This window comes from Bacillus sp. CH30_1T (genome assembly GCF_008364765.1).
GTDB lineage: Bacteria > Bacillota > Bacilli > Bacillales > Bacillaceae_B > Rossellomorea.
The window spans coordinates 57,222-114,892 of the sequence record NZ_VTUY01000010.1 but is presented as its reverse complement, the minus strand read 5'-3'; the positions used below and the strand labels follow the sequence as shown (position 1 = coordinate 114,892).

Genomic DNA, 57,671 nt, shown 5'->3' with positions numbered 1-57,671 from the left:
TCTTATTTGAATCGAATTCCTTTGTTGCATGTCTGAAATGGTAAGCATCTAAAATGTCTTGCTTTACTTGTTCTTTACCAGCCATTGAACATTCACTCCTTATCCATTGATTCAATCATGTTTAATTTATCATAAGTGAAGAGGGGAATCATGTGATGTGCCTGAATAACATTGTTTTGGTTGGAATTTTGGGAAAATTGAAACATAAGGCCTATCTGGTGCGTATATGAGGTAAGAGAACGATAGAGAAGCTTATTAAAAGGTAAAGAGGCTGGGACAAAACTAAAAAAACACGATAAAAAGACGAATAATAGAAGTGTAGGTTCTTCATACCGCTAATGATTTCCGTGCAAGACTACGCTTTCCGCGGGTTGCCCGTGAGCCTCCTCGGCAAGCCTGCGGGGTCTCACATAAGCTACTTTCCCGCAGGAGTCTTCGTCTTGCACTCCAATCAACCGCTGGAAACAGCTAAAATCAAATGATTCGAAAATAAATAATAAACCCGAACAAATCTGCACACTAAGAAGCAGGTTTGTTCGGGTTTGACTTAGGATAAAAAACTTTTGTCCCAGGCTCTTTTGATGTTTAAAATAATACATACGATACGACAATATACAAAACGGTTATAATAAAGGATGGAGCCATGTATCTCCACTTATTCAGAACATTGGCTGGCCGCAAAAGCAAGTATACGATGACGAGTGTCATTAATAATCCTAATCCCGCGATAAAGATATGGGAAGTGTCGACTGCTTCAAGTATGGCACCTTTTCGGTAAAGGACATCGGTCAGGACGAGCAATTGTATGTTAAACAGATTGCTTCCGAGAATTGAACCGATCGCCATATTGTAGTTTGCCAGTTTAAAAGCAGCAAGGACCGTCACGAGCTCAGGCAGGGAAGTGGAGGCAGCGATGAGAAAGCTCCCGACAAAGCTTGCATTCATGCCCGTTGCCTTTGCCAATTGATCACCTGCAATCGATAACACACTTCCTGATGCAAATACTATAATTGCCGCAATGATAAAACCTATGACGGCCGTTCTCAGGGAGTAATCCTTCGTTGATGCGGATCCCCCTTCAGAGTCATCTCCGGAGACAAATTTCATCGCAACGAAGTATAGGGTGATGATGATGAACATCTCAATTCCAACGCCAAAAAATTCAATGGAACCTGGCATGAAAAGGGCGAAAATGATGATCGTGAGAAACAGGAATCCAAATAGAGCAGAAGGAACATTTCCCTTCCTGTTCACCTTTTGGAACAATCTTCTTTTACGATAAATCAGATCGACCGCTGCCAGGATAAAAAGATTGAACACATTACTACCGAGCATGTTTCCTACGGCAATATCAGGGTTATCGATATAAACCGCCGTTAAGCTCGTTGTCAATTCAGGAAGTGACGTTGCCCCTGCAATGAGGAATGTCCCTACGACAGCCCCACTTAATGAAGACTTCTTACTGATGACATCTCCGAACTGATTCAGGTAAATAGCAGCCGCAACCACGATGGCGGCAGCGAGTAAAAAAACAATGTAAACCATATAATCTCCTCCAAGCCAGCGCATACAAAAAAGACCCCGGCACAAATTTTGTACCAAGGTCTTGCGTGCTGAAGAATGAGCTAAAGCCTGATGAACCAGGTATTTTCATACCGGGATGACGATTCACCAGCCGTTTACCGGTCGCTACTCCCCTTGTTACTATTAATGTATAAGGATTTTGAAGGTTTGTCAATGAAAGTGCTTATATTACTTTATGAGGAGGCCAACGTATGAAAGTGGAAAGGGAATATCAAGTGAAACAAATAGTTGATTATGATATCAAAGGAAAAATGAAAGCTGAAATACAAGAATTATTATGTGAATGTTTTGGAGATGACTATCCTGATGATAGAATTTACTTTAAACAGATTCCTCATTTCAGGTATCTCGTACATAGCGAAGATCGACATTTAGTGGGGCATGTAGGGGTGGATTACCGAGTCATGAATTTAGAAGGTGAGCCTATAAATGTATTGGGGATAATCGATTTGTGCGTTTCAAAGGGGAGTCGCTCCCTGGGAATCGGATCACAGCTTCTCTTCGAAGTGGAAAGGTTCTGTGATGGCCGTAACATCGATTTCCTGCTTTTATTTGCCGATGATCGATCCCTATATGAAAAAAATGGCTTCCAATCGGTGTCCAACCAATGCACTTGGATGAAAATCAACGACCAAAACCAGACCACCCGAGGCATCGGCGCAGAAACCATAAACGAAATCATGATCAAACGAGTAGGTACCAAAAAATGGTCAAGCGGCCAGCTGGACATGCTTGGTTACCTCTACTAAACTTTGGGTCCGAGAGGGACGGACCTTCATGAAGGAGTATGTATGAAGGAAGAGTATTATGATGTATTGTTAGGTGTTCGGACGAGTGAGTTGCAGATGGGGTTTCACCGGTCTTTTCATTATCATCGGTATGAGCCGACTCCGTATCAGGCATTGGAAGAATTATTCCAACATTTTAAATTAAATGACAGTGATCGTGTGGTCGATTTCGGATGTGGAAAAGGGCGATTGAATTTCTTTATTCACCACCTATTTCAATCCACCGTTGTTGGCATTGAAATGAATGACGAGTTTTATGAAGAAGCTGTGGCGAACAGGGAAAGCTATTTAAAAAAGGCGAAAACCAAACGTGATAATCTCTACTTTTATCACTGCCTGGCAGAAGAGTATACGATCCATCCAAAGGATAACCGATTCTACTTTTTCAATCCGTTCTCTGTTCAAATTTTCATGAGGATCCTCAATAACATCCTCTTTTCAGTGGAACAATCACCACGTGATATCGAGATCGTGTTGTACTATAGCTCGGATGATTATGTGCATTATTTAGAAGATCACCCCCTTTTCGTTTTGCGGCAAGAGGTGAATTTGTCAGGGGTTTATGAAAAGAATGAGTATGAGAGATTTTTGGTGTACGGGTTGATGTATTGAATGGGGTGTCTCCTGACTATCTTTGGGAGGGCACCTTATTTTTCTGAAAAGCAAGATTTTTGATTTATGCGCTTTCATATCGGAGAATAGTGACATGGCATGTGAAAAGTAAAAGGAGGCGGGATGGAATGAGAATACTAGTTGTTGGTGCAGGTGCAGTGGGTGGTTACTTCGGAGGTAGATTGATAGAGAAAGGCGAGGATGTTACGTTTCTCGTCCGTGAGCGAAGAGAGCAGCAGCTGAAAGAGCATGGATTGCATATTGAAAGTGTACATGGTGATTTTCACTGCGAGCCGAAAACGCTGAGATCAGCAGAAAAAGCAGAGACCTTTGATGCCATCATCCTTTCAACCAAGGCATATCATCTTAAGGGAGCAATCGAGAGCCTTCACACCTTCGTAGGTGAAAATACGATGATACTGCCACTTTTAAACGGAATGTCTCACGTAGACGGTCTTATAGACGCATTCGGGGAAGAAAGAGTGATAGGCGGTCTATGTTTTGTGGAGTCGACGCTTGATGCCGCAGGGAAGGTCATTCAATCGAGTCCCATTCATGATCTCGTTTTTGGAGAAAGAAGTGGTGAGCGAACGGATAGAATTGTGAAGCTTGAAGAGGCCTTTTCAGGAACGAAGGCAAACTTTCGATTATCTGACACCATCGAACAGGAAATGTGGCATAAATATTTATTTATCACCACTCTTTCAGGAGTCACATCCTTATATCGGTCACCGATCGGACCGATTCGGGAAATAGGAGAGGGTGCAGATATGATCAAAGGAGTCCTTTATGAAGCGGCTGAGATTATGAGAGACTTGAAAGCGCCACTTGCTGAAAAAATAGAAGAAGCTCAATATGACAAAATCAATCAAATGGGCTATAGTATGAAGTCATCATTACAGCGGGATATGGAAAAAAAACTCTCCGTGGAAGCCGAGCATTTATACGGATATTTATTGAAGGCTGCTGAAACACAGGGGATTGAAGCCCGTGTGTTGCGTTTGATTTATGGAAATCTGAAGATATATGAAAGAGCGAATTCGTAAGGAATGAGAAACATCCGATACTTTAAAATGGTGTCGGGTGTTTTTTTATATGGGTTCGGCTGTTGAATTTGGTGGGGTGGTCAGCTGAATACCACATCACCCAGCTGACCATCCCAAACACATGTCCATTTCTCATATAACTTACTTATAAAAAGAGGTGCTCAAATTCCTTGAAGGAACGACCTTATACAAGCGTTGCAGGACCACAAGTGAAACAGAGGTCACGACTATATCCAGCGGCAGATACGCAACCATCCATCCCCAGGCAACCGTGTAACTGAATCCGCCCGGTGCTTCCGCCCAAAATATTAGTGCCAGGTACATGAAATTCGTTCCGATTATGTAATTTAACAATAAGGCGAGGATTCCTGCAGTGAGATATCCTCCAAATGTGCGCTTCCTTTCCAAGACCATTCCCACGGTGAATGCAACCGCGATAAAGGATAGAATAAATCCAAAGGTAGGACTGAGTAAACTTGACGGTCCTCCTTTAAATTGCGCAAACACCGGTACCCCTACTAATCCCAGAGCTAAATAAACCGTCATCGCCTTCGCTCCCACCCGGCTTCCAAGCATTCCTCCGGCAATGATGGCAAACATCAACTGAAGGGTGACAGGAACTCCTCCAATCATTAAAAACGGAGACATATTCGCCCCTACTGCCATTAAAGCAGCAAAAAGACCACATAAGACCATTTCTCTAGTTTTTCCCATTCCCATTTTCTCCTCCTTAAAACTATGATATGATTGTTATTATCTTAAATGTTAACTAATTTGTAAATAAGGTTAACATAAAAGGAGGGGAATTATGAGAGGGTTTTTCATTACCGGCACAGATACGGATATTGGAAAAACGATAACGACTGGATTGTTAACAAAGTACTTCTTGGAAAAGGGCATTGATGTATTTCCGTATAAGCCCGTGCAAAGTGGAGCTGTCTTGAAAAAATATAGACTAGTAGCACCCGATACTGAATTTTATGATGAGGTCACTAATCGTTCTTTTGGAAAAGATACGAATACATATTTATTAAAAACGGCAAGCTCTCCTCATCTGGCAGCTGCAATTGACGGGGTGACGGTTGAATTGAAGTCAATTTTAGAACAGGTGGAGAAGTTACAAAGTACTCACGAACTTTTATTGGTTGAAGGAGCGGGAGGACTGATTGTCCCATTAAACGAAGAAGCAACCATTCTTGATTTAATCGAACGAGTGTCACTGCCTGTAATTCTTGTCGCGCGAGCAGGTCTTGGCACAATTAATCATACGGTCCTGTCTGTGATGGCATTGAAACAAAGAAGTATTGATATCGCAGGCATCATCCTTAATCAGACATCCATAGATGAAATGCCGGAGATTGAGCGGGACAACAAACGAATGATCGAAACATTAACCGGTGAAAAGGTAATCGGTGTGCTGCCATACATATCGCAGGATTCTTTTGCAACAATCGATGTAAATGAGTTATTCAAGAATTGGAAACTTGAAAGGTCGGAGGAGGACGTTCAGAATGAATCAACAGCAACTTATTGAAAAAAGCAGTCAGTATATGTGGCTTCCGTTTACACAGATGAAGGATTATGATGAGAACCCGTTGGTGATTGAAAGCGGGGAAGGCGTTTATCTTCGGGACATCTACGGGAACGAATATCTTGATGGTTATTCTTCCCTTTGGTTAAATGTCCATGGCCATCGCAATGAGGAAATCAATCAAGCGATCAAGGATCAGCTCGATAAAATCGCTCACTCGACCTTGCTCGGTGCCACCAATGTTCCATCTATTTTGTTAGCCGAGAAATTGGTTGAACTTTCCCCGGAGAGATTAGCGAGAGTATTTTATTCAGACAGCGGTGCAACCTCTGTTGAAATTGCCATTAAAATGGCTTATCAATATTGGCAAAATAAAGAGAAACCGGAAAAACAGAAGTTTATCACTCTTCAAAATGCATACCACGGAGATACGGTCGGTGCGATCAGCGTCGGGAAGGTGGACATTTTTCACAGAGTCTACAAATCTCTAATGTTCGAATCACTCGTTGCTCCGTTCCCCGACGTGGTCCATCATCCTGATTTAGTAGATGAGGAAAAGATTCGAGATTGTGCACTTCAGAAACTGGAAGAGATTTTTAAAGAGCATCATCATGAAATTGCCGGGATGACAGTAGAGTCGTTGATACAAGGTGCTGGCGGCATGAATATTATGCCAGAGGGCTACTTTAAAGGGGTCGAAAAGCTTTGCCGGAAATATGAGGTTCTCCTGATTGTCGATGAAGTGGCTACAGGCTTCGGCCGCACAGGAAAAATGTTCGCTGTCGAGCATGAACAAGTCCAGCCTGACATTATGACTGTGGCAAAAGGGATCACAGGTGGATACCTCCCGATTGCAGCAACCCTCACCACCGAAGAAATCTATGAAGCTTTCTATGATGATTACACATCACTGAAAACCTTCTTCCACGGCCATTCCTACACAGGAAACCAGCTTGGTTGTGCTGCGGCATTGGCGAACCTGGAGATCTATGAAAGAGAAAACCTGATTGAGAGAGTTGAAGAGAAAGCGGGGATCATTGAATCCCTGTTAGCTCCATTAAAGGAACATCCCCATGTGAGCAGCATTAGACAACTCGGTATGATATGCGGCATTGAGTTGGTACATGATAAAGCCAGTAAAAAGCCGTTTCTGTGGGAAGACAGAGTCGGCTACCGGACCACCATCAAGATGCGTGAACTGGGTATGCTGACACGGCCGATCGGAGACACCATCGTCTTCATGCCGCCACTCGCCACAACCGAAGAAGAGCTTGAGAAAATGGTAGGGATAATGGTCGAAGCTATAGAAATCACAACGAAGGGAGCGGTTGGGGTTTAGGGACGGACCTTCAACCACCCCGCGTAGCTACACAATATGTAAGAGAGAGTAGAGAGAGGGACGGACCTTGGGAGGGGTTCGTCTTTTTTGGGATATTACGGTAGTTTAACAGGTGAAAAAACGTTGGAAATTAACAGGAAAATTATAGAGAGATTTTAACAGTCAATATAACGTTTTAATTCAACAGGAGAAAGATGGTGATCTGAAAGCGATGCAAAAAAGAGAGAATGTACCAGGACAAAACCCCTGAATTGTACACACCCAAACAACCACCTCTCAACAAAAAAGGAAACTATCCCCCAGCCGAAACGTATATATCAATATCCATCACTTTGGATCAAAAGGAGGTCCGAAAATGAACAAAACAATCTGGATAAGCACACCAATAGTTCTCATCGCTGCCATATTTACCTGGCTTACATCAAATGCCACTAATGCCCTCACCCTATTAGCAACCTATGGAATCATCCTTTCCTTCCTCGTCTACTTCTCTTTCCTCAAAATTAAAAAGTGAAAAAAGAAGGGACGGACCTCCAATCACCCCGCCCGAAAACCAAAACGTTGATTTAACGGGATTTGAGTAAATGAAGAGGTCCGTCCCTCTCACTGAATTGCTTCCAATAAGAAGTCTACGATGTGGATTGCACGCATTTTATTGGATAGGCCTTCTCGTTCGATGCCGAGTTTCATTTGGAGGAGGCAGCCCGGGTTTGATGTGATGATGGTGGTTGCCTGGGTTTGTTCGACGTTGTCCATTTTGTGATCGAGGATCTTCATGGACATTTCGGATTCGACGATGTTGTAGATCCCGGCTGACCCACAACAGTGGTCGGCTTGTTTCATCTCAACGTAATCAGCACCTTCCACTGATTGAAGGAGGAGCCTTGGTTGCAAAAATGTACGCTGCACGTTTCGCAAGTGACATGAATCCTGATACGTAATTCGTTGAGAGGAAACGTTCAATTTCTTTTTATGAAACTCTAATTCTACAAGAATAGATGAGATGTCTTTGATTTTATTTTTAAACTGAACCGCACGATCTTTCCAATCGGGATCATCCTTCAGTAAGTGATCATAGTCGACGAGAAAGGCTCCGCATCCCCCGGCATTGGTGATGATGTAATCGACTCCATCCGCTTCAAAAGCCTCGATGTTTCGCTTTGCTAAATCCTTTGCCGAGTCCTTTTCACCGCTATGACCATGCAAGGCTCCACAACAGGTTTGCGTTTTCGGAATCACGATGTCACAGCCTGCCAGCTGTAATAGTATCGTAGTGGCATTATTTGTTTCCAGAAACATCGTATCCATTAAACAGCCAGAGAAGAAAGCGACTTTTTTACGAACGTCACCAATCGAGGAAAGCGACGTTGGGCGTTCCTTCATGTCTTTCAACTTTGGAACTTGAGGAAGTACGCGTTCCATTGTCGCCATGCTTTCCGGAAAGAGTTTCATCACGCCCGTCGTGTGGACCGCCTTTTGCAATCCCGAGCGTTGATAGATTCCAAGAAGGTTTGTGACCATTCTCATTCTTTCAGGGTGCGGGAATAATCCTTCAAAAACGGTTTTTCTAAGAACCCGTACAGGAAGCGAGTGTTTTTTATTTTGATTGATGATATCTCGTGCTTCTTCTAAAAGGTGTCCGTAGTTCACACCGGATGGACAAACGGGTTCGCAGGCTCTGCACCCTAAGCATAGATCCAATGTTCGTTCGACTTCTTCGTCGGGTTCTATGACACCATCCACCACTGCCTTCATTAAGGCGATCCGACCACGCGGGGAGTGGGATTCTTTAAATCCTGATTCAATGTAAGTAGGGCAGGAAGGAAGACAGAAACCGCATCTCATACAATTCAATAGTTCATCTTCATCCAAGCGGTCTTTAAATTCCTGTTGTATCTTTTGTTTTTCTAGAAGGGTTGTCATCTTGAAATCACCACACGTTTTCTTGATTCTTTAGCGAATACTTTATTCGGGTTCATAATGTTATTTGGATCGAATGAATGCTTGATCATTTTCATGGCTGCAATGCCTTCAGGTCCCAGTTTCCATTCGAGATAAGGGGCTTTCATCATGCCGACTCCGTGTTCTCCGGTGATGGTGCCGCCCAATTCGATGGCATGAGCGAAAATTTCTTCGAATGCCGCTTCGACACGTTCCATCTCATCATGGTCCCTGGCGTCAGTCGCAACCGTAGGGTGAAGGTTTCCGTCCCCTGCATGACCAAAGGTACAAATCTTCAACTCATAACGATCAGAGATATCATTGATTGCTTTTACCATCTTGGCGATTTCCGAGCGTGGAACCGTCGCGTCCTCTAAAATCGTCGTCGGTTTGAGACGGGCGAGTGCCGATAGGGCAGAACGGCGGGCGGTACGAAGGGCATCTGCTTCTATCTCCGTTTTGGCTAATTGAACGGATACAGCTTTGTTCTGTAAACAAACTTCTTCCATTCGTTTCATATCACGTGCAACCACTTCCGGAGGACCATCCTGTTCGATCAAGAGCACCGCTTTTACATCGGTTGGCAAACCGATTTTGGCAAAATCCTCAACCACCTCAAGTGTAGGCTGATCTAAAAATTCAAGGGTAGTCGGAATGATGCGATTGGCGATAATGCTGGAAACACTTTGGGCTGCTGCTTCAATATCCTGATATAAGGCGAGCATCGTTTGCTTCGTTTCCGGCATAGGAACAAGCTTTAAAGTCGCTTCGGTGATGACACAAAGCGTTCCTTCCGAGCCGACAAATAGCCGGGTCAGGTCATATCCAGCAACATCTTTCGCTAGTTTTCCCCCGGTACGGATGATGTCTCCGTTAGGGAGAACGGCTTCCAATGCCAGCACATAATCTCGGGTAACGCCATATTTCAGTCCTCTCAAACCACCGGAATTTTCGTTAATATTCCCACCGATTGTTGAGATTTTCATGGAGCTAGGGTCAGGAGGATAGAAGAGCCCCTTTGCTTCAACTGTATGAATGAGATCCAGGGTCACAACACCAGGCTGGGCGGTTACGGTTAGATTTTCTTCGTCCACCTCGAGAATCTTGTTCATATGGGTGAATAAGAGAACAATTCCGCCTTCAGTAGGGCAGGTGCCTGCGCAAAGATTCGTTCCGGATCCCCTTGGGACGATGGGAATGCAATGCTCATTGCAGATTTTCACGACTTCTGATACTTCCTCTGTCGAGCGGGGAACGATGACCCCGTCAGGCATGGACTGGTAGTTAGGAGTTGCGTCATAGGAATAGACAAGCTTTTCCGCGGGAGTATCCCGATAATTTTCGTCGCCGACGATTTCGATGAACCGTTTTTTGATGTCAGGAGTGATCATACTAATTTCCACCTTTATTAACATGTTTTTCAAATCTTGTATAAAAAGAGTAAAGAGACGATACCTGACGATGGGTCAAGGTCCGTCCCTCCTAAAAGGTTATTTAATTGCGGCTTTGATGGCTGAACGCAGGTGGCCTTTGTGAAGGGTGAGAAGGTTGTAGACTTCTTTTTCTTCGATGCCTGTCATTAGCGATAGGATTGCAGGTTTGACACTGCCGTATATTTCAAGGGCTTCGGTTGCTTCTTGTTCGGTGACGTCCGCTGCTTCCATAATGATGTTGCGCGCTCTGACTTTCAGTTTTGCGTTTGAAGGCATCACGTCGACCATGAGGTTACTGTATACTTTGCCAAGTTTGATCATGGATGCGGTTGTGAGCATATTCAGAATCAGTTTTTGGGCTGTTCCGGCTTTCATGCGTGTCGAGCCTGTGACAACTTCCGGACCGACTTCAGCGATGATCGAGTGATCGGCCACTTCACACATCGAGGATTTAGGTGAGCATACAACAGAAGCCGTTACAGCACCTCTTGATTTTGCTTCCTTTAAGGCCCCTATTGTAAAAGGCGTCCGTCCGCTTGCGGCAATGCCAACGACGACATCATTTGCACCGACTTTACGGATGGCGATTTCGTTGCGGCCTCCTTCTTCATCATCCTCTGCGCCTTCTAAGGGGAATTGAATGGCCATTTCACCACCCGCGATGATCCCGATCACCTGGCCGGGATCTGTGCTAAAGGTAGGCGGGCACTCTGATGCGTCAAGGATGCCCAGGCGTCCGCTTGTACCTGCACCTACATAAAGAAGACGGCCGCCATTTTCTAAACCTACAACGATGGAATCGACCACACGTGAAACAACAGGGATGGTTTTTTCCACGGCGTATGCAACGGTTTGATCTTCTCCGTTGATTTTTTCTAAAATCTTCTCCGTGCTTATTGTATCTATGTTCAATGTATTAGGATTTCTTGTTTCCGTCAGGATCTTATGAAGGTCCATTTGTATTGTTACCTGCCTTTCATATATATGGGCGTGGTGTGATGGTGCCTAAAATAAGAGACCTACTGGCCCCTGTTGCACCTGGAACGTTGCTTGGATTGCCATGCAGTGTTTCGTTTGCCAATAGGGCAAAGGCAATCGCTTCTTTCGCATCGGAAGAATAACCGATATCTTCCTGAATAAGAATTCCTAACTCTGGAAGAAGCTCCCGCATCATACGGAGAAGCGTCCCATTATAGCTTCCTCCTCCGCCGATGATCACTTCATTTATCGAATGTTCAGGGAGAACAAAATTCTCATAGGCATCCGCAATCGTCATAGCTGTAAAGTAGGTTGCCGTCGCAATCAGGTTTTCTTTCGAAAGATCACCAAACTCGTCAAGAATCCGATTTATGAATACTTCTCCAAACAGCTCGCGACCAGTTGACTTTGGAGGTTCTTTAAGGAAGAAATCCTTCTCCCATTCCATCCATTTCTGTGCGACGTCTTTATGGACCGTTCCTTTCGCAGCAATAGCTCCATTCTCATCAAAAGATAGACCTAATAGTCGCTCGCATAATCCATCTATAACCATATTTCCTGGACCAGTATCAAACGCGAATACTTCGTGAAGAGCGCAATCTTTAGGAAGCACGGTCACATTTCCGATACCGCCAATATTCTGCAGAAGTCTTCCCTGGTCTTTTTTTCGATAGAGAAGGAATTCAGTATAAGGTACAAGTGGTGCTCCTTCACCGCCGGCGGCCATATCCATGGAGCGGAAATTGGAGACGACTCTAGTGTTTGTACGGTACGCAATCACGCTCGGCTCACCGATTTGCAGAGTGGAAGGAACCGAATCTTCCGTATGAAAGGGCTGGTGATAAACCGTTTGCCCGTGAGATCCGATAAAGTCTAACTCCTCTACAGAAATGAAAGCCTCTGCACATACCTTCAAAACTGCATCAGCATAAACGCCTCCAAGCTCAAAATGCAAGCTGGAAAGGAGGGGAGTGGACGATTCTGTGACACTCATCACTTCAAAGATTTTCTTTTTTACTTTTGGAGGGAAGGGAGCCGTTGAATAATGGGCGAGCTCCACTTTTGTATCCGTGCCGCTGCCTTCAATTGAAACAAGAGCAGCATCCACCCCATCCACAGACGTACCGGACATTAACCCGACAGCTAAACGTTTACTCATTTGACAACCTTCCTTCCCTGATGGCTTTGGTCACATCGACTGCCCCGGTGGCAGGGGAGGTTGAGTCGACGATATAGGATGCGTTTGGAAAACGCTCTGAAATCATTTCTTTAAAAACGGATTGCACCACCACATTATGTTCAAGGACACTTCCTTTTATGGCGATAACCGGTTTCGTACCGATCTGTAGTTTCTCCAATAAGGTAATCGTTTGTCGGGCAAGTTGCTCCCCGGCATTTTTGAATAAAAGAAAGGCCGCGTCATTACCATCCTCAGCTTGCTTGTGAACCACTTTCGCAAGCTTTGAAATTTCACCTTTGGAAGAAGAATAGATAAACCCTTTTAACCCTTTCCCATCACTTGCACCGATTTCGTTTAATATGTCACGGGAGAGAGGGGAAAGAGGTTTGCAGGAATCCATCTCCATCGAAACCTGTTTACATGCTTCAATTGCAATATGATAAGCACTTCCTTCGTCACCAAGTAGATGTCCCCAGCCGCCGGTTGTTCCTTCCTCTTTCCCGTTTCGTCCATAACAAATCGAACCCGTTCCCGCAATGGTCATTACACCGTTCTGATTCCCGATCAAACTGAAATAGGCGAGGGTGGCATCATTCAAAAGGATAATAGGCAGGGAAGTCATCCTTTGTAACTCCGTCTTGATTCGATGTGCGAGATTTCCAGACTCTGCACCTGCCATCCCGATCACAATATGGGACACCTCTTCAGAAGGAGTATGATCCAAGCATTGTTGAATCACGGATGAGAGATTGGTTAATGCCTTCTCAAAGGAAACAGTGGGATTACCGTGTCCGGATAAGCTTTGAAACAGGATGTTCTTCTCTAAGTCAAGAACGAGTCCCTGTATTTTTGTCCCGCCTGCATCGATTCCTATTACTCTAGTCATCTAAAGAAACCTCCACTTTACTTGGTTTGAAAGGCAAATTTACCCCAAGGCTCAAGGTAATCCAATAAGAAGATTTCTTCTTCGCGGATCCGTCCAACCACATTGGTTTTGCCTGAGTTCTCCATATCTTGAAGCGCGATCTGAAGTTCTCCTGCATACTGGGCATATAGGTCGTTTTCAATCACAATATCACCACGTTTAATGTCTGCCGTATTATGTGGAGCGAATTCTCTTCCACGATATTTCACGCGGCTTTGAGTCGAGCGGATCAAATAATCAGACACGTCACCACGATAGAAGTGCGGTTCTTCAAATATAATCGTCTTTTCTAAGTCTGTTGTCGTTTCATGGGTGTCGACTGTAAAGGTCAGCTTCGATGTGTTCAGTTTGCTAAGCAGCTGCATTTCACGTTCTGATGCATAAGCGTTACTGATAATGACATCATCAATCAACCCAGTTGCAAAAAGATGCTTAGCCTGGACATCGATCGGAAGGTTCCGGTGCATTTCTAGCGTGGGCAATCCTTCCGTGACCGGCCAAGGACCGAATGTTGCATCGGAAGAAGAGACAAACGCAGCCGTTCTCATCCCGAAGTCTTTAAACTTTTTACTGCATTCAATAAAGAATGGATAGGATAAACCGGAGTAGCGATGCGGATAGAAGTTATGACATCCAAGCAATTGATCCTTATTAGGCTGATATGTCATAATGTTGTCGATGTATTTCGTTGCATTACTCATATTGAGTTCAATTTTTAAATCATAAGGGTTATACGACATCATCGATTCTTCGTGACCTGTATATCCAAGGTCAAGTCGGATACCATGAGCACCCAGATCGGCAAAAAAGGATAAATCATCATACGAAATGTTCAGTTCTTTGAAAATACGGGGACTGATGTCAGCGATGACTTCCATGTTTTTTTCACGGGCAAACTTAATAGTTTCTTTAAAGTTTGAGATGATCCCATCCTTGTCCCCCTCTACTGATAATAAGCAGGTGAACACACGCTTAAAACCGTAAGACGCAGCCAGTGCCAGATATTCTTTGTCCTTTTCAGTCGTGGAATGATTTGGGTAAATTGAAACTCCCAGTCTTTTGCTCATTGGTAGGCCTCCTTAAAATTAGTTGTTTTCAAGTTTATCTATTCTTTTTAACAAGGGTATCATTTGTTCAATTAACGAGATTTCACTGATAGAGGTCATCAAGTGGTCCTGGGCATGAATCATCAGAAGTGATTTTTCAAAGTCTTCTCCATTGATTTCAGCCTGAATGAGACTGGTTTGCGTTTTGTGAGCTTTGTTCAGTTCTTCATGGGCTGTTTTCAGCATCTCTTCAGCTTCATCAAACTTACCTTCATGTGCCTTTGCCAGGGCTTCATATGCGGTGCTTTTTGCATTCCCGCCGTTTGATATAATTTCAAAAATCTCCATTTCTAGGTTGCGTACCTCTGCCATTGTGTATTCCTCCTCATTTCTGTTTAGAACTGGTTTCTACTAGAATAGTAAAATAAAAGTTTAAATATTTTAAAATAATATTGAAATTTAATTTCATTATCGCATATAATCATATTAAACTGAAAGCCTTTTCAAGACAATCATTTTTTTGGAGGTGACTATGACGGAATTTCAAGTATTAAAACACATCAAAAGTCAGATGGAGAACTACACCCCGTCTGAAATTGCGGTTGCTCAATATGTGTTGGAGTTTCCTGAGAAAGTAATGGAAATGACGACAAAGCAACTTTCACAATCATGCGGCAGCAGTGAAGCAGCCATCATCCGGTTCTGTAAACGGATCGGAATCAATAGTTTCAGCGGTTTGAAGATCGAACTGGCCAAAAGCAGCAACATCGAAGAAACAAAAAGTCATGACATCAATACACTCCTGCACTTTGAAGACAATCTTGAAACCGTATTCAACAAAGTACTGGTGAATACCTATCAAGCGATCAAGAACACGGAAAAGCTTTTCTCCATAGATGAACTGGATCGGGCTGTGAACGCGTTCCATAAAGCTGAAAGGGTATACCTGTATGGAGTAGGCGGTTCAGCCGTAGTAGCGGAGGACTTTACGCAAAAGCTATTACGACTGAACTATCTCGCATTTCAAGCGAGTGATATCCATGTGCAAATGATGATGGCCGCAAACTTAACCGAAAGAGACGTTCTCTTCGTCGTCTCCACATCTGGTCAGACAAAAGAGATACTGAAGCTCATGAACGTCGCTCAAGAAAAAGGGGCCACAATCGTTCTATTGACACAGCATGGGAAATCCCCGGCAAGAAAGCTTGCTAATATCGTCTTGACGATTTCCGAGGAAGAACACAATATCAGAATCGGAACCATGACAGCAAGAATTGCTCAACTCGTCGTAATTGATGCTTTATTCGTCGCTTTATGCATGGAAAAAGGACATGGCGTATATGAGCAAATTATTCATACACATGAAGTAGTTCAAAGGATGAAAGAGGAGGAAGAGTAGAAATGAGAGTATTATTCGTATGTTCAGGTGGAATGTCCAGCGCAATTGTTGTGAATGCACTGAAAAAAGAAGGGGACAAAGCAGGAATTGAGATGGAAGTCCATGCAATCGGGACCGGTGAAGTGTCTGAGGAAATATCCAAGGGATGGGATGTTTGTATGGTAGCACCGCAGATTCGACACCGTTTTGACCAAGTGAAGAAAGCAGCTGATGAAGCGAATGTCCCTTGTGGTCCGATTCCTCCACAAGCGTACACGCCACTTGGCGGTCCTACTTTACTGAAAACAGTAAAAGAATTAACCAACTAATTTAATAGGAAACAAGGGGGTACAAACATGCAAAAGTTTGTGAATTTTCTAGAGAACAACTTGTCAGGTCCAATGGCCCGACTCTCTGAACAAAGGCATTTACAAGCAATCCGGGATGGGGTTATTTCAGCACTGCCATTTATCATCGTAGGTTCATTTTTCCTGATTTTAGCTTTTCCACCGCTTCCTGATGGCGGAGTATTCGGAGACATCAAGCAGTGGGCCGCGGACAACATCGTCGAAATCCTGATTCCCTACCGACTGACCATGTTTATCATGTCACTCTATATAGCCTTCGGGATAGGATACAACCTCTCGAAAAGCTATAACCTGGATCCATTATCCGGTGCACAAATTTCAGTAGCCGCACTTCTATTAACGATCACACCTAAAGTAATGGACGGAGAAGGATGGGTCCTGCCAATGACCAACCTCGGGGGTCACGGATTATTCGTCGCCATGGTCGTCTCGATTCTGGCAGTAGAAATTTTACGTTTCTGTAAAACGAAAAACATTACGATCAAAATGCCTGAACAAGTACCGGCATCTGTATCACGAAGCTTTGAAGCACTTATTCCTGTAGCGATTGTTATCATTTTAGTTTCATCCATCACAGTTTTAGCTGGAGTCGACCTCCATCATATAGTTGGTGTCGCTGTTGCTCCATTGGTTACAGCAGGTGACAGTATTTTCGGAGTATTGGTTCCAGTATTCCTTATAGATTTCTTCTGGTCATTCGGAATTCATGGTGTATCCGTTGTAGGAACGGTGGCACGTCCACTTTGGGAAGTATTCCTTGTGAACAATGCCGATGCTGTTGCCAGTGGCAATCCGATTCCACATATCGCTCCAGAAACGTTCTATCAGTGGTTCATTTGGATCGGTGGATCAGGAGCAACTCTTGGATTGGTTCTTGCTATGGTCTTCTTTGCACGTTCGAAATACTTGAAAGCACTGGGGAAAACATGTCTAGTACCGGGTCTATTCAATATTAATGAGCCTATAATCTTTGGAGCTCCAATCGTATTGAATCCGATTCTAATCATACCTTTCATCACGGTTCCTTTAATAACGGCAACAATTTCGTATGTGGCAACGACAGTCGGATTAGTATCACCAACTTACATTATGCCGCCATGGACACTTCCTGCTCCGATAGGAGCTTACCTGGCAACGGGTGGTGACTGGAGAGCGATTGTCATGGTTCTGATTAATATCGGAATTTCCTTCGCAATCTACTTCCCATTCTTAAAGATGTACGACAAAAAAATGTTAAAAATGGAAGAAAACGAGCAACAAGCGGCATAGAAAAGCGGAGGGGCTTTGCCCAGAGGCGACAAGCATAAGCTAAGCCGGCATGAAGGTTGCAGTTTAACCTTCTTGACGGATTAGCTTATGACCTCGAGCCTCTAAGCCCCGTAGCTGGACAAGTAGAAAAGCGGAGGCGGCTCGATCAGCCCCGACAAGCATAAGACAAGTCCACCGGAAAGGCGTTCTTTGCCTTTTTGGTGGGCTGGACTTATGACCTCGAGGGGCTAGCCGCCGCAGCTGGACAAAAGAAAAGCGGAGGCGGCTCGATCAGCCCCGACAAGCATAAGGCAAGTCCACCGGAAAGGCGTTCTTTGCCTTTTTGGTGGGCTGGACTTATGACCTCGAGGGGCTTTGCCTCTAGCAGTATACGATCATATCAAAAAGCAGAAGTGGGGGTCCTAGGATTCCCACTTCTTCATTAGCATTAGGAGTGATTTATATGACAGAAACGGTTGTCCCGAAGCGAATCGGTTTTAGAAGTGTGTTTGTTCTTCTAATCTCCGTATCCATTGGACTTTTACTTCTTTCCAAGCCTTTGATGAGTGCGGGACTCGCAAAGGATTGGAGCGTATTTTTGGCAACGGGGATTTCGGCTTCGATTGGACTCTCATTTGTTCTTTTGAAAATTGAAGGTCCGGTTGAAGATGCTTCCGTTAAAAAGAAGCGCGTTTTATTAGCAGTGGTTGTCAGTTTCTTAATAAGCTTTATTCTGGCCTTTGTTGCCAAGTAATCTCGAGGAGGCATTCACAATGAAGAACGGAATCAAGGTCGTTACGATCGGCGGGGGGTCAAGCTATACTCCCGAGTTTGTTGAAGGGTTGATCAAGCGTTATGATGAGCTTCCAGTGAGTGAGCTGTGGCTGGTGGATATTGAAGCAGGGAAAGAAAAACTTACTATCATCGGGAATTTAGCGAAGAGAATGGTAGAAAAAGCTGGGGTTCCCATGGAAATTCACCTTACACTGGATCGGAAAGAGGCGTTAGTAGATGCTGATTTTGTCACGACTCAAATGAGAGTCGGACAGCTAAAAGCGAGAATTCAAGATGAGAGGCTTCCGATCAAGTACGGGATGATCGGCCAGGAAACGAATGGGGCCGGGGGATTGTTCAAGGGAATGAGGACGATTCCTGTTCTACTTGAAATCGCTGATGAAATGCAGGAGCTTTGCCCAGACGCCTGGTTGATCAACTTTACCAATCCAGCAGGCATGGTGACAGAGGCTTTACTGCGCTACGGCTCCCATCCTAAGGTTGTCGGCGTATGTAATCTTCCTATTAATACAAGAATGACATTGGCCAAGCTTCTAGATGTGGAGGTAGAACGACTTCATATCGATTTCGCAGGATTGAATCATATGGTTTACGGATTGGACGTTTGGGTGGACGGTGAGTCTGTTTTAGGGGACGTTCTGGACATTATGAGCAATCCTGATAAGCAAGTCAGCATGAGGAATATTGCGCCGCTCCCATGGGAACCGGAATTCATCAAGAGTCTTTCAATCATTCCATGTCCTTATCACCGTTATTTTTATAAAACGAGTGATATTTTAGAAAAGCAGCTAGAAGAATTCAAGACGGGGACCACCAGGGCAGAAGTAGTTCAGCAATTAGAAAATGAGCTTTTCGAACTTTACAAGGATGAAAACCTTGATATCAAGCCTCCACAACTCGAACAAAGGGGAGGGGCTTATTACAGCGATGCGGCTTGTAATCTCATCTCATCCATTTATAATGACCGTGGAGACATTCAAACGCTGAATGTCCAGAACGACGGTGCAATTAGCGATTTACCACGGAGATCTGCTGTAGAAGTGAACTGCGTCGTTACCAAGTCTGGTCCTAAGCCGATTGCAGTCGGTGATCTGCCGGTGGCTGTGAGTGGACTTGTTCATCAAATTAAATCTTTTGAACGTGTTGCTGCTGAAGCATCAGTAACAGGGTCCTATGAGAAAGCGTTGCTTGCCATGTCGATCAATCCGTTGGTGACGAGTGATGTGAAGGCGAAGCTACTGCTGGATGAAATGCTTGAGGTACATAGAGAGTATTTACCGCAGTTTTGTAAACGATTAAGCCATAGTTAAGGCAGGAGAGTGTCTCAAATGTTGATTTGGGACACTTTTTTTCGTGGATTTGCGAGGAGAATGGGGGTTGGAATTGCACGAGAAAATTTTCTTCATAACAATACTGGGTGGAGTCATAATTATAATAGGAGTTGTGGTTGTAAATGGCCAGATGATTTCTGTTTTCCATCGGTTTCTATGGAGGAAACGATAACACATGGAGGAATCGCGGTGACCTTAAGGGAACGGATAAAGGATAGACTAGATGAATTGACTAGCCCTTCCACGAAAGAACTTAAAGAAGTCTTGCAGTCTTTGCAAATGAGTCTCGATGATATACAGCCTTACTTACTTTCTCCGGAAGGTAAGCCATATTATCGAAAGCTCCTTTATCAAAATGAAGTAGCAGAGCTCCTCGTGATGAATTGGTCCGACATGGAATGTGCTCCACATGATCATGGGGACTCAAAGGGATGGATCCAAGTTCTGAGCGGGACTTCAGTCAATACAATCTTTGAAGTAAAAGAGAACCAGTTTCCACAGGAGATATTTGATCGCGAATATAGGGAAGGTTCTTTCTATTTTGCACCGAAAAAAGGTGTTCACAAAATGAAGAAGGGGAGAGGGGAAGACCTGGTGACCCTCCATCTCTATTCCCCGCCCATTCAGGGTATGATGGTGTACGACTTGGAAAAATGTGCTGCCTGTGTGGTATCGGAAGAATGCGGGGCATGGTGGCCGGATCATATCAGGCAAAAGGTAAAGGAAATGCAGTTGAAGTAGAAAGAGAGTTTCTCCATAGCGGAGAAACTCTCTTTCTATCATTATCGTACTCTTACTCGTACTGTTTTGGCATTCTTACTTTCCACACCTGTCGGAGAAACGGACGTAACTCCATATGTGTACATTCCACCTTCTTCAGCTGAAGTATCTTCATATGTTGTAAGCCCTTCTTGAGAATACACGACATCCAAAATGTTAGCTGGATTCTCGTAATCTCCTTCTTTCACGCCTTCAAAGCGATAGATGACATATTTTCTGGCATCGGTGTGCTTTTTATCATCTATCTTTATCGTGATACCTTCTTTATGTTTATCCGCTTTCACCTTGTTCGGTTTCTTTGGAAGCATTTCATTGTTCCACTGAGTGGCAGGGGTTAAAGCTGGCTCGGTGTAAACCTCGTTTCGTATAATATCGGCGTAACCAAGTGGGTTTTCAAATATTTGTTTGAGTGAGAAATGCATTTGCCCAAGTGCCGTTCCATTTTCACGGTTGTCTATTATTTGTTCAGGCAGCTCGTAAGGATTGAACCATTCCTGGTCAAAGTTGTCTCCCACTTTATAGTCAGCCATCCCGATATAAAGATTAACCGGATGATCGTAGGCATACTCATTCACTTCCTGACTCCACCAATCTAATAGAACGGAGTAGTTGGCAACAGCCAGATTCCTGGACCAATAGATTTGAGGGGTAATATAGTCAATGCTCCCATCCTTGATCCATTGACGTGTGTCTGCATATAGATCGTCATAATTCGTTTGTCCCGCTTGTGTATCACTTCCAGTCGGATCATCAGCAATATTTCTCCATACACCAAATGGGGAAATCCCAAATTGAACCCATTCTTTAATGTCTTTGATGGCTGAATTGATGTCAGCTACAAGAACATCAACGTTATTTCGTCTCCAATCTTCAATATCGTCAAAAGTGTTGCCATATTTCTCGTATGTATCTTGATCTGGGAAGGTTTCTCCTGCAATTCGGTAAGGGTAGAAATAATCGTCCATGTGAACGGCTTCGATATTATAATGACTCACCAATTCTTCAACTGTATCAATCAAGTATTCTTGGACTTCAGGTATACCCGGATCCAAATAATATTGCTTGCCATATTTCACCACCCATTCAGGATGAAGCTTGGCTACGTTATCATCTGCAAGTGACTCAATCGTTTGATTTGGCATCGTGATTCGGTAAGGGTTCACCCATGCATGAACCTCGATTCCGAGCTTATGAGATTCATCGATCATGACCTGAAGTGGATCATAACCCGGGTCCGTTCCTTGCTGTTCCCCTGTAATATATTGGGACCAGGGAGCCAGTTCAGAAGGATAGAAGGCATCTACAGTAGGTTTCACTTGATAGATGACGGTATTAAACTTCAACTCTTTTAGCTCGTCAAGGGTCTCTGTAACCCAATCGGTATACTCCTGCTTGTCCATTCCGGCTTTCACATCAATGTTTTGAACCGTTGCAATCCATGCTGCACGCATTTCATGTTTTGGCGCCTGAGTTTCCGAAGCTTTTGCTTTTCCTGTAGAAAAAGGAAGAGCAAGCGAGAACAACAAGACGGCCATGATCATGTACTTCACTGCTTTCATCAACAAATCCCCCGCTTTCATTACCTGATTTCTTATAAAAGAAATCGTTTTCATTTTGTTGAAATAATACTTCATGAAATAAAAATAAAACATGAAATAATATTTCTAATTTCATTATAAGGTGTTGGGTTCTTATGGTATATAGTACCAATGAGGTGAAAAAACTGAATATTCTATCACTTATCAGGATGATTTGACTAGATAAATAGTTCTAAAAACAAAAGAAAGGGAAAGAATGATTACAGAATGTTTCGAACAATCGGGTTGCAGTGGTGGTAAAATAGGAGTGAGAAGTGAAGAGGAGAGTTGATGAAATGTTTAAGGATATAACGATAGATCAATGTGATGTCAATAACTATACATTCGTAGATGTCAGATCTCCTTCTGAATACAGGGAGATGACGATTTCCGGCAGTATGAACATACCCGTCTTCAATGATGAAGAGAGAGCGGAAGTCGGGACTCTCTATAAGCAAGTGAGTAAAGAGAAGGCTACGGAACGGGGTCTGGAAATCTTCTCAGGAAAGCTCCCGGATTTTATTAAAGAGTTTCAAAAACTGGATGGTGAGATTGTGGTTTTCTGCTGGCGGGGTGGGATGCGTAGCAAAGCGGCTGCCACCTTCCTGGATTTAATGGGTGTGAAAACTTCCCGTATTCAAGGAGGGGTCAAGGCGTATCGTCACTGGGTATTGAATGAACTGGAGACATTCGATTTAAAGCCTCAAGCCTTTGTGTTAAACGGTGGAACCGGTATTGGCAAAACAGCCATCCTGAAACAGCTTCAAAATGTAGGGTATCCGGTCCTGGATATTGAAACGTTAGCCAACCATCGAGGTTCCATTTTTGGACAAATCGGATTGACACCAAGCAATCAGAAAACCTTTGATTCCCTTCTGCTTAAAGACTTGATGGAGCTTCAGGAATCTCCCTTTATATTATTTGAAGCAGAAAGCAAACGGATCGGAAAGCTGCTTCTCCCTGACTTTTTAGTAGAGAAAAAGCAGAGTGGTTTTCATATCTTTATTGAGATGCCAATGAAAGAGAGAGTCAATCATATTTTAAATGAATACCGTTTACACGAGCATCATGATGAATTTGCAGAAGCGTTTCGATGTATCAAGAGACGTATACATAGCCCGATTGCCAATCAAATAGAGGACGAGCTGAAAGAGAAGAACTATAAGCTGATTTTAGAGCTTTTAATGGAATACTATTATGATCCAAGATACTACCATACGGCGAGTCAGTATCCTGGAGATCAAAAGGTGACGATAAAAGCGTCTTCTATTGAAGAGGCATGCGAAGAAGTGAAGAAATTTATAAAAGGAAGCGTATCTATTCATGAAAACCTCAGTTTACAAAGATAGGGTCGAAAAAATCATTTTATAGAAAGGGATTGACCGTGTGGTGCACCACATGGTTTATGATTTAGGTGTGAGGTGGAAAGAATGTACAAGGTAAGCGAGTTTTCCAAGATGACAGGACTGAGTAAGGAAACACTGCGGTATTACGCAGAGATCAAATTGCTTGAACCTGTGTATATCGATCCTGCAAACAACTATCGCTATTATGACAATGGATCCTATCTGGTGGGACGTTTATTGGTCTATTTAAGGAGATTTAACTTTTCCATTCAAGAAATGTTAACCGTCGTAAATGACGAGTCGTTTGAGAATTTGGAACAATTGATCCGGGCCAAGAAAAGGGATTTAGAATCTGAAATAGATCGCATACAATCAGTGATCGAAGAAATGGATGATTTCTTTGACATAGGAATAGGGGAGGATAAGGATGATTAAATGGCATGAAGAACGGATCATTCCAGTCAATATTGAAACGATTTGGCATTTGTTTGAAATTGAAAACATTCAGCGGATAATGCCGAACGTCGTTGAAAACAAGGTACTGGAGCAAAAGGAAGGCGTGGTAGGGTCCACATACCAGCAGAAATACAAAGAAGGGAAAAGAATCGAGACGTATATTGTAGAAGACCTCGAGTATGAGAACACCCCCGAGAAAAAACACAATAAAATTGGTTTCACACTCGCCAAAGCATTTGAAATCAAAGCTGAATTCACCCTCCATAAGATAGACGACTACCAAACCAGATTCATCTATAAAGGCGAAAACAGAGGTGTGAACTTCCTGGGAAAGGTCTTATTAAAACTGGGAGGAGAAAAAAACAACAACAAAGTCGTCACCGAATTCATGGACCTGGTAGAAAGCGAAGCATTGAAAGAAGCGAATAAGTAGCTCAGAATAGGGACGGACCACAACGAATCGTGGAGGTCCGTCCCTATTCATTTGGTTTGAATCGAAGGAAAAAGAATAAGAGTTTCAGCAGCTGGATTTCAGGGGTAAAAAAATTTTTTTAATTAAAATTCTGCATGAAAATTCATGTTGGGTTTTGGTGAAAAATGTTTTAGTGAGTGATTTTTTGAAAGCGATTTCTTTATGATTATATCAAGCTTTTAAAGATTCTGAATATTAAGTTAAAATAAACATTTATATATCAACGTTCATCCTTGTTATTACATATATATTTGGAAAATAACCGCTTTTCCTGTTAACTTAATTTTTCGTTTTTTCTAAATTTCATGATATACTAACGAAAATTAAGAAAATTTAATTAACCGGTTAATTATTCAAAAAATATACAAGTTTGGTAGAGGAGGACATTGGATGAAAACGAATCTTCCTGTAGCGCAAGGCATGTACGATCCTGCGCAAGAACATGAAGCATGTGGAATCGGAATGATCGCAAATATTGATGGGACGAAAAGTCATAACATCGTCCAGAATGCCATTAACATTCTGTGTAACTTAGAACACCGCGGAGGACAATCAGCCGATACAAGTACTGGTGACGGCGCAGGTATCCTCACTCAAATCCCTCATCATTTCTTCAAAAAGCAATGTGAGAAAGAAGACATCATCCTTCCCCGAAAAGGGGAATATGGTATCGGGATGGTGTTCCTTCCTGAAAATTATGAGAAGCGCATGAAGAGTAAAGAAATCTTCGAACGCATCATAGAAGAAGAAGGTCAGAAGACACTTGGTTGGAGACCTGTTCCTCTTAATGACTCCTTTGTAGGTAAAGTAGCATCGAAATCAAAACCGTTTATCCGTCAAGTCTTTATTGGCGTATCCGAAGACATAAAATCCCGGATGGATTTTGAGCGTAAGCTGTATGTCATCCGGAAACGAATTGAAAAAGAAGTGGCGACTGTTGAGGGACAAGAAGATGTCTATCTTTGTAGCTTGTCGTCCACGACCATCGTTTACAAAGGGATGCTCATACCTGAACAGCTAGATTCCTTTTATATCGACCTCAACCATCCTGAGTTCCGGTCAGCTTTAGCCCTTGTACATTCCCGCTTTAGTACAAACACTTTCCCAAGCTGGCAGCGATCTCATCCAAACCGATATACGATCCATAATGGAGAATTCAATACATTACGAGGTAATGTGAACTGGATGCGGGCACGTGAGAAGCTGTGCCATTCAAGCGCTTTTAAAGAAGAAGATCTGGAAAAGATCCTTCCTGTCATTGATGAGACAGGCAGTGACTCCTCTATGTTTGATAACTGCTTTGAATTCCTTCATTTATCAGGAAGATCCCTTGCTCACACTGCCATGATGATGGTACCGGAGCCTTGGGAAAACGATGACACGATTCATCCGAAGAAAAAGGACTTCTACGAGTATCATAGCTGTTTGATGGAGCCGTGGGATGGACCGGCAGCCCTTGTGTTTACGGATGGAAAACAGATTGGTGCTTGCCTTGACCGAAATGGACTTCGACCTGCACGTTACTATGTGACTAAAAGCGGTATGATCGTTCTGGGTTCTGAAGTAGGGGCCCTGGATATTTTTGCCGATGACATTGTGTACAAAGATCGATTACAGCCAGGAAAAATGCTGCTTGTTGATCTGGAAAAAGGAAGAATCATTCCCGATGAAGAGATTAAGCTGCGCGTTGCCTCTGAGCATCCGTACAGACATTGGTTGGACAACAATAAATTTGAACTTGAGGAATTACCTGAAACGACACATGAGCCAGTTCAACTGGATTCAGAAGAAGTGGTATTGCAGCAGCAGGCTTTTGGCTATACAAATGAGGAATTGAACAAAATCATTAAGCCGATGGTGACGGACGGAAAAGATCCGGTTGGTTCCATGGGATATGATTCACCTCTTGCGGTATTATCGAAAAAGCCACAGCTTCTATATAACTACTTCAAACAGCTATTTGCTCAAGTGACAAACCCGCCGATCGATGCGATTCGAGAACAGATCATTACATCTGTAGGAACAACGATTGGAGCAGAAGGTAACCTGGTTAACCCGGGTCCTGAAAGCTGCAGGCATATCCATTTAAAGACACCGATTTTAACCGGGGAAGAGCTTGAAAAGATTCGTCACCAAAACGAAAAGGGCTTCAAAGCCATTACTTTATCGATTTTATTTGATGTAACAGATGAGGAAAATCAGCTTGAAAGCACGCTGGATGCTCTGTATGAAAAAGCCGACAAGGCCGTTGAAGCCGGTGCGACACTCCTTATTTTATCTGACCGTGGAGTTGTGAAGGACAAAGCAGCCATTCCAGCACTCCTTGCCGTTTCAGGACTGCATCATCACTTAATTCGCCAAGGAACGCGTACAACTGTCAGCATCCTTTTGGAATCAGGGGAACCAAGAGAGGTTCACCATTTCGCAACCCTGCTCGGATATGGTGCAGAAGCAATCAATCCGTACTTAGCCTATGAAACACTGCGTGAACTGATCGATAAGGGCGAGCTGCAGGACACCACTTACGAACAAGCGGTGCAAAGATTTGTGAAATCAGGGACAGACGGTGTTATCAAGGTTTTATCTAAAATGGGAATCTCGACGATTCAGAGTTATCGTGGAGCACAAATATTTGAAGCGGTAGGCATTCATAAAGATGTGATTGATAAATATTTCACCCGTACAGCGTCTAGATTAGGCGGAATCGGGATGGGTATCATCGAAAAAGAAGTGCTTTTGAGGCATCGAAAAGCGTTCAATGATCGAAAAGATAATCAACGCACATTGGATTCGGGAGATGAATTCCAATACCGAAAAAATGGAGAAGATCATGCGTACAATCCAAGTACGATTCACACTCTTCAACATGCATGCCGTACGAATAATTATGAGTTATTCAAAAAATACTCCAGCATGCTGACAGACGAAAAGCAGAATCTTCAATCGCTGCGCGGACTTCTTTCGTTTAAAGAAACGAAGCCTATCCCGATTGAAGAGGTTGAATCAGTGGAAGAAATCTGTCGCCGCTTCAAGACTGGTGCCATGTCATTCGGATCCATCAGTCAGGAAGCCCATGAAGCATTAGCGGTTGCCATGAATAAAATTGGCGGACGGAGCAACTCAGGTGAAGGTGGGGAACACCCCAGCCGTTTCACCCCGGACGAAAATGGGGATTCACGACGCAGCTCGATCAAACAAGTTGCTTCAGGACGCTTTGGTGTAACGAGCCATTATCTGGTGAATGCCGACGAAATACAAATCAAGGTTGCTCAAGGAGCGAAGCCTGGTGAAGGGGGACATCTCCCTGGAAAAAAAGTATATCCTTGGGTTGCTGAAGTGCGGGGATCTACTCCTGGAGTGGAATTGATTTCACCACCCCCTCATCATGATATCTATTCAATTGAAGACCTTGCCGAACTGATTTATAACCTGAAGAATGCAAACCCGCAAGCCCGCATCAGCGTAAAGCTGGTATCAGCTGTAGGTGTTGGAACGATTGCTGCAGGTGTGGCAAAAGGTCGGGCGGACGTTGTGTTAATCAGTGGATATGACGGGGGAACAGGTGCTGCACCGAGAACCAGTCTGAAACATACAGGATTGCCATGGGAGATCGGTCTTGCCGAAGCTCATCAGACCCTGTTACTGAATCGTCTTCGTGACCGTATTGTCGTCGAGACTGATGGGAAAATGATGACGGGCCGGGATGTTGTTGTTGCATCGCTTCTAGGGGCGGAAGAGTATGGATTCTCCACTGCACCGCTTGTTGTTCTTGGATGTGTCATGATGCGTGTTTGTCATATGAATACATGTCCAGTCGGTATTGCGACACAAGACCCTGAGTTACGTAAAAAATACACAGGTGACCCTGAACATGTAGCGAACTTCATGCGATTTGTTGCCCAGGAAACAAGAGAGCTTATGGCTCAACTTGGTTTCAGAACGATCAATGAAATGATTGGTAGAACTGATATCCTTGAAGCAAACAAAGCGATTGATCATTGGAAAGGGAAAGGAATCGACCTTTCTGCTCTTCTGCATCAGCCGGATGTACCTGAAAAGGTGGGCCGCTATGCGACAAGAAAACAGGATCACGAACTTGAGAAAACACTGGATTATCAAGAGCTGATTCCTCGTTGCCGCCAAGCGATTGAAACGGGAGAACCGGTTGAATGGACGACAGCGATTCGAAACATTCACCGTGTAACCGGCACGATGCTTGGAAGCGAAATTACAAAACGTTATGGGGCTGAAGGCTTACCGGAAGATACAATCCGCTTGACGTTTAAAGGATCTGCAGGACAAAGCTTCGGTGCCTTTATTCCAAAAGGTCTGACGCTGAGACTTGTCGGGGATTCAAATGACTTCGTAGGAAAAGGTTTATCAGGGGGGAAAATCATCGTTCATCCCGATCCAACCGCTACGTTTATTCCTGAACGAAACACGATCATCGGCAACGTATCCTTCTACGGGGCGTCTGGTGGAGAAGCATACATTTATGGAGTAGCCGGCGAGCGCTTCTGTGTCCGTAACAGTGGAGCGCAGGTAGTCGTTGAAAGCGTCGGGGATCACGGATGTGAATATATGACAGGTGGAAAAGTGGTTGTCCTCGGCCTTACAGGTCGAAACTTTGCCGCCGGTATGTCAGGTGGAGTCGCCTATGTACTGGATGAGGATGAAAACTTCCGATCAAGATGTAATCAAGAACTGGTTCTTGTTCAACCATTATTTGACCCGGAAGAAATGAAAGATGTATACGACATGATCGAGAAATACGTTCATTATACAAATAGTAACAACGGCAAGAAGATTTTAGCGAACTGGGATTCTTACGTGTCAAAATTTGTACGCGTGATTCCGAAATCGTATCTCAAGATGAGAGAACGGATCAGTCAGCTTGAAAATAGTGGATTAGAGAAATTCGATGCTGAAATGGCAGCATTTGAAGAAGGTACAAAAGAAGAGAAAAAAGTGTTAGAACCAGCGAAATAAAGAGGGAGGGGGATACTATGGGAAAACCAACTGGATTCATGGAATATAAAAGACAAACATTAGATGAAAGAAATCCAGCTGAACGAACGAAGGATTGGAAAGATTACACCTCTCCTCTTTCGGATGAAGAAGTCAAGAAACAGGGGGCGCGCTGTATGGATTGCGGCGTTCCTACCTGTCAGTCTGGAATGGAAATAAACGGAGCGACAACTGGTTGCCCCGTTTATCACTTAATACCGGAATGGAACGACCTTGTGTACCAGGGACAATGGAAAGAAGCACTTAAGCGCGAGCATCAGATGAACAACTTTCCCGAATTCACCGGATTTGCTTGTCCGGCACCATGTGAAGGAGCATGCGTACTCGGGATCAACGAGCCGCCTGTAGCGATCAGAACTGTGGAACGCTCGATAATCGAAAAAGGGTTTGAAGAAGGCTGGGTCATTCCAGAACCACCCGAATACCGCTCCGGTAAACGGGTGGCGGTCGTAGGTTCTGGTCCGGCAGGATTAGCCTCAGCTGCTCAATTGAATAAAGCAGGCCATCTTGTGACCGTTTTTGAAAAAAATGATCGTGTAGGCGGACTGTTAACATATGGCATTCCAGAAATGAAATTACCTTATTCAGTCGTTAAGCGCCGCGTCGATATTTTAGAGAAAGAGGGCATTGAATTCGTTACGAATACCGAGGTTGGGAAAGACTACACAGTCGAAAACCTGCGTGAAAACTTTGATGCAGTCATACTTTGCGGAGGAGCGGCCGTTCATCGTGACATCCAAGTAGATGGACGAGATTTGAAAGGCGTTCACTATGCAATGGAATTCCTTCATTCGAATACAAAAAGCCTATTGGATTCCAACCTGGAAGACGGAAACTATATTTCTGCTGAAGGAAAAAACGTCATCGTCATCGGTGGTGGAGATACAGGTACAGACTGTTTAGCCACTTCGGTAAGACATAACTGTAAAAGCCTCACTCAGTTTGATATCTATGATAAAAAGGGCGCCATACGTGATGAAGTCGGCAACCCTTGGCCGCAATACCCAGTCATTCACCGGGTCGAGTACGGTCAAAAAGAAGCAGCAGAAGTACTTGGAGAAGATCCACGTGCGTACGCTGTCATGACCAAGAAGTTTGTCGGTGACGAGCATGGTCATATCAAAGAAGTTCATACGATTAATGTAAAGCTTCGTTATGACGAAGATGGAAACAAGATCCGTGATGAAATTCCTGGAACGGAAAAAGTATGGCCAGCAGATCTTGTCCTTCTGGCAATCGGATTCAGTGGTCCGGAACAAGACCTGATCAAAGAGCTTGAAGTCGAAACAAATAGCAATTCCACCGTTAAAGCAGAATACGGCAAATACCTGACCAACGTCGAGGGAGTCTTCGCAGCAGGAGACATGCGCCGGGGCCAAAGCCTCATCGTCTGGGCCATCAACGAAGGCCGTGAAGCAGCACGCGAATGTGACCGCTACCTCATGGGTGGAACTGAATTACCTTAATAGAGGGACGGACCTCCATCGGGCTTTAGATGCCTGATGGGGGTTTTTCTTTGTTTTTTGGATTGTATGTAGTGAATTATGGCAGGGGATGGGTGCTTGGGGTTGAATATTCATCCATATTCACTTCTAAACAGGTTGGAACCAGAATATTTTTTATGGGAGAGGTTTTGTCCAATTTACTAGACAAAGCATCTTGAAGTGAAAAATAGACTGATAGGGGGAAAACAAGATGATGAAATATCTTCAGCGCATTGGTCGTTCGTTGATGCTTCCGGTTGCCGTTTTGCCGGCTGCTGCGATTCTGATGGGGATTGGGTATTGGATCGACCCGACTGGATGGGGCGCGGATAGTCCGATTGCAGCCTTCTTAATCAAGGCTGGCGCTTCGATCATTGATAATATGTCGATTCTGTTTGCAGTCGGTGTAGCACTGGGTATGGCCAAAACGAAGGATGGTTCTGCAGCACTGAGCGGCTTGGTCGCTTATCTCGTGATTACGACACTCCTTTCAACGGACTCAGTTGCACTGCTTCAAGGTGTGGATGCCGCAGCGGTCAATCCGGCATTTGAGAAAATCGGTAATCAGTTTGTCGGGATTTTGTCAGGGATCGTTGCGGCAGCTATGTACAATCGATTCAGTCATGTGAAGCTTCCGGATGCACTTGCCTTTTTTAGCGGAAAAAGATTGGTTCCGATCATGTCGGCGGTTGCCATGCTGGTTGTATCAGGAGTGATGCTGTTTGTTTGGCCGGTCATCTACACTGCTCTAGTATCATTCGGTAAGGAAATCAGTGGATTAAGCTTCACGGGTGCGGGTTTATATGGATTCTTTAATCGATTATTAATTCCTACTGGATTGCATCATGCCTTGAATTCAGTGTTCTGGTTCGACGTTGCCGGTATTAATGATATCGGGAACTTCTGGTCAGGTAAGGGTGAAAAAGGTGTGACGGGTATGTATCAGGCTGGGTTCTTTCCGGTTATGATGTTTGGTCTTCCTGCAGCGGGGCTCGCCATCTATCATGCTGCGAAGCCAAGTAAGAAGAAGCAGGTGGCGTCACTGATGCTGGCAGCCGGTTTTGCTTCCTTTTTTACAGGAGTGACTGAGCCTCTCGAGTTTGCCTTCATGTTTGTGGCACCTGCCCTTTATGTAGCACATGCGGTGTTGACAGGATTATCCCTGGCCATTGCCTCCTTCTTTCAATGGACGGCAGGATTTGGTTTCAGCGCAGGGTTCGTCGATTTTGTCCTGAGTTCAAGACTTCCGTTAGCGAATCTTCCGTACATGCTGCTCATACAAGGTGTCGTATTTGCCCTTCTCTACTATTTCTTGTTCCGTTTCATGATCACGAAATTCAATCTTATGACTCCGGGGCGTGAAGAGGAAAATGAAGATACAGTAGTGGGGAGTGAAACAGTCCTTACTCAAAGCGAAAGGTTTGCAGTGATGGCAACGGAGATTTATGCAGGACTCGGCGGAGATGATAATGTAACATCCGTTGATAACTGTATAACAAGATTGAGAGTGGAAGTGAAGGAAATGGATGCGGTGGATCAGGCTCGAATCAAAGCGACAGGGGTTCCGGGACTTCATGTAGTTGGGGAAAATAGCATTCAAGTGATTGTCGGGACTTCGGTGCAGTTTGTGGCTGATGAGATTGAGAGGATTCGAGGGTAGGGATTGTAGTTAGTTCATAAGAATGGATAGCAAAATGTGTCAGATTTTGCAGAATGGCATATATAACGTAAATATGGCAGATAAATCCCCAACACGGCAGATAAACGAAACCGAAAGCCTTCCGCCGCAACTCCCGCACCATGAGTTGGGGTCTCTTTTTCTTCCAAACTGCAAAAATCTCTCGAATAGTCTATACTTTACCCTATAGAATTCTTTCCCAGAAAGGTTTTTACCATGAAGAAACTTAAAGAATCGGATCTTTATCATCCGATCCAAAAACATTTTCATAAACAGGGTTACCAGGTGAACGGTGAAGTGAACGATTGTGATGTGACTGCCTTTAAAGAAGACGAACTTGTGATTGTAGAGTTGAAGCTTTCATTGAATGTCGAGCTTCTTATTCAAGCGACAAAGCGGCAGAGACTCACAGACCTTGTGTACATTGCGATCCCGAAACCAAAGCGTCCCCGATCAAAGCGGTGGAATGATGTCTGTCACTTGGTTCGCAGATTAGAGCTCGGTCTGATCACTGTCTCATTTACAACGAAAACGCCAAAACTTGATTTTGTCATACATCCGGAAACCTTTGACCGGAATAAGAGCATGAAGAACAGCAAGCGGAAAAGAGAAGCTCTTGTAAAAGAAATCGAAGGGCGCAGTGCAGATTACAATGTAGGTGGCAGCAATAAAACGAAAATCATGACAGCTTACAAGGAAAACTGCATTCAGATTGCCTGTTATCTGGAAAAACATGGGCCCATGTCACCGAGGAACTTAGCTAAGTTGGGTACGGGTGCGAAAACTCCCTCCATTCTTCAGAAGAATTATTACCGCTGGTTTGAGCGGGTAAAAAGGGGAGTTTACCAGGTAACGGAGCAAGGAAAAAAAGAGCTTGAGAAGTATCCCGAACTTGTAAGCTACTACTCTAAGAAAATAGAAGAACAATAGAAAGAGCCTGCCCCGCAACCGGAGAGCAGGCTCTTCTTTGCATCTCACTACTAGTACCCGCATTCTTCACATATACATTACATCAGAGCAGATATCGGGAGGAAGGATAAATGTATGAAAAAGAAGATTGAGAACACGATTCATAAAATGGTGAGTGATCTTCAGCATAAACAGAATGCAGACGGAAGCTGGTCCTTCTGCTTTGAAAATAGCGTGATGACCGATGCATATATGATCATTCTTCTACGTTCCCTTGAGATGGATGATCAAGAGCTTGTGGGACGGCTGGTGAACCGCCTTTGGAAAGTGCAAACAAGGGAGGGGACATGGAAACTTTTTGAGGATGAGAAGGAAGGAAATCTGTCTTCAACGATTGAGGCTTACTTTGCCCTCATGTATAGCGGAAAGGTGAAGGATGATGATAAGAGACTTGTGAAAGCGAAACATTTTATAGAGAAAAAAGGAGGGGTTCACAAGGCTCATTCAATTACGAAAAGTATGCTTGCTATTCATGGACAATATGATTGGAAGTATTTGGTTCCGATTCCCATTGAATTTTTATTGATTCCGAAACAATTCCCTCTGAACTTTTGGGATTTCAGCAGCTACGCACGGGCTCATTTAGCACCACTGCTGCTCCTGAAAGATCAGCGATTCTCATTAAAAACAAAAAACAGACCACAAGTACAACATCTGTCCCGCGGACCATATGAAGTGAGATACAGTGAAAGGGAGCTGAAATTATTTTCGAAAATCAACGAAGGCCTACAGTCCTTAATAAGTATTCCATCCCATCTTCATCAACAGGCCCGGCAGTTTGCACAGCAGTACATGCTGCAACGGATAGAATCAGATGGAACGTATCTTAGTTACTTCAGTTCGACTTTTTATATGATTTATGCCCTTTTGGCTGTGGGATATAAGAAGAGTGATCCCATCATTGTAAAGGCGATACAGGGATTAAAAGAGATGGCATGCGAAACGAAGAAAGGCATTCATATTCAAAATTCTCCCTCAACCATTTGGGACACAGCCCTGATCAGCCATGCCCTTCAGGAAGCGGGGGTGGATGCACGAGACCACTCTATAGAGAAAGCGGTGGAGTACCTTGGTAAAAAGCAACACTTTCGTTATGGAGATTGGGCGATGGAGAGCAGAGTGAAGCCCGGGGGATGGGGCTTTTCAGAGAGCAATAACATTCACCCCGATGTGGATGATACGACAGCGGCTCTCAGGTCCATTACCTATTCAGCTGCAGAGAATCCACTTGTCCGGCAATCATGGGATCGTGGGATTGAATGGGTCATCGGTATGCAAAACCGTGATGGAGGCTGGCCGGCATTTGAAATAAACAAGACGAAAGGTATCCTTACTTCTTTTCCAATGGACGGGTCTGAGGCAGCGGCAATCGATCCATCAACTCCTGATCTAACAGGAAGAACACTGGAATTTCTCGGCAGCCGGGCAGGTCTGACCAAAGACCATCCACAGGTGAATAGGGGGATTCAATGGCTGAAACTGATGCAAAAGGACGAAGGATCCTGGTACGGGCGCTGGGGTGTCTGCTATATCTATGGAACATGGGCGGCCATCACGGGTATGAAAGCAACGGGTGTGCCTTCTTCTGATAAACATATCCAAAGAGCAAAAGCTTGGCTGGAAAGCATTCAACACAAAGACGGTGGCTGGGGAGAATCCTGTTACAGTGATCAGGAAAAGACATACTTGCCTCTTTCCTTCAGCACCCCCTCGCAAACAGCATGGGCACTTGAATCTCTCATCTGTATCGAAGACAAACCAACTCCTGCAATTGACCTGGGTATCATGGCGATTCTCGAATTAATGAATGGAGAAGCAGATGACTCAACCAAAACGTACCCCACGGGAGTCGGTCTGCCAGGGAACTTCTATATTCATTACCATAGCTATCAATGGACTTGGCCCCTGATCACACTCAGTCGGTACAGAGAGAAATACGGGTGAGGGACGGACCTCTTGAGGTCCGTCCCTCCATGCGATAAAATAAAAGTAAGAATTTTCGGACAAAGGTGTGGTTGTATGGTAAAAGTGGATTCGTTTCCTTATCCTTTTAAGGGGGAGGTGTATCGGTATTCCAATAATTCGTTTCCTTTGGATGAGCCGAGTGGTGTGGAGATTACATCGTCTTATCAAAAAGAAATCAAGCTTAAACGGAATCTGCTTACGCATCATCCCGAGCGGTGCTTTCAGTCCCAGCGGCATACCTTGAAAGCTCAATGGGAAATAACAGAACTGGTCATACAACATCTCACTACGTATTATCCTCAACAGTTTTCCCTTGAAAAAAATGAAGGGAAATGGACGTTCCACAATCACATTCTAAATGAACAAACAACATTTATACTCGGGGATGAATCCACTTTATCCATGGAACCACTCGATTTTATCGGTCGACATGTGCAAGAAGATTTAATTTTGATGATGCAGCGGGATGGGGATTTATATTTGGATGCGGGTCAGCTTTGTTTTCCTGCTAATTGGTCCCTTGCGTTTAATACAGGAATGAGTTTTAAGGAGATTCATAAGCCGATTCCAGGTTTTAAAGAAGAAAGCTTGGATCAGCGGATTCTGACGTTTTTAATGCGTATGGAAGCAGGAGACCCATGGATCAGGAGGAATTGGTCGTTAATGGCGGGAAATCACTTGGATACTTCACTTGAAACCTTTGATCAGTGGGGGAAGAACAGAAGGCAAGTTACAGTGGAAAATGCGGGTGAATTCGTTCATATGCGGGTAGAGGTACAGAAATTATTCCGATTACCGGGCTCGAATGGATTACTGTTCACGATTCATACCCACCTCCTCTCACTGGAAAAGTTCACTCGAAACCCGGAATGGACCGAAGAGTTTTATCAGATCCTGCAGGAGCTTCCTTCACATATCTCTGATTACAAAGGGATTTCCTTATTTAATAATGTGGTCATCGAGTATTTGAACGAGAAGCGGGTGATGAAATGAAGAACGAGATAAAGCCAGCGTTCGTCCCAAGTAAACGAAAGTACTTATTTTTTGGTGATCAAAAGGGGATGAAACGGCTGACTCCCATCATTAAAAAAGTAATGAAGGAGAATATCTCCTTTGAAGTGGTTTTCCTGGGTGAAAAGGAAGAAACCGATATCTCACTGTGGTTGCAAAATCAGAAGATGGGCACTTTTCTTTACATAGCAATAGAGTGGTGTAATCTGGAAGAGTTCAAGCACCTAGTCGTAGAAAGTGGTTTTTCTGAAGAGGAAGCGCAGTTTATTGGCAACGGTGTCAGAATGATCGATGTGTTCTGTTACAAATGCCATCAGAAAACAAAGATTGATATCGGAAAATTGGGTAGACTCCCGACGACCTGTTCCCATTGTCACTTAAAGCTGTCCGTTTCCGACCATTACTCTCCATTACAAGGTTCATACCTCGGTTACGCTACCTTAGAAACGGGGAGTGACGGAAGGTGAATCTTCATAAAACAATCCCTGTCCAAGTCAGGTCCATTCATCAGGAAACCCCTGTTGTCAAGAGGTTTACTCTTGTTCATGAGCATAACGAATCCCTTCCATATTTTAGCGGGGGTTCCCATATCACTACATATGTTGAGCTGGGTGGACAAACCATAGCCAGATCGTATTCCTTAACGAATCCACCTGGTCAAAAAGCCGTCTATCAAATCGCCATCCGTCTAAATGAAACGTCTCAGGGAGGATCTCTGTATTGGCATGAACAGATGAAGGTGGGGGATACCTTACGAGTGGGATTTCCTCAAAACCATTTCCCACTGAGTTTTAAAGCAAAACATCATGCATTCTATGCGGCGGGAATCGGCATTACCCCCTTCATGTCCATGATGGCAGAACTCAAAGAGGAGGGACGGACCTTCGAACTTCATTATGCAGTGAAATCAATTGAGACTTGTCCTTTCTACTTCTTTCTATCGGAAAACTATCCTGAGCAGACTCACTTTTATTTTTCAAAAGAAAAGAGATTAACAGATGCAAGTCTTTGGGAACACAGAGTGGGAACCCACGTTTATTTCTGTGGTCCCCCTTCATTTATCGAAGAATTCACCAGAAGTGCCCTTGAGATTGGATATCCTTCGTCAAGTGTTCATTACGAACGATTCACTCCTCAACAGCCGCTAATACGTCGAAGATTTGAAGTGGAATTAACGAGTGGCGAAACCGTTTCTGTTTCGGAAGAAGAGACACTGTTAGAAGCACTGCTCAAGTCAGGGATCCTGGCTCCCTATTCCTGCCGGGCTGGCCGTTGCGGGACGTGTGAATTAAAAGTGTTAGAGGGAAAAGTCGATCATGCTGATTCCTTTCTGAATGAGGAAGAACGGAAGGACCATCGCTCGATTCTGTCTTGTGTATCCCGTGCTCAGTCTGGGAAGTTGCGAATTCAGTTGTGACAGTGGCATACAGGATGTTTTTCTTATAGAGTAAATAATATACAGATCCAGCATAATGTAGAATGACGCTTGAGAAATGGAGGGTTCACCATCACCGATCTAAATACATTATTTCGCAAAAGAATACATTATCCAACCACAGGGAAAATATCCTTTCACCAACTAGATACCATTTTAGAAGAGACAGCTAAAAGCATCCCATTCGAAAATCTATGTGTTATTGGAAATACATTCGCCGATCTTACCAAAGAAAATTTAATGAATAAAATGCTCGTGAAGAACGAAGGTGGTCTATGTTATGAATTGAACTCATTGTTATATTTATTTTTGATCGAAAATCAATTTGATGCGGTTCTTGTTCGTGGAGTTGTTTACAATCATGATAAAGAGCTGTACCAGTCGATAGGAAGAACCCATGTGGTCATATTAGTCTCTCATAAAGATACAACATATGTGATTGATACGGGTTTTGGAGGGAATCTCCCGTTAAAACCAGTACCATTATCGGGAGAAGCAGTCGTCTCTTCAAATGGGGAGTTTAGAATTAAAGAGGTCGACAGTCTCCATGGAGATTATATATTTGAAATGAAATTAAAGCATAAGCATTCGGAATGGAGAACAGGATATGCTTTTGATTCGGGTGATCCCATAAAGAATGTGACTCAATTGAATAACATTCAAACAATTATTGCCAACCATTCAGATTCCCCTTTTAACAAACATCCATTATTGACAAAACGGACGAATGACGGGAATGTGACCTTAACGGATACGTCCTTTACCCACTGGAAGGCCGGAGAGTTAACGAAAAAGGAGATAGACCTTGAAAGTTATAAAGAACTGCTGAATTCCTGGTTTGGTTTCCAGCATACTAAAAAAGACCCGGAATAAATCCGGGTCTGATTATTCACTTCCCTAGAATGGACATGATGCCTTTATAGATAAGGAAAAGTGAGAATATGAGAATAGCTAAAACGCCTATGATGTCCGTTACTGGGGATACACTTGCTAAGAACGTACCTGCTAAAGGAACCTTCAACAATGCGAAACCGGATAGAATACCCGCTACTAACAAAAGAATAAAACGATCCATTCTGTTCCCCTCCTTTCGAGTTATTATATGTTCAAGGTGATAGGAAGTTGAACCCATTCTTATGTAAAAATTCATAAAGAAAAAAGGAATGAGCCTATTCGATAGGTTCATTCCTTTTGTTTCATCAATGAATTATAATCCCAGTTCTTCCAAAATAGAATCAAGTGTTTTACCATCTGCTGACTCTACTGGTGAAGGTGCGTCCTCAACTTGTTCATTTTGTAATAAATAGTTCTCCTGCACAAACTTGATATCGTTAGCGTTGACCCTACCATCAAAATTGATATCTGCTGCACGATGGTCTGTATTCCAAGCATCCTGAATGGCAATGGCATCATAGATATCGATGACGTTGTCCTGGTTGACATCTCCCCCGACAGGATTCAGGTTCGTAGGTCTATGATACTTTCCATAAAGCTCCCCATTGTACTCATAACCGATTCTTTCTGTGTTTTTGGTCAAGAAGTGGCCAGGTACCTGAACTTTTACTTCATATGGATCTTTGCTTAATGGAAGTTTCTCAATGGAATACTCCCCATTTTCCGTGATGGAGGATGGAGTAAAGACGTCTCCGGTTGACTTCTTAAATTCTATTGTTGCGCCAACTTTAGTCCAATCTTTCTTAGCGTTGTAGCCACTTCCACTATCGAATCCTTCCGGGCTTACAAAGCCCCTAATTGAGTTAAAGTCCGGATTTACAGTGAATTCTGCACCAGCATGTAATAGATCCATTGTTTCATTGTTAGAATTCGTTACGGTAACAGTCGGATCCAGGGCGTCTAATTTAGTGAACAGTTCATCTTGAACCTTCACTTGCACATCAACAATCGCGCTATGATCGAATGATTGAATAGGTTCATTGAACGTAACCTTGATCTGGTTTCCATCAAGTGTCAGCGAAGCTTTATCGGAAAATTCCCCGGATAACTTGGCATCGATCACTTCTGGTTGAAATCCGTAATAGTCTTCAAATGTCCAAGTGGCTTCCTTTGCATCTTGAACATTATCCAGTGCTAGAGTTGCCTGTACGGTTTCACCAGTTGTAACGGTTTTCGCATCAGTTTTAAGATACGCATTCGGTGTACCTTCTTTAATGAAGAAATAGTTCTTCATCGCACTATTGTTACCGGCCATATCATAGCCCTTCATTCTGAAGTTAAGGGCTTTCACGTTTTCATTCATCGCAATTTCTTCGACAAACTTACCGTTTTCATCCATATAAAGCGGGGATGAAGGAAATGCTGAATTCCAGTAATAAATCATAAAGTTTTTGGATTGATCTGCGTCCATTCCTGCTTCTTGCATGTCTTCAATAAGTGGATCTGTAATTTCAATCTCAAATGGATAGGTTTCCTGACCTGGTTGATATTCAAGGAACGGTGATTCACCATCCAGGGAACTCTTGAATTGAGGTCCTTCAATGTCGATATAGAAATGCTCTGTTTTTGTTTTTACTTTTCCTTTTGGATCTGTCATCGCGTACTTGATTTTATAGTGACCAGGTTTGGCGATGGACACTTCTTCTGAAACCGGATTTTTCTTGTCGCTTGTAAATGCGTAATAACTACCATTGAATGCTCTTAATAAGTAGTTGTTATCCAGCAGGGAATCCTGCAGATCAAGTGTACCGATTAATCCTAGGTCTTCACCTGTTTCCCCATCCTGCAGGATCACATCCATGCTTTTCATCGGTGAACTAAGGTTGAATTCAACAAGTGCCCATGGATAACGGTATGGTTCAAATCCATGAGTATAATGAGGAGGTGCAAAACTTGAAGATAACAATTCAAGTGTATTAAAGCCTTCCTCTGATCTCTTCACACTGAATGGAACGCGGTAACTTTCTGTTTTATCTTTTTTGTTCGTAACGATTACATATCCTTCATATATACCTTTTGTAGCGGTTTTCGGCATCGTAAGGAATAGATTTGAGGTCTTTTTCTTCCCTCCGTTCACCTTGATGGACTTGTCAGCACTTACGACAACTCCATTTTCTTTGAGGCTTAAGGTGCCTTCCTGTACATTTTCTACAACACGAATGTCAAACGTTTTCTTTTCATCACTATTGTTGGTGATTTCAAAGCTTTTTTGTACGCGGAGGTGAGCTCCTTCAGCCACTACCTGATTACCGAAGCTCAATCCGCCTGTCGGATTATCGATCGGGATCAGTTCTTCTCCACTAGGAATCAACGTCTCATCTTTGATTTGAATCTTTGTCTGACTGTGAAGGGCTTGATACGGATCCACTCTTCCTGCACCTACTTCAAATACGCTGTAATCCCCATTTAATGGATCAGCAGAGTTCATGAGAATGGTTTTAATATCAGCAGGCTCAAGATCCGGATTCTCTCCTAACAGTAAAGCTGCAACTCCCGCAGTGAAAGGAGAAGCCATAGAGGTTCCTGATAATCTCGAGTAAGCATACTGATAGTCATCCGTTTTTTCTGGATCGATCATATAGGAAGGGAAGGTCGACAGAACGCTGACTCCGGGAGCTACCACTTCAGGTTTCGTATCATAGCTCTTATTAACAGGACCTCTTGAACTGAAATCGGCTAAATGGTCACCCTCAGTCATGCTTTCTTCTAAGTTTGTAAAGGTGAAGTTGGATGTTCCACTGGTCATCGCAGCTTTCAATTCTTCCCCGGCAGCCAGTGTCATAGAGAAGGCTGGGACATAATTTGTTGATTCCCCAAGATTATATCCTACATGGCCTTCAGCATTGTTATACATAATCACAGCTTTGGCACCATGTTCCTTAGCAAATTTCACTTTGTCATTCAGTGCGAAATTTCCTCGCTGAACAAAGGCAATTTTTCCTTCTACATTTTTATTCTCATAGTCTTCTTCATAACCGAGGCCAACATCTACCAATTCTAAGGATTGATCTTCTAAACTGGCAAATGAATGTACGAACCCTCTTGCCATACTCACAATTTCCGCTGACCATCCATCTGACGTTTGCCCGGTAAAAGTGGTTTGTGAGACAGGAACATCACTTGCTCCTACTGTTAACGCTAAAGCAGCTGTACCAGGGGAGCCGAGGGTAAAGTCATTTGGTCCTGCATTCCCTGCTGAAACAACGGCTGTCACACCGTTTAATACGGCATAATTAAGGGCTGTACTTGTAGGATAATATGGATCATTGACACTGGCGCCTAATGAAAGGTTGATGACATCCATTCCATCCTGAACAGATTTTTCAATTCCGGCAAGGACGTCTTCTGTGTAACCACTTCCGTAAGGGCCGAGGACGCGATACACATATAGATCTGCATCTGGGGCAACACCCTCTACGGATACTTCACTATCATTCTCGTTTTGTCCTACGATGGTTCCGGATACATGAGTACCATGAGAAGTATAATAGGAACTTCCCGTATAACTGAACTCCGGTTCACTCGTACTCTTCCAATCTTCATACGTTGCTTCCATTGGGTCCGCATCATCGTCAACAAAGTCATATCCACCTTTGTAAGCATCTTTCAGGTCAGGATGGTTATAGTCAACGCCTGTGTCGATGACACCGACTTTGATTCCATCTCCCGTAATTCCTTCCTTATGTAGTTCATCTACATTTAAATATGGGATGCTTTCAACAGACGTTGTGATTTCTCTCTCAACATCATTTGGAAGATCTTGTTTAACAGGATCGATCGTAAATGCCTGATTTTTAAACACAGCTTTAACGGCTTCGGATTTAAGCAGTTGTTCTACTTGATTAGCAGGAAGGGTCATCGCTACACCGTTATACGCTTCTTTATAGGTTTGGGTGATTTTTGGCGCTACTTTTTTTCCTTTTAAGTGGCTTGTAGATAGATGCTTTACTACATCTTCTTTAAAAATCTTATGTTCTTTCTCCACTTGGGCTTTGGCGTCTGCTTTCTTTATTGATTTTCCTTGTACTTCCGCTTCTAATACAGCTACATGTCCAGGTTTGGATTTAAATTGGACGATAACGGAGATCTCTTCGTCAGATGCCAATTCACTCGACTGAAATCCTTGGAGGCCCTCTGCGTTATTTACCTCCAGTTGATGCAAGGCTTGTCTTTGTTCTTCAGTCAAGGAAGATAAAACTGTTTCTGCTTTCCAACCCTCAGCTGTAGCTGTTGGCATGGAGTAGTTCGACACTGGGGATAACAGTAATCCAGTGGATAGTGCAATCACAGCCGATTTCTTTGTGATGGAAGATCCTTTCATCATTTCTACCTCTTTTCTGTTGTTGGTTAGATTATTCTAAAGATTAGTACAATTCTTATTGTAAATACAAAGTTATCATGTTTGTATGGGGGTTTATTTAGGGACCATTTAACTATTAATTAGTGTAATTTCATTGATTTTTGTCTGATTTTGAAAGGAGTTTCAGGAGAAAAGATGTAAAAAAATGATGGTGAATGGGGGTTATGACCAATGCCAACGGTCTATGTGAAAAAAAAAGAAAAATGAGGCTGGGACAAAACTAAAAAAACAAGATAAAAAGTCGAACAATAGAAGTGTAGGTTCTTCATACCGCTAATGATTTCCGTGCAAGACTACGCTTTCCGCAGGTAGCCCGTGAGCCTCCGCGGCAAGCCTGCGGGGTATCACATAAGCTACATTCCCGCAGGAGTCAGCTAAAATCAAATGATTCGAAAATAAATAATAAACCCGAACAAATCTGCACACTAAGAAGCAGGTTTGTTCGGGTTTGACTTAGGCTAAAAAACTTTTGTCCCAGCCTCATTCAATACGAGGGCTACTCTAATTCATAATAACTAATTTCATTTGACATCTTATCGGATGCAAGTCTAAAACCTTTCTCTGATTGTCCGGTTTTCACATAATATAAATATAGTTGTCTTTCATAATGCTGATACATCAACTGGCTCCCCGTTTTTCTGAAATGGGGGAGAGCTGTACGTTCAATATACTCATATAATTCTTTTTCATTCTCATTTATGGTAAGTAAGTAAATCTCAAAGAATACATGGCTTGGATCCTGATGCTGAGTGGCCATATTCAGTCCTTTTGTCGCTAAGTGATTGAGTTCCCGGGAAGATAGTAGGCGCCCTTTCATGCAAGCAAGTATATATCCACTGAGCGTCACTAAATAATTTGATGCCGGCGTATCGTCATGGATAAGATTTAATGCGCTTTCATAGGATGCCTTTGATTCAGAATATCGTTTTCTCCTAAAATATTCGAATCCAAGATTGTTATGGATCTTATGCGCCCGATCGTTTGAATTGACTGATTCACAGACTCTGAGGAGTTTATCATACTGTTGTTTTGTTTCTTCCATATCAAAGGGTTCTTTGGCATTCAATTGGATTAAAATTAAGGTTTCCGAATCGATAACCCTAAGGATATTCAATGTTTTCTGGAAAAATTGCAAAGCTTTTTGCCCATAATAATAGGCAAAGGTGTTTGAATGAATGGAATGATACGCTAATGCCAAATGAAAATAATATTCGGAGTTAGGATATTCATCGTCAATCTGTTTCAATACTTTTATGCAAGAGTTAAATTGTCTTGTTGAATGATAGTAGATCCCTTTGACATGAAGCAATAAATTTTGTTCGAAAGGGGATAGAGAATAGTTTTTGTTTTCGAACATGCCCAGGATTTCCTTTGCTTTTTCATGTTTGTTCAAAAATAAATAATATCTTGCCAGGAAAAGGTTGTATTGAATGATGAAGTCAGATAGAAACCTTAAAGGTTCCTTTTCAATTTCCCCTTTAAGTTGATGGATTTCATTGGTTCGAATCATAATAATCGCATCGTTCCATTCTGATAGTTTAGCCTGTAAGGAATGATAGCGGGAACGTTCAACATTCATATCGATTCCAAGCTTCCTAGCAAGTAAATCAGTAATTTCACTTGAATACTCTGTGATGCCTCTTTCGATTTTACTAAGATGTGTAGTGGAACAGATACCCTGTGCAAGCTGTTCCTGAGTCAATCCTGAATCTTCTCGATGAAATTTAATTAATTTACCTTCAATCATAGTACACCCCGAGTGAACAGTTTATTTATCATTATAGGGAAATATCTTTGTTTGTTCTATAGATGGGAGACAAGACGGAGGTCTGAAGGCAAAAACATCCAAATCCAATAGAATCTGCGTAACTTTACGAAAAGAGGTAGTGCTACATAAATCAACAAGTCCAATAAGACAAAATTCCTTTTCAACTTTATCCCTCTTCCTTTTTTTTACTGATACTATTCATTCGGACAAAAAGGGAAGAAGTTTCACAGTATGAGTTACCTATCCAAATGTGTCCCAATTCTCATTTGAAAGTGAGATGATAATTGCCTTTTTAAACACTCAGAGCTTAGAAAACTCTGAGTGTTATTGTTATATTAGTTAGTCAGTGAATCAGGGATTGTTTATAAAATAAGCGCGCGATTCTTTCTATGCTCTTTTCGTAAGGGAGCCGTTTTGAATAGTCGCGTTTCTTCTTCCGTTTTAGGAATGACTTTGGTACCGGCTTCGGTTTCCCATCTTCATCAACGGCGACCATTGTCAGGAATGATTCCGTCGTCAAGGTTTTGACACTCGTTACGAGATTCGTAGAAAAAACCTTTACATACACTTCCATTGATGTCCTCCCTGTGGAAGTGACGTATGCCTCCAGGCTTAAAGCATCGCCGACCGTGGCGGATGATAAGAAGTCGACGGAGTCAATCGATGCCGTGACGACGACTGAACTGGAATGTTTCATGGCGGATAGTGCCGCAATCTCATCAATATAGGATAAAACCTTTCCTCCAAAGATGGTTTGCATATGATTGGTGTCAGGCGGCAATACCAATTTTGTTTGTATGGTTCGTGAACGTTCGACTGAATAGGCTTGCTCCATTTTCTCATCTCCCTGTTTGCATTATGAAACAAAAAAGCATCTCCTTTTAAAAAAGAAGATGCGGCTATTCCGGGCGAACGTTCAGAGTACAGTGATTCCTCTGGTGACGTCTCATTAGCACAACACCCTCCTATCTCCCGTAGGAACTTCTGTGTTCTTCCCATTCTGGCAGGTCTCCTGGCTCAGCGTCAGCGAATTCGTATTCCTTCCCATTTCGATTCGAAACAGTGGATTCATACGAATTCTCAGCCTTACAGTGGCGGGACCGCGTTGGACTTTCACCAACTTCCCTTTTAAGAAAATGAACTGAAAATCATCTTCACCAATGAGCAATGATTAAATTGTGAACGCTTTTATTTTATCATAACCCTTAGTGAGTGAGGAGAATGATTATGGTAAGATTTATAAATACGTGCTTTTCAAAAAGGTAGTGAGGTCTGAAAAATGCCACAAGACAAAATACAAAGAAATCAAATCGATAAAGTAGTAGAGTTTATCGATTTACATCTAAGCGAAGACTTATCCTTAGAACAGCAAAAGTGAAGATTGCTTATTTTCCAGAGTGTTCAACCGTCAATCGATATCATATGGGTTCCTATATAGAAGGCATTCCAGAAACGTGGCAGGATCTTTATCGTTGGGGAAATGCAAGAAGTCTATTTGGGTAATATAAGGATTGCTCTTTGGTACACCAAATATCAAAGGGTCGTAATAGGAGATCATCTTATTATTTTTACCGGGCTTGGGGCAGTACATGGATTGTTTTTATAGCTTGAATACTTGAACCTTTTACAGGTTCGGGCTTTTTTTATATAAAATCAGGGAATTCGCCCATTTTATTGAAACTTTTCGTCATCTTTTTCGTAGATAGTATTGTAGCTAGCACTTTTATTTAAAATTAAATCAGATTCCATTCTGGTTTAAACAAAATGTCGAGAGGGGTTGTCAGAATGCTAGGATCATTAAGTATTATCGGATTTTTCATGTTCCTGATTCCTGTTCTGGTTATTGCAGCTATTGCAGGAATTGCCTATTATTTCTGGATGAGGTTTCGTTATCGTACAGCGAGATCCAACCAGGCACTGATCATTACCGGACCTAAACTGGGGGATCCTGAAAAGGAAACGAATATTTTCACCGACCAGGAAGGGCGTTCCATGAAAATCATCAGAGGTGGGGGGTACAGATTAAGACGTTTCCAAACATCCACACCTGTTAATCTTACATCCTTCCAATTAAAGCTATCGACACCAAGAGTATACACAAATGGCGGAGTACCGATCGTTGCAGACGCAGTGGCGATGGTGAAGGTGGCCGACACATTAAACGGGATCGCGAACTATGCCGAGCAGTTCCTTGGTAAGGATCAAAAAGAAATTGAAGATGAAATCATCGAGGTACTAGGAAGTAATCTTCGTGCGATTCTTTCAAAAATGACTGTTGAAGACATTAACAGCAACCGTGAAAAATTTAACGCTGACGTATCTGAAATTGCCCAGAAACAGCTAGATCTCATGGGCTTCAAAATTACGTCACTCGGTTTAACTGACATAAGAGATGCAGACGAAGAAAATGGATACTTAAAAAATCTTGGTCGTCCACGTATCGCCGAGGTTCGTAAGCAAGCTGAAATTGCAGAAGCAAACACCGAGCGTGAAACCCGTATTCACCGAGCCCAAACCGATCAGGAAGCTAAAGAGGAAGAATACAAGCGTCAAATTACCATTGCCCAATCGAAAAAAGAGAAGGACATCAAAGACGCAGCCTTCAAAGAAGAAACAGAGCGGGCAAGAGCAAAATCCGAACAGTCCTATGAGTTGGAAAAAGCCAAACTTACCAAGGAAGTGAAAGAAGAAGAGTTAACCCTTCAATTCCTTGAGCGTGAACGTGCCGTTAAGCTTGAAGCAGAAGAATCAAAAGTTCGTAAAACGAAAGCCGATGCCGAATACTACGAAACCACCCGTAAAGCGGAAGCCGAAGCGCGCAAGGCTGAAATTGACGGGGAAGCAAAAGCCAAAATCCGAAGAGAAGAAGGTTCTGCCGAAGCCGATGTTATCAGAGAACGTGGTAAAGCGGAAGCAGAATCCCGTAAACTGCTGGCAGAAGCAATGGAGAAACATGGCGATGTCATCATTACCGAGAAATTAATCGAAATGCTGCCCGTTTTCGCAGAGAAAATTGCCCAGCCTCTTAACAATATTGACTCTGTTAAAATCATTGATTCCGGTAATGGCCAGGGAGTTCCTTCCTTTGGGAAAAGCATCACCAGAACCATGCTTGACATGCAGGAACCGTTACGGGAAATGACTGGCATCGATGTAGGTGAATTACTGAAGTCATATGCAAACAGATCCCATGAAAGACCTTATCAGCCAGCAATTTCAGAGTCGGCTGACAAGGAAGTTGCCGTGACGACCGAAAAGGAAGAAGCAGATATAAAAGAAGAGAGTCAAAGTAAATAAAGAGAAGGAGATGTCTCGGGTGTGTGGAGACATCTCTTTTCTATGTTATGGAAAATCGAGTTCTTTGAAGTGCCTAATACTGCAATAAAAAGGTGGCAGGCACGAAATCATTTGTGCCTGCCACCTATTGTGTATGAAATAACTGGTACTCAGATTTATTTAGGTTCAACTGCTGAATATAGAGAGATATTTAACAGATGAAATCAACAGAAAATTTGCCTGTTAAAAATATTCGAAAATTCAACAGGCAAATATCTCAAGAAATTCAACAGTCAAACAACCCCAACAACCCCAACAACCCCATCAACCCCATCAACCCTCTACCTCAACCTCAATATGCCGGGCACCTTTAACATCAAATAATCCTAAATCTGTCAGCTTCAACTCGGGGATCACAGGCAAAGTGAGAAAAGAGAGAGTCAGAAATGGATTAAAGTCCCCGGTGAATCCTAATTCTACAAACGCATTTTTTAACTCCCGGAGCCCTGATACCACTTCTTCAAATCCCTGCTCGGACATTAACCCTGCAATCGGTAATGGAAGAGAGGCTATTATATTTCCGTCTCTCGCCATCACGAGGCCGCCATTTATTTCGTTAAGCGCCTCAATCGTTTGCAGGATATCACGATCATTTGTACCAGTTGAGACAATATTGTGGGAATCATGAGCAATGGTGGTAGCGATGGCTCCTTTTTTCAATCCGAATCCTTTTACAATGCCCAAACCAATGTTTCCTGTCCCTTTATGTCTCTCAACGACAGCCATTTTAAGGTGATCCCTTTGAATGGAAGGGATAAAGAATCCATCCTCTACTTGAACCTTTTCAATCCGTTTATTGGTCCTAAGATGGTTAGGGATGATTTCGATGATATGTGCTTTTTTTGTACCGCCAATTTCAATTTGGAGATGCTTTTCAGTGAGCTCAGGAATATGAACAGTTGAAGTCAGAGATGGCTTTGGCGCCGGTTTTACAATTGAGTTGCCGACAAACTGACCATGTGCAGCTACTTGTTTCCCATCTTTGTACACCTCTGATATAGAGACCGTCTTTATATCATCCAATAATACAAAATCCGCATCGTATCCAGGTGCAATTGCGCCTTTGGTGTTTAATCCATAACATTCAGCAGCATTCAAAGTAGCGATGCCAATCGCCAATAGAGGATCGAGTCCTTCTTTGATGGCTAAGCGGATATTGTGATCGATACTGCCTTCTTCCATTAAGTCATCCAAGTGCTTATCATCTGTACAGAATAGACAACGTCTGGCATTTCTTTCGTTCACTACACCTATAAGTGCCTTCAAATCCTTGGCCACGGATCCTTCGCGAATCAGAACATACATACCTCGTCGTATTCGTTCCAATGCTTCAGGAACGGTGGTGCATTCATGATCGGTTCGAATACCTGCGGTTTTATAAACATTGATCGCATTTGTATCAAGCCCCGCTAGATGTCCGTCCATATTGTGACTATACTCCGAAGTGACAGTGATTTTATCAACAATGGAATCCCCACCTTTTTGAAGGGAAGGGTAGTCCATTACCTCTGCCAGTCCAAGGACACGCTCATGGGTATAGAAAGGTTCCAGCTCTTTTGCTGTCAGCGTTGCTCCTGTATTTTCAAATGGAGTTGCCGGCACGCAGGATGGAAGCATGGTAAACACATCTAATGGTATGTCCCCTGAATCATCGAGCATGAATACAATTCCTTCTTCTCCGGCTACATTCCCGATTTCATGGGGGTCTGTAATAACGGTCGTGACCCCATGAGGAAGGACGACTTTTGCAAATTCGGATGGGGTGACCATGGAGGATTCAATGTGAACATGGGCATCGATAAAGGACGGACTTATATATCTCCCTTTGGCGTCTATTACCTGTTTCCCTTCAAATTCTCCAATTCCAACGAACATTCCATCCGTAATTGCGACATCTCCATCCATGATTTCAAGATTAAACACATCTATTATTTTCCCATTTTTTATAACAATGTCTGCGAGGCTTTCTTTATTCGCAGCTGCAATCCTTTTTTTCAATATAACTTTATTTGTATCCATGGAATCCTCTCCTTATCTAAATAAAAACCCCGGGATTCACCCAGGGGTTGTCATAGAGAGAGAAGAGAAGGGACTCCTGCCCCTGCTCCCTCTCGTAGTCAAACCATTTACGGTAGTTTGGTAGAAACTTTTGGACCATATTTCCAATATTATACGAGTATGTGGATAAAATTATTTGTTGAAATGATTATTTCACATTTTATCTGCATCGGATGGAATGTGTCAATGGAAAAGTCGCTTATCAAAAGATACGCGCCTCTTAGAACCATTTTCGGTCCCAGTGAAAAAACGCATGCTTAATCTGATTACGTGCACATGTTATTTTGACAGGGAAATCCATAATTACATAGAACGATTGGTTGTCTATACAGAACTGGTCGAAAAGAATAAAGGAATTTGAAGAGCTCATCTCCAATTACGAGGAAGATAAGTTCTTTTATTTCCATAAAAATCCTTTACACAAACCTGATTTCCTTTACTATTAATAGAGAGAGTTTTCTGAAAAACATTTTGGAGGTTAAGATGAAATTAAAAATTATTCATACCAATGATCTACACAGCCATTTTGAAGCGTTTTCAAGAGTAGCATCCTTGATAAAAGCTCATAAAGACGAGAACACACTTATTCTTGATGGGGGGGACTTTGCTGATTTCAGAAGCGTCGAGCTTCAAGGAACGAGAGGAATGGCAGCTATCGAACTACTGGAATCTGTCGGCTATGATGCGTTAACAATTGGAAACAATGAAATGTTCAATGGATTCGATACGCTTGAGCATATGGCAAGCAATACTACCGTACCGTTTATTAGTAATAATCTTTATAGAAAAGATAAAACGGTGGCCAATGGGGTAAAATCAAGTGTCATTCTGGAAATAAAAGGTTTGCGTATCTTGATTACAGGCTCGTCCCCGGACTTAGAGAGTTTCAATGACGGTCTGGGTGTTCATATTACCGATTATAAAAATGCAATCGTTGAGGAAATAGAACGTAATCGTGGAAACTATGATGTTTGCATTCTTCTCAATCATGTAGGGACACTAGCAGATGATGAGCTGGCGAATGAACTGGATGGAGTAGATATCATCCTATCTGCTCATGACCACAAGCTTTATCGACAAGCAAAAGAAATGAACGGGACCGTGATGAATAGTGCCGGTTGTTATGGGGAATACATTGGAATTGTGGAAGTGGATGTAACAAAGGATGGTGTCAAATTACTCCGGGGGGAAACAATTGATACCGCGTCATCTCCTATTGATAAAGAGGTCATTGCCATTTTAAAAGAAAATAAAGAGAAGGCGATTGACGTATTAAGCAGATCATTATATAAACTCGACCAGTTCCTCTGGCATGATGTGATTGAAGAGAATCCAATTACGAATTTAATCGCCGACGGTTTGCAGGACATGCTGAAATGCGATCTTGGCTTGATCAATAGTGGAATAGTGAACGCTGGTGCATTTGATTATATCAGCAATAAAAAATTGATCGAAATCTGTCCATCTCCCTTGAATCCTACGTCCTTTGACATTCAAGGAAAGCATATTCGTACGGCCATCCAGCAGTCTCTGGATGCTCAAGTTTGTTTAGCTGATGGAAGAGGTCCAGGATTCCGGGGGAAATTCGTTGGAAGGCTCCATGTTTCAGGAGCAGAGATTACTCATGATGGTAAAAGAGTATCGGAAATCTTCATTGGGAATGCTCTTCTGGAAGATGAGAAGTGGTATTCTGTTGCGTCCTCTGATTATTTGCAAAGAGGATCCGGCTATGAATCCCTCGCCCATAACCGGAATGAAAAATACCTGGCGGAAGAAATCCGCGATGTGATACGGATGTATGGGGATCGGAAGGATTTTATCGAGAAAGCTTATGTGACCAGGTGGAAGGAAAGTAGAGAGGTCATGGTTTAGAATTCATATGAGGCGCAAGAGTGCATGGGTGCTTTTGAATGTGAATGTAGAAAAACATCAGCTAAATAACACATATGAATATGCCTTATTCTATGAAACTCACACCGGCTTCAAGTAAAATAGACTTAACTACTTGTACGACTTGTTCCTACCGAAATGGCCAATCGCCTGTACGAAGCAACGAATAGCATGAAAGAATTATGGATAGTACCAGGGGCCGGTCACACAGAAGGTTTTACGATGGAAGAGAAGGAATACAAAAAACGAGTGAAGGGATTCATTGAAAAAGCGATGAACTCATAAAAGGGGGCAAATCGATGGCAGAAAAGACATTATTGGAAGCGTATAAACAGACTGCTTATCAACTTCAGGGTCATGGGAAACGAAATCTGGATGTTCTTAAAGATGCTTTAGTAGGTGTAGATGGTGACTTGGAGAGTGATATTTACGGATCGGGTAGGATAATAGAGGACTTCCAAAAGAAGATGGCAAACTTCCTGGGAAAAGAAAGTGCCGTTTTCTTCCCGAGCGGAACGATGGCTCAGCAGATCGCCCTGCGTATCTGGTGCGATCAAAAAGATTTGCACAGAGTGGCGTACCATCCTTTATGTCATTTAGAGATTCATGAAGAAGATGGGCTGAAGAAATTACATGGAATTGAACCGATTCTTTTGGCTGACAAGGAGCGTGTGATTGGTCTGGAAGACGTGATTGGACTTGAGGTTGACATTGCAAGCTTACTGTTAGAGCTGCCTCAAAGGGAAATCGGTGGTCAACTACCAGACTACGAGACTCTTGAAGCTATTTCTGAATACTGCAGGGATAAAGGAATCAAGCTTCATTTAGATGGTGCCAGGCTTTATGAAATTCTGCCCCATTATGGGAAAACAGCAGAGGAAGTCTGTGCTCTTTTCGATAGTGTCTATATTTCATTCTATAAAGGGATTGGTGGAATTGCAGGTGCGATCCTGGCAGGAAGCGAGGAGTTTACCAAAGAATCTATGGTATGGAAAAGACGTCATGGCGGTGATCTCATCAGCCTCTATCCATACATCCTGAGTGCAGATTACTATTTTGATCAACGAATCAACAATATGGAACAGTATTATGAAGGAGCAAAAGAACTTGCCGGTCTTTTTAACGGCTGCCAAGGTGTATCGACTCTTCCTGAAAAGCCTGTTTCCAATATGTTTCATGTCTTCTTTCACTACCCACAGAAAGAAATAGAAACGATTTTAATGGATGTGTATGACGAGACAAGTATTGGTTTAACTGGGTATGTGAAAAAAGTGAGTGAAAATGAGTGTGCGTATGAAGCAAGTGTAGGAGATCAATACGAGAACGTTTCGAAACAAGAATTGACTAAGTTATTTGTGGTGTTGGATGAGAAATTGAAGAGGTTGATGGAGAAATAAACGATTGTATTGTGGTACCGGATGATTCCGGTGCCACTTTTTTGAGGGACGGACCTCCACTTTTTCCCTTTATTTAACACAGAAGCCCGACCCTATAACATTCCTCTAACATAAACAGAGGTCCGTCCCTCTCCGGAGAAAGAAATATCAAATTTACTATTGAAATATTCTGATTATTAGGTATAATTCGATACATTATACATTTTTTAGAAGGGGAGAGGGCATATGAGTGTGAAGGATAGTCGTTTGGTGGATGAACTGGGGGAAGTCGTAGATAGTCATCGGGTGACGGTGAATGAAACGATCTTAGAGCAGCATGGGAAGGATGAATCCTATCATAGGCCTAGCTCTCCGGATATCGTGGTGTTTCCTGAGAGTGCCGGGGAAGTGAGCGCAATTGTAAAGTTGGCAGCCGCTCATCGCACACCCATTATCCCATTTGGTCTTGGTACAAGCCTTGAAGGTCATGTGATTCCATACGATAAGGGAATCACCATTGATTTTTCCCGGATGAATAAAGTACTCGAGGTGAGGGAGAAGGATTTCCTGGTAAAGGTCCAACCAGGTGTTACACGTTCACAGTTAAATAAAGAATTGAAGAAATATGGTCTCTTTTTTTCAGTTGATCCCGGTGCCGATGCGACCCTTGGAGGCATGGCTGCCACAAACGCAAGTGGGACAACTTCTGTAAAATATGGAGTCATGCGGGATCAGGTCCGGGATTTAGAAGTGGTGCTTCCGGATGGGGAAGTGATCCACACAGGAAACATGGCTCAGAAATCGTCGTCTGGCTATCACTTAAACAGTTTATTCGTAGGTTCAGAGGGCACGTTGGGATGTATCACTGAGCTGACCCTCCGCGTATATGGCATACCTGAGCATATTGTTGCGGCACGTGCATCGTTCAATCATGTAAGTGATGCAGTGGAAGCGGTCGTATCCATTTTACAAGCCGGCATTCCGATTGCGAGAGTGGAGCTGGTGGATGAACCATCAATGATACAAGTGAATCGATTCAGTGAAACGGATTATAAAGAAAAACCTACTCTTTTTCTTGAGTTTCATGGTAATGAAGCAGGTCTCCAACAAGATGTAGAATTCACCAAAGAAATTGTCGCTGATCATGACTGTGAAGAGATTGTGTTTGAACAAGACACTGCAGGAAGGAATAGATTGTGGGAAGCGAGACATAATCTTGCCTATGCTTATGTACATGGAAACCCAGGAAGGAAGCTCATGGTGACAGACGTGTGCGTGCCCATATCAGAACTGTCCGGTGCCGTGCAGCATGCACGAAAAAGGCTGGAAGAATTAGAGTTGATAGGGGGGATCCTCGGACATGTCGGAGATGGGAATTACCATACATCACTCATGATTGATTTAAACGACCCTGAAGAGGTGAAGAGAGCGGAAATATATAATGAACAAATTGTGGAGTATGCCCTTGAACGAAATGGCACATGTACGGGTGAACATGGTGTAGGAGTCGGAAAGATGAAATATCAACAACGGGAACACGGTGGTGCTTTGCAGGTCATGGAAAAAATCAAGCTGGCCATAGATCCAAAAGGAATCTTTAACCCTCACAAACTAGTACATAAAAAGAAGGAGGAACAGAAATGAAACTACTCGAAACGATCAGCAATCTGGCAGGTAAATATTTCGCTGTTTGGGTCATCCTCGTAGCGGCGGTAGCCTATTTTGTTCCTGCTCCATTCCTCCCTTTAGGCGGCTATATAACGATTCTATTAGGTGTCGTGATGTTCGGTATGGGACTTACATTAAAGCCAGTCGACTTTCAGCTTGTTCTGAAGAAGCCGTTGCCAGTCATCACCGGAGTACTGGCGCAATTCATCATTATGCCACTGGGTGCCCTATTGATAGCATACATGCTGAATCTACCGAGTGAATTAGCGGCTGGATTGGTATTACTGGGATCGGTTCCCGGTGGGACAGCTTCCAATGTCATGGTGTATTTGGCAAAAGGGAATCTGGCATTATCCGTGGCTATGACATCATTGTCAACATTATTGGCACCAATCGCGACTCCACTGATTTTGCTTGCATTAGCGGGCCAGTGGCTTCCTGTCGATCCAATCGCCATGTTTCTTTCCATTGTTCAAGTGATCATCGTACCCATCACTCTTGGATTAGTCATTCGAAAGCTTTTCCCGAGCAAAGTGGAAAAAAGTTTAAATGTCATTCCGTTGATATCAGTATTGGCAATCATTATCATCGTATCGGCAGTTGTTTCAGCAAATGTTGAAAATATCGCAACATCGGGCGCGATCATTTTCACGGCTGTGATTCTGCATAATCTATTTGGACTTGGACTGGGATATGGCACAGGAGTCCTTATGAAATTAGATGAAAGTAAGCGGAGAGCGATTTCGATTGAAGTCGGGATGCAAAACTCTGGACTAGGAGTGGCGTTGGCAACTGCTCATTTTGGACCACTGGCTGCTTTACCAAGTGTCATTGCGGCCGTTTGGCATAATATCTCAGGGCCGATTCTTGCGACGTTCTGGAGTAAGAAACCTGTGAAGAAAGAGAAAGAGGAGGAATTTGTAACAGGTGAAGTTAATCCCACTGTGAGGTAATGAAAAGGAGAAAGGTACCGGATGAGTCCGGTACCTTTCTTCATATCAATCTTATTTTTTTAACAACAAATACATGAAATAAGGAGCTCCGATCAAAGCGATCATGATTCCGGCTGGAATGCCATCGGGTTCCAGGATATTACGACCGACTGTGTCAGCGAGTAATAATAGCCATCCGCCAAGCAGTATGGCAATCGGGATAAACATTTGATTGCGTGGTCCGACCAATGCTTTAGCAATATGGGGAGCCATTAATCCGATAAAGGCGATTCCTCCTGTGACCGATACAGCCGATGCGGCTAAAGCTACAGCTACCATCAGCATGATGAAACGTTCACGATTGATGGAAACTCCTACACCTACAGAGACAGGTTCACTTAGTCCCAGAAGATTCAACATCTGAGATTTATAGATTGTAAATGGAATCAGAATCACCAACCAGGGGAGAAGCGCCCAGATAAACGGCCAGTCTGACCCCCAGATATTCCCCGCCAGCCACATGGCAATGAAATCCACTTTTGCCCGTTCGGCACTGGAGATGAGAATGATCATGAGCCCCGACAGTGCCATGGAGAATCCGACCCCTACTAAGACTAATCTAACAGGCTGAATCCCATTACGCTTACTATACGAAAACATATAGATGAGGCAAGCTGTAAGAAGAGCTCCTGCGAAAGCAACAACCGGCAACAGATACGCAAATGAACCGGCATCTATAGGGAAAAATAAAAAGAAGATGGCAATGGAAACTCCTGCACCGGAATTGATTCCGATAATACCTGGATCCGCTAAGTCATTACGTGTGATACTTTGTAAAATACAACCGGAAAGGGCCAGGGCCATCCCTGCCAAAATCGTAATGATGATTCTGGGTAAACGAATGGAAAATAGAATGAATTCTTCTTTAAATGACCCTTCACCTAAAATAGTAGGCAGTAGACGATCATATGAAACAGAAGAATAGCCCAGTCCAATACTAATAAATGTTGTTGCTGCGATAAGGATTAGTAGTCCAATAAGAAGTAATCGTTGTTTTTTGATCAAATCCGGATGTATCATCAGAAACCTTTCCCTCCTTTATGCACGATAAATAGGAAGAAAGGTAAGCCCATCATCGCGACGATCGCTGCCACAGGTGTTTCGTATGGGGCGTTGATTGTTCGGCCGAGCGTATCTGCGAGCAGCATGAATGTTGCTCCAAACAGGGTGGAGATGGGGATGATCAAGCGGTAATCTGTCCCAACCACAGCCCGGACAATATGGGGGATCATCAAGCCGATGAATACCATATTCCCGACAAGGGCAACGGCTGCGCCTGCAAGTAGAACTATCACGATAAACAGGATGGTTTTCACAAAAGCCGTACGTTGACCCAATCCGACGGCAACTTCCTCGTTTAAACTTAGTATGGTTAGTTGTCTGGATAAAAAGATTGAAACTACGATACCGATTAAAATAAATGGAACAATCACTTGAAGCTGATTCCACGTTGTCCCGATCATTCCACCGGCCGTCCACATTGACACATCTTTGGAAAGCTTAAAATACAGACCGATTCCTTCAGAAATGGCAAATAAAAAGGCG

Annotated in this window: 47 protein-coding genes, 1 pseudogene and 2 riboswitches (2 of these 50 cut by a window edge); of the genes and pseudogenes, 30 read left to right on the top strand and 18 right to left on the bottom strand. The window is 43.1% G+C overall.

Translation table 11 applies throughout. The features are described 5' to 3' along the window. Positions 1–85 carry the start of an NAD(P)H-dependent oxidoreductase gene (locus tag F0342_RS19535; RefSeq protein ID WP_149157517.1) on the bottom strand. It extends 590 nt beyond the left edge of the window, so the window shows 85 of its 675 coding nt (coding positions 1–85); it begins with the start codon at positions 83–85; the stop codon falls past the left edge of the window. 500 nt (positions 86–585) lie between these two features. Continuing rightward, on the bottom strand, positions 586–1,545 hold the full coding sequence (locus F0342_RS19530) for a sodium:calcium antiporter (protein ID WP_149157516.1): 960 nt from the start codon (positions 1,543–1,545) through the stop codon (positions 586–588). A 230-nt stretch (positions 1,546–1,775) separates the two neighbouring features. Here F0342_RS19530 and F0342_RS19525 point away from each other — a divergent pair, with 230 nt between their 5' ends. The 3 genes from F0342_RS19525 (at position 1,776) to F0342_RS19515 (ending at position 4,030) form a co-directional block, all read left to right on the top strand. Further along, entirely contained in the window at positions 1,776–2,333 is a 558-nt protein-coding gene (locus F0342_RS19525; protein ID WP_149157515.1) for a GNAT family N-acetyltransferase, read from the top strand. Positions 2,334–2,375: 42 nt separating this feature from the next. Next, positions 2,376–2,984: a methyltransferase gene (locus F0342_RS19520; protein ID WP_149157514.1), complete on the top strand. Its 609-nt coding sequence runs from the start codon at positions 2,376–2,378 to the stop codon at positions 2,982–2,984. A 128-nt stretch (positions 2,985–3,112) separates the two neighbouring features. After that, complete coding sequence (locus F0342_RS19515; protein WP_149157513.1) at positions 3,113–4,030, top strand: ketopantoate reductase family protein; 918 nt, start codon at positions 3,113–3,115, stop codon at positions 4,028–4,030. Between the two features lie 141 nt (positions 4,031–4,171). Here F0342_RS19515 and F0342_RS19510 read toward each other — a convergent pair whose 3' ends face one another. Further along, positions 4,172–4,744, bottom strand: coding sequence for a biotin transporter BioY (locus F0342_RS19510; protein ID WP_316252635.1), 573 nt, complete (start codon positions 4,742–4,744; stop codon positions 4,172–4,174). Between the two features lie 94 nt (positions 4,745–4,838). Between F0342_RS19510 and bioD the strand changes: the two genes are divergently transcribed. The 3 genes from bioD to F0342_RS25025 all read left to right on the top strand — a co-directional run bounded on the left by bioD (position 4,839) and on the right by F0342_RS25025 (position 7,414). Next, positions 4,839–5,564 (top strand): dethiobiotin synthase, encoded by a 726-nt coding sequence (gene bioD, locus F0342_RS19505; protein ID WP_149157511.1) that lies wholly within the window; start codon positions 4,839–4,841, stop codon positions 5,562–5,564. Further along, positions 5,542–6,900, top strand: coding sequence for an adenosylmethionine--8-amino-7-oxononanoate transaminase (bioA, locus tag F0342_RS19500; RefSeq protein WP_149157510.1), 1,359 nt, complete (start codon positions 5,542–5,544; stop codon positions 6,898–6,900). The genes bioD and bioA overlap by 23 nt, the downstream gene beginning before the upstream one ends. Positions 6,901–7,255: 355 nt before the next feature. Then, positions 7,256–7,414 carry a hypothetical protein gene (locus tag F0342_RS25025; protein WP_188048626.1) on the top strand — a complete coding sequence of 53 codons (159 nt, stop codon included), beginning with the start codon at positions 7,256–7,258 and terminating at the stop codon, positions 7,412–7,414. 89 nt (positions 7,415–7,503) lie between these two features. On the opposite strand, the gene F0342_RS19495 is transcribed toward F0342_RS25025, so the two are convergent. The 7 genes from F0342_RS19495 to F0342_RS19465 form a co-directional block, all read right to left on the bottom strand. Then, positions 7,504–8,823, bottom strand: coding sequence for a (Fe-S)-binding protein (locus F0342_RS19495; protein WP_149157509.1), 1,320 nt, complete (start codon positions 8,821–8,823; stop codon positions 7,504–7,506). Continuing rightward, positions 8,820–10,232 (bottom strand): glycolate oxidase subunit GlcD, encoded by a 1,413-nt coding sequence (gene glcD / locus F0342_RS19490; protein ID WP_149157558.1) that lies wholly within the window; start codon positions 10,230–10,232, stop codon positions 8,820–8,822. The genes F0342_RS19495 and glcD overlap by 4 nt, the downstream gene beginning before the upstream one ends. Positions 10,233–10,331: 99 nt before the next feature. Next, positions 10,332–11,231, bottom strand: a complete 900-nt coding sequence (gene murQ, locus F0342_RS19485) for an N-acetylmuramic acid 6-phosphate etherase (protein ID WP_149157508.1) — start codon at positions 11,229–11,231, stop codon at positions 10,332–10,334. A 19-nt stretch (positions 11,232–11,250) separates the two neighbouring features. Further along, positions 11,251–12,411, bottom strand: a complete 1,161-nt coding sequence (gene anmK / locus F0342_RS19480; RefSeq protein WP_149157507.1) for an anhydro-N-acetylmuramic acid kinase AnmK — start codon at positions 12,409–12,411, stop codon at positions 11,251–11,253. Next, a complete protein-coding gene (locus F0342_RS19475; protein WP_149157506.1) occupies positions 12,404–13,318 on the bottom strand; it encodes a BadF/BadG/BcrA/BcrD ATPase family protein in 915 nt (304 codons plus the stop codon). Before F0342_RS19475 ends, anmK begins: the two co-directional genes overlap by 8 nt. Before the next feature lie 17 nt (positions 13,319–13,335). Beyond that, entirely contained in the window at positions 13,336–14,424 is a 1,089-nt protein-coding gene (locus tag F0342_RS19470) for a DUF871 domain-containing protein (RefSeq protein WP_149157505.1), read from the bottom strand. Between the two features lie 18 nt (positions 14,425–14,442). Then, positions 14,443–14,775, bottom strand: a complete 333-nt coding sequence (locus F0342_RS19465; RefSeq protein ID WP_149157504.1) for a PTS lactose/cellobiose transporter subunit IIA — start codon at positions 14,773–14,775, stop codon at positions 14,443–14,445. Positions 14,776–14,935: 160 nt separating this feature from the next. On the opposite strand from F0342_RS19465, the gene F0342_RS19460 reads away from it, so the two are divergent. The 6 genes from F0342_RS19460 to F0342_RS19435 all read left to right on the top strand — a co-directional run bounded on the left by F0342_RS19460 (position 14,936) and on the right by F0342_RS19435 (position 20,264). Next, positions 14,936–15,802 (top strand): MurR/RpiR family transcriptional regulator, encoded by an 867-nt coding sequence (locus F0342_RS19460; RefSeq protein WP_149157503.1) that lies wholly within the window; start codon positions 14,936–14,938, stop codon positions 15,800–15,802. Between the two features lie 2 nt (positions 15,803–15,804). Continuing rightward, positions 15,805–16,110 (top strand): PTS sugar transporter subunit IIB, encoded by a 306-nt coding sequence (locus F0342_RS19455; RefSeq protein ID WP_044339788.1) that lies wholly within the window; start codon positions 15,805–15,807, stop codon positions 16,108–16,110. A gap of 27 nt (positions 16,111–16,137) precedes the next feature. Beyond that, a complete protein-coding gene (locus F0342_RS19450; protein ID WP_149157502.1) occupies positions 16,138–17,418 on the top strand; it encodes a PTS sugar transporter subunit IIC in 1,281 nt (426 codons plus the stop codon). Between the two features lie 442 nt (positions 17,419–17,860). After that, entirely contained in the window at positions 17,861–18,151 is a 291-nt protein-coding gene (locus F0342_RS19445) for a hypothetical protein (protein WP_149157501.1), read from the top strand. Positions 18,152–18,170: 19 nt separating this feature from the next. Further along, positions 18,171–19,502, top strand: coding sequence for a 6-phospho-beta-glucosidase (locus F0342_RS19440; protein WP_149157500.1), 1,332 nt, complete (start codon positions 18,171–18,173; stop codon positions 19,500–19,502). A 177-nt stretch (positions 19,503–19,679) separates the two neighbouring features. Further along, positions 19,680–20,264 carry a cysteine dioxygenase gene (locus F0342_RS19435; RefSeq protein WP_262481822.1) on the top strand — a complete coding sequence of 195 codons (585 nt, stop codon included), beginning with the start codon at positions 19,680–19,682 and terminating at the stop codon, positions 20,262–20,264. A 41-nt stretch (positions 20,265–20,305) separates the two neighbouring features. On the opposite strand, the gene F0342_RS19430 is transcribed toward F0342_RS19435, so the two are convergent. Then, positions 20,306–21,862 carry a glycoside hydrolase family 10-like protein gene (locus F0342_RS19430; protein ID WP_262481821.1) on the bottom strand — a complete coding sequence of 519 codons (1,557 nt, stop codon included), beginning with the start codon at positions 21,860–21,862 and terminating at the stop codon, positions 20,306–20,308. A 314-nt stretch (positions 21,863–22,176) separates the two neighbouring features. Between F0342_RS19430 and mnmH the strand changes: the two genes are divergently transcribed. The 12 genes from mnmH (at position 22,177) to F0342_RS19370 (ending at position 38,597) form a co-directional block, all read left to right on the top strand. Beyond that, positions 22,177–23,229, top strand: a complete 1,053-nt coding sequence (gene mnmH, locus F0342_RS19425; RefSeq protein ID WP_149157499.1) for a tRNA 2-selenouridine(34) synthase MnmH — start codon at positions 22,177–22,179, stop codon at positions 23,227–23,229. 81 nt (positions 23,230–23,310) lie between these two features. Beyond that, positions 23,311–23,661 carry a MerR family DNA-binding transcriptional regulator gene (locus F0342_RS19420; RefSeq protein WP_149157498.1) on the top strand — a complete coding sequence of 117 codons (351 nt, stop codon included), beginning with the start codon at positions 23,311–23,313 and terminating at the stop codon, positions 23,659–23,661. After that, positions 23,654–24,115: an SRPBCC family protein gene (locus F0342_RS19415; protein ID WP_149157497.1), complete on the top strand. Its 462-nt coding sequence runs from the start codon at positions 23,654–23,656 to the stop codon at positions 24,113–24,115. The genes F0342_RS19420 and F0342_RS19415 overlap by 8 nt, the downstream gene beginning before the upstream one ends. Positions 24,116–24,544: 429 nt before the next feature. Then, positions 24,545–29,143: a glutamate synthase large subunit gene (gltB, locus tag F0342_RS19410; protein WP_149157496.1), complete on the top strand. Its 4,599-nt coding sequence runs from the start codon at positions 24,545–24,547 to the stop codon at positions 29,141–29,143. Between the two features lie 17 nt (positions 29,144–29,160). Further along, on the top strand, positions 29,161–30,648 hold the full coding sequence (locus F0342_RS19405; RefSeq protein ID WP_149157495.1) for a glutamate synthase subunit beta: 1,488 nt from the start codon (positions 29,161–29,163) through the stop codon (positions 30,646–30,648). A 229-nt stretch (positions 30,649–30,877) separates the two neighbouring features. Beyond that, positions 30,878–32,326 carry an N-acetylglucosamine-specific PTS transporter subunit IIBC gene (gene nagE, locus F0342_RS19400; protein WP_149157494.1) on the top strand — a complete coding sequence of 483 codons (1,449 nt, stop codon included), beginning with the start codon at positions 30,878–30,880 and terminating at the stop codon, positions 32,324–32,326. Positions 32,327–32,560: 234 nt separating this feature from the next. Then, complete coding sequence (locus F0342_RS19395) at positions 32,561–33,274, top strand: DUF2161 domain-containing phosphodiesterase (protein WP_149157493.1); 714 nt, start codon at positions 32,561–32,563, stop codon at positions 33,272–33,274. A gap of 114 nt (positions 33,275–33,388) precedes the next feature. Further along, positions 33,389–35,257, top strand: coding sequence for a squalene--hopene cyclase (gene shc / locus F0342_RS19390; RefSeq protein WP_149157492.1), 1,869 nt, complete (start codon positions 33,389–33,391; stop codon positions 35,255–35,257). Between the two features lie 75 nt (positions 35,258–35,332). Next, a complete protein-coding gene (locus F0342_RS19385) occupies positions 35,333–36,271 on the top strand; it encodes a heme-dependent oxidative N-demethylase family protein (protein ID WP_149157491.1) in 939 nt (312 codons plus the stop codon). After that, the gene (locus F0342_RS19380; RefSeq protein WP_149157490.1) at positions 36,268–36,756 is read left to right on the top strand and encodes a hypothetical protein; all 489 of its coding nucleotides are present in this window, start codon (positions 36,268–36,270) and stop codon (positions 36,754–36,756) included. The genes F0342_RS19385 and F0342_RS19380 overlap by 4 nt, the downstream gene beginning before the upstream one ends. Then, positions 36,753–37,706, top strand: a complete 954-nt coding sequence (locus F0342_RS19375) for a PDR/VanB family oxidoreductase (protein ID WP_149157489.1) — start codon at positions 36,753–36,755, stop codon at positions 37,704–37,706. Before F0342_RS19380 ends, F0342_RS19375 begins: the two co-directional genes overlap by 4 nt. A gap of 69 nt (positions 37,707–37,775) precedes the next feature. Continuing rightward, positions 37,776–38,597 (top strand): arylamine N-acetyltransferase family protein, encoded by an 822-nt coding sequence (locus F0342_RS19370; protein ID WP_316252634.1) that lies wholly within the window; start codon positions 37,776–37,778, stop codon positions 38,595–38,597. A 16-nt stretch (positions 38,598–38,613) separates the two neighbouring features. Here the strand turns inward: F0342_RS19370 and F0342_RS19365 are convergent, their stop codons facing one another. From F0342_RS19365 to F0342_RS19350, 4 genes and pseudogenes are all read right to left on the bottom strand, one after another. Then, on the bottom strand, positions 38,614–38,799 hold the full coding sequence (locus tag F0342_RS19365; RefSeq protein ID WP_148968056.1) for a hypothetical protein: 186 nt from the start codon (positions 38,797–38,799) through the stop codon (positions 38,614–38,616). A 132-nt stretch (positions 38,800–38,931) separates the two neighbouring features. Then, entirely contained in the window at positions 38,932–43,002 is a 4,071-nt protein-coding gene (locus tag F0342_RS19360) for a S8 family serine peptidase (protein WP_262481820.1), read from the bottom strand. A gap of 532 nt (positions 43,003–43,534) precedes the next feature. Beyond that, positions 43,535–44,785 carry a helix-turn-helix domain-containing protein gene (locus F0342_RS19355; RefSeq protein WP_149157488.1) on the bottom strand — a complete coding sequence of 417 codons (1,251 nt, stop codon included), beginning with the start codon at positions 44,783–44,785 and terminating at the stop codon, positions 43,535–43,537. 383 nt (positions 44,786–45,168) lie between these two features. Further along, positions 45,169–45,641, bottom strand: a pseudogene (locus F0342_RS19350) (acyl-CoA thioesterase). Between the two features lie 150 nt (positions 45,642–45,791). After that, a riboswitch (cobalamin riboswitch) is annotated at positions 45,792–45,983 on the bottom strand. 608 nt (positions 45,984–46,591) lie between these two features. Between F0342_RS19350 and F0342_RS19345 the strand changes: the two are divergent. Beyond that, positions 46,592–48,103 carry a flotillin family protein gene (locus F0342_RS19345; RefSeq protein WP_262481819.1) on the top strand — a complete coding sequence of 504 codons (1,512 nt, stop codon included), beginning with the start codon at positions 46,592–46,594 and terminating at the stop codon, positions 48,101–48,103. 312 nt (positions 48,104–48,415) lie between these two features. On the opposite strand, the gene ade is transcribed toward F0342_RS19345, so the two are convergent. Further along, the gene (gene ade / locus F0342_RS19340) at positions 48,416–50,161 is read right to left on the bottom strand and encodes an adenine deaminase (protein WP_149157487.1); all 1,746 of its coding nucleotides are present in this window, start codon (positions 50,159–50,161) and stop codon (positions 48,416–48,418) included. Positions 50,162–50,236: 75 nt separating this feature from the next. Further along, positions 50,237–50,338, bottom strand: a riboswitch (purine riboswitch). Positions 50,339–50,683: 345 nt separating this feature from the next. Here ade and F0342_RS19330 point away from each other — a divergent pair. The 5 genes from F0342_RS19330 to F0342_RS19315 all read left to right on the top strand — a co-directional run bounded on the left by F0342_RS19330 (position 50,684) and on the right by F0342_RS19315 (position 56,087). Further along, positions 50,684–52,072 (top strand): bifunctional metallophosphatase/5'-nucleotidase, encoded by a 1,389-nt coding sequence (locus F0342_RS19330; RefSeq protein WP_149157486.1) that lies wholly within the window; start codon positions 50,684–50,686, stop codon positions 52,070–52,072. A gap of 156 nt (positions 52,073–52,228) precedes the next feature. After that, positions 52,229–52,375, top strand: a complete 147-nt coding sequence (locus F0342_RS25020; protein ID WP_188048625.1) for a hypothetical protein — start codon at positions 52,229–52,231, stop codon at positions 52,373–52,375. A gap of 14 nt (positions 52,376–52,389) precedes the next feature. Further along, positions 52,390–53,487: a threonine aldolase family protein gene (locus tag F0342_RS19325; RefSeq protein ID WP_149157485.1), complete on the top strand. Its 1,098-nt coding sequence runs from the start codon at positions 52,390–52,392 to the stop codon at positions 53,485–53,487. Between the two features lie 225 nt (positions 53,488–53,712). Continuing rightward, entirely contained in the window at positions 53,713–55,110 is a 1,398-nt protein-coding gene (locus F0342_RS19320; protein WP_149157484.1) for an FAD-binding oxidoreductase, read from the top strand. Then, positions 55,107–56,087, top strand: coding sequence for a bile acid:sodium symporter family protein (locus F0342_RS19315; RefSeq protein ID WP_149157483.1), 981 nt, complete (start codon positions 55,107–55,109; stop codon positions 56,085–56,087). The genes F0342_RS19320 and F0342_RS19315 overlap by 4 nt, the downstream gene beginning before the upstream one ends. Positions 56,088–56,138: 51 nt before the next feature. On the opposite strand, the gene F0342_RS19310 is transcribed toward F0342_RS19315, so the two are convergent. Next, positions 56,139–57,146 (bottom strand): FecCD family ABC transporter permease, encoded by a 1,008-nt coding sequence (locus tag F0342_RS19310; protein WP_149157482.1) that lies wholly within the window; start codon positions 57,144–57,146, stop codon positions 56,139–56,141. Then, positions 57,146–57,671, bottom strand: the 3' portion of a protein-coding gene (locus tag F0342_RS19305; RefSeq protein ID WP_149157481.1) for a FecCD family ABC transporter permease. It continues 479 nt past the right edge of the window; the window shows 526 of its 1,005 coding nt (coding positions 480–1,005); the start codon falls outside the window, past its right edge; the stop codon is at positions 57,146–57,148. Before F0342_RS19305 ends, F0342_RS19310 begins: the two co-directional genes overlap by 1 nt.

Bases quoted from the DNA above. Each gene is read 5' to 3' on its own strand.
- F0342_RS19530 (WP_149157516.1), bottom strand. From the start codon at position 1,545: ATGGTTTACATTGTTTTTTTACTCGCTGCCGCCATCGTGGTTGCGGCT.
- F0342_RS19525 (WP_149157515.1), top strand. From the start codon at position 1,776: ATGAAAGTGGAAAGGGAATATCAAGTGAAACAAATAGTTGATTATGAT.
- F0342_RS19520 (WP_149157514.1), top strand. From the start codon at position 2,376: ATGAAGGAAGAGTATTATGATGTATTGTTAGGTGTTCGGACGAGTGAG.
- F0342_RS19515 (WP_149157513.1), top strand. From the start codon at position 3,113: ATGAGAATACTAGTTGTTGGTGCAGGTGCAGTGGGTGGTTACTTCGGA.
- F0342_RS19510 (WP_316252635.1), bottom strand. From the start codon at position 4,744: ATGGGAAAAACTAGAGAAATGGTCTTATGTGGTCTTTTTGCTGCTTTA.
- bioD (WP_149157511.1), top strand. From the start codon at position 4,839: ATGAGAGGGTTTTTCATTACCGGCACAGATACGGATATTGGAAAAACG.
- bioA (WP_149157510.1), top strand. From the start codon at position 5,542: ATGAATCAACAGCAACTTATTGAAAAAAGCAGTCAGTATATGTGGCTT.
- F0342_RS25025 (WP_188048626.1), top strand. From the start codon at position 7,256: ATGAACAAAACAATCTGGATAAGCACACCAATAGTTCTCATCGCTGCC.
- F0342_RS19495 (WP_149157509.1), bottom strand. From the start codon at position 8,823: ATGACAACCCTTCTAGAAAAACAAAAGATACAACAGGAATTTAAAGAC.
- glcD (WP_149157558.1), bottom strand. From the start codon at position 10,232: ATGATCACTCCTGACATCAAAAAACGGTTCATCGAAATCGTCGGCGAC.
- murQ (WP_149157508.1), bottom strand. From the start codon at position 11,231: ATGGACCTTCATAAGATCCTGACGGAAACAAGAAATCCTAATACATTG.
- anmK (WP_149157507.1), bottom strand. From the start codon at position 12,411: ATGAGTAAACGTTTAGCTGTCGGGTTAATGTCCGGTACGTCTGTGGAT.
- F0342_RS19475 (WP_149157506.1), bottom strand. From the start codon at position 13,318: ATGACTAGAGTAATAGGAATCGATGCAGGCGGGACAAAAATACAGGGA.
- F0342_RS19470 (WP_149157505.1), bottom strand. From the start codon at position 14,424: ATGAGCAAAAGACTGGGAGTTTCAATTTACCCAAATCATTCCACGACT.
- F0342_RS19465 (WP_149157504.1), bottom strand. From the start codon at position 14,775: ATGGCAGAGGTACGCAACCTAGAAATGGAGATTTTTGAAATTATATCA.
- F0342_RS19460 (WP_149157503.1), top strand. From the start codon at position 14,936: ATGACGGAATTTCAAGTATTAAAACACATCAAAAGTCAGATGGAGAAC.
- F0342_RS19455 (WP_044339788.1), top strand. From the start codon at position 15,805: ATGAGAGTATTATTCGTATGTTCAGGTGGAATGTCCAGCGCAATTGTT.
- F0342_RS19450 (WP_149157502.1), top strand. From the start codon at position 16,138: ATGCAAAAGTTTGTGAATTTTCTAGAGAACAACTTGTCAGGTCCAATG.
- F0342_RS19445 (WP_149157501.1), top strand. From the start codon at position 17,861: ATGACAGAAACGGTTGTCCCGAAGCGAATCGGTTTTAGAAGTGTGTTT.
- F0342_RS19440 (WP_149157500.1), top strand. From the start codon at position 18,171: ATGAAGAACGGAATCAAGGTCGTTACGATCGGCGGGGGGTCAAGCTAT.
- F0342_RS19435 (WP_262481822.1), top strand. From the start codon at position 19,680: ATGGAGGAAACGATAACACATGGAGGAATCGCGGTGACCTTAAGGGAA.
- F0342_RS19430 (WP_262481821.1), bottom strand. From the start codon at position 21,862: ATGAAAGCAGTGAAGTACATGATCATGGCCGTCTTGTTGTTCTCGCTT.
- mnmH (WP_149157499.1), top strand. From the start codon at position 22,177: ATGTTTAAGGATATAACGATAGATCAATGTGATGTCAATAACTATACA.
- F0342_RS19420 (WP_149157498.1), top strand. From the start codon at position 23,311: ATGTACAAGGTAAGCGAGTTTTCCAAGATGACAGGACTGAGTAAGGAA.
- F0342_RS19415 (WP_149157497.1), top strand. From the start codon at position 23,654: ATGATTAAATGGCATGAAGAACGGATCATTCCAGTCAATATTGAAACG.
- gltB (WP_149157496.1), top strand. From the start codon at position 24,545: ATGAAAACGAATCTTCCTGTAGCGCAAGGCATGTACGATCCTGCGCAA.
- F0342_RS19405 (WP_149157495.1), top strand. From the start codon at position 29,161: ATGGGAAAACCAACTGGATTCATGGAATATAAAAGACAAACATTAGAT.
- nagE (WP_149157494.1), top strand. From the start codon at position 30,878: ATGATGAAATATCTTCAGCGCATTGGTCGTTCGTTGATGCTTCCGGTT.
- F0342_RS19395 (WP_149157493.1), top strand. From the start codon at position 32,561: ATGAAGAAACTTAAAGAATCGGATCTTTATCATCCGATCCAAAAACAT.
- shc (WP_149157492.1), top strand. From the start codon at position 33,389: ATGAAAAAGAAGATTGAGAACACGATTCATAAAATGGTGAGTGATCTT.
- F0342_RS19385 (WP_149157491.1), top strand. From the start codon at position 35,333: ATGGTAAAAGTGGATTCGTTTCCTTATCCTTTTAAGGGGGAGGTGTAT.
- F0342_RS19380 (WP_149157490.1), top strand. From the start codon at position 36,268: ATGAAGAACGAGATAAAGCCAGCGTTCGTCCCAAGTAAACGAAAGTAC.
- F0342_RS19365 (WP_148968056.1), bottom strand. From the start codon at position 38,799: ATGGATCGTTTTATTCTTTTGTTAGTAGCGGGTATTCTATCCGGTTTC.
- F0342_RS19360 (WP_262481820.1), bottom strand. From the start codon at position 43,002: ATGATGAAAGGATCTTCCATCACAAAGAAATCGGCTGTGATTGCACTA.
- F0342_RS19355 (WP_149157488.1), bottom strand. From the start codon at position 44,785: ATGATTGAAGGTAAATTAATTAAATTTCATCGAGAAGATTCAGGATTG.
- F0342_RS19345 (WP_262481819.1), top strand. From the start codon at position 46,592: ATGCTAGGATCATTAAGTATTATCGGATTTTTCATGTTCCTGATTCCT.
- ade (WP_149157487.1), bottom strand. From the start codon at position 50,161: ATGGATACAAATAAAGTTATATTGAAAAAAAGGATTGCAGCTGCGAAT.
- F0342_RS19330 (WP_149157486.1), top strand. From the start codon at position 50,684: ATGAAATTAAAAATTATTCATACCAATGATCTACACAGCCATTTTGAA.
- F0342_RS25020 (WP_188048625.1), top strand. From the start codon at position 52,229: ATGGCCAATCGCCTGTACGAAGCAACGAATAGCATGAAAGAATTATGG.
- F0342_RS19325 (WP_149157485.1), top strand. From the start codon at position 52,390: ATGGCAGAAAAGACATTATTGGAAGCGTATAAACAGACTGCTTATCAA.
- F0342_RS19320 (WP_149157484.1), top strand. From the start codon at position 53,713: ATGAGTGTGAAGGATAGTCGTTTGGTGGATGAACTGGGGGAAGTCGTA.
- F0342_RS19315 (WP_149157483.1), top strand. From the start codon at position 55,107: ATGAAACTACTCGAAACGATCAGCAATCTGGCAGGTAAATATTTCGCT.
- F0342_RS19310 (WP_149157482.1), bottom strand. From the start codon at position 57,146: ATGATACATCCGGATTTGATCAAAAAACAACGATTACTTCTTATTGGA.